This window comes from Limnobacter olei, from assembly GCF_029087225.1.
Classification (GTDB): Bacteria; Pseudomonadota; Gammaproteobacteria; order Burkholderiales; family Burkholderiaceae_B; genus Limnobacter; species Limnobacter olei.
Genome location: NZ_JARFJD010000010.1, coordinates 57,672 through 115,342, shown reverse-complemented (window position 1 = coordinate 115,342; position 57,671 = coordinate 57,672). Strand labels below are relative to the sequence as shown.

Genomic DNA, 57,671 nt, shown 5'->3' with positions numbered 1-57,671 from the left:
CCTTTTGCCGGCATCTGGATTCGAAGCACACTAAGCGTGCTGATTTTCGCACTGGTATTTGGCCCATTGGCCTGGCGATGGTGGAAAGTTCACAAAGCTGAACATGCATTGAAAGCAGGGCTGACTCGTCAGGATGAGCAATCGCAGATGCAAGCCGCCAAGCTGCATGACATATTCAACCAGGCCGTGGAAACGCTGAGGCAGCATCAATCCCGCAAGGCTTGGTACCTTAGCAAACCCGGCTTGTACGAGTTGCCATGGTATGTGATTGTGGGCCCACCCGGCAGCGGGAAAACCACGGCACTGAAAAACGCCGGGCTTCGTTTTCCGTTGCAAGACCCCTTGGGCAAGGAATCCGTCAAGGGTGTGGGCGGCACGCGAAACTGCGACTGGTGGTTTACAGACAAAGCGGTGTTGATTGACACGGCGGGCCGTTTCACCACGCAAGATTCCGATCAGAACACAGATGCTGCGGGCTGGAACTCTTTTTTGGGTCTGCTTAAAAAATACAGACCGAAGCAGCCTGTCAATGGTGTGCTTCTGACCTTGAGTATTCAAGAATTGCTGGACGTTGAAGCAAAGCGAAAGGAAACCGCTGCAAAAATTGCCTTGCGTTTGCAGGAGATGATTCGCACCCTGGGTATGTGCCCGCCCGTTTACGTGCTGATAACCAAGCTGGATTTGCTGAGTGGTTTCAAGGAAACCTTTGGTCGCCTGAGTGAAACGGAACGCGCAAAGGCATGGGGCGTGAACTTCGAGCACCCCAACACACTGAGCACCACGCTAAGCAAGGATTTGCCACAGGCTCTGGGCCAAATGGTAGAGAAACTGAGCGCTCAGTTAAACGCTCGACTGGAACGGGAAGAACAAGCCTACAAATGCACAAAGCTGTTTGAGTTTCCATTGGCTGTGGCCCAATTGAAGCCCGCCATCGAAGGCCTGCTGAGCATGGCCCTTCAGTCGGACAGTCCTTTTGAAAAACAGGTGACACTGCGCGGTGTTTATTTAACCAGCGGCACACAAGACGGCAATGTGTTCGATCGAATTGCATCTGCGATGGCCAACAATCCAGCTGAAAGTACAACGGCCAAAGGTCCCGGCAAAAGTTTTTTCATTCGTGATGTGTTGTCGCAGGTGGTGTTTGCGGAACAGCACCTGGCTGCCTATGTGAAAAAGAAAGCCCTTCTTGAGCAGTTGGTTTATTTCAGCACGATCGCAGTGGCAGTGATTGGGTTTTCATTGTTGTCTTTGGGGTGGTGGATAAGCCACGGCAACAACAGTGAAGCCATTACACAGACACTAGAACGGAGCACTGCACTGGCCGCGCAAACCGCCAACTTGCCAACAGAAGCACAGGCACCGCTGCAGGAATTGTTTAAGGCGCTGAATGATTTGCGCGCGTTGGCCCAAACCAGCCCCGACGCAGTGAACCACACCTTGGGCCTGAATCAGGATGAAAAGCTGCAACAGGCCGAACAAATTGCCTATCGGAATGCCCTGGCGAATGCGCTAATACCCCGGGTGGCCAAGCGCCTTGAAGACCGGTTGCGGAATGCCTTGAATCAGGATATGGAACTGGCATATGAATCTCTGAAAGCCTATGTGATGATTCACACACCCGAGCACTATGATGCAGAAGCCTTGTCGACTTGGGTGGTGTATGACTGGCAGCAAAATGTTTTTGTGGCTTATGAGCCCGAACTGCGGGATTCGGCTGCTTTACACCTGGAGGCGGCAATTCACTTGGGGGCACCCAATAGCCTTCCACCCAAAGATCAGGAGCTGATCGATACCGCGCGCCAAATCATCGGTGCCCAGGCGCTGGATGAACGCTTGTACAAACGAATGCAGCGGTTCTTCAAACCGCAACCGGGTGCAGATTTCAATTTGATCAAAACTGTCGGTGTCAGTGCCGCTGGAATTTTCAATCGACCCAGTGGGCAATCACTGAACCAGGGGGTGGACGCTCTGTATACCCGCCAAGGCTATGTCAGCTATTTTCTGGCTAAATTGCCAGTTGAAGCGGATCGGCTGCGTCAGGAATCAAGCTGGGTGATGGGGGACACTTCCACAGGCAACCGGGCCAGTGAGCTGACTTCCAAAGCCTTGCTTCAACAGACCCGTCAGCTTTATGTTCGGGACTATATTCGCACCTGGGACGCCTACCTGAAAGATGTACAAATTCTAAAACCTGCACAATTTGACCAGGCAGTCGATTTGGCCCGCGTACTGGCCTCGCCGCAATCACCCCTGAAAAAGTTTCTCGAGGGTGTTTCAACACATACTCGACTGGCTTCTGCCATGAGCAAGGCTGGCGAAAAAACCGAAGCACTTGTCAACCAAAAAGCCAATCAGGCGCTGTCACCCAATGTGGCTCTACTGGCTGGGTCAGACTTCAAACCTGTCGACTTCGAGGTTCCGCTCGAACAGCAAGTGGACGACCACTTCAGCGACATCAACAATCTGTTTGAGGGCAACCCGCCAGCCTATGCCCAGGTGGCGACCTTGTTGAACGATTTGTATGCACAATTGGCGGCTGTTTCCAGCGCAAAGAAAAGCAAGGCTCCACCCCCACCTGCGTCTGCGATGGACTCGCTGCTGGTGGGTGCTGGCGTACTGCCTGAGCCCGTACGTGCGATTGTTGGTCAATTGGCGGGGCAAGGCAGCGCTCAAGGGCGTGCCGCAGAACGGGCGAATTTGACGGCAGACCTGCGCCCACTGCAAGAGGTGTGCAGGCGCACTGTGACAAACCGTTATCCAATTCACCCCGGCTCAGGTCTGGATGTATTGACAGACGACTTCGCCCGGTTCTTTGGACCCGCTGGCCTGATGGATCAGTTCTTTTCAAGCCGCTTGGCGAGCGTGGTCGACACAGGTGGCGCGAACTGGACACTGAAACCCTTGAGTGACGGTTCTGCACCGCAGGCCAATCCTTCTCTGGTGCAGTTTCAGCGCGCAGCGCGTATTCGCGATGTATTTTTTCAAGGCAGCAAACCGACTGCAAGCTTCGATGTGGAAATGCGTTTGATCAACGCAAGCAACCCCGGTGATGTGTTTTACCTTGAAACAAATGGCGATTTGAAAATGTTCTCGAAACAGTTTCAGCCGACCCACCGAATTCAATGGGGCGGGCAATCGCCTTCAACCACATTGCGTGTTCGGGCCTCAGAGGGAAACCACAAAACATACAACGGACCTTGGGCACTGTTCCGTCTTTTCGATGCAGCTCAAATTCAGAACACAGAGCGACCAGAGAAATTCCGGGCGACTTTCAATCTGGATGGCAAACAATTTGAGTTTGAAGTAATGGCCCATTCTGCCTTCAACCCGCTGCGGCTCGCCGAGCTAAAACAATTCCGCTGTCCGGGCAATTTATGAACACCCATGCCGAAAAACTTTGCTGGTTTGGCAAACTGCCCTGTGTAGGCGATTTTTGCAGCCACAACATGCCTGCCGGGCTACTGGAAACACTGGACCTTTGGCTGAGCAGCACCCTGCAAGAAAGCCAGACTGTGCACCAAGGCGCTTGGACAAACGCGTATTTACAAATGCCCATACACGGATTTGTGTGGGGCTCGCGAGTGACACCCAAGTTTCACAACAATGCGGCGATCGGCGTCTTGATGCCCTCGGTCGACAAAGCCGGGCGGGCATTTCCATTTGTTTTGCTTCAACAACTGCCCTCATGCAGCCTAGAGAAACTTGCTTTTGAATCAATCGCACTGTGGTTTCAACAAGCCCACACTTTGTGTGCGGATGCCTTGAACGAGGACTGGTGCCTGAACAAGTTTGAATTGAAGTCAGAATCTCTTGCGCTATTCATGGATGAGTCGGGTAGCAAAGATTCCATTCAGGTCGGAGACGCACAAAGCCATTGGTTCGAAATTGACTATGGCGGTGCAATCAAGGCAGTGCTTCAATGCGACGGCTTGCCTGCAAGCCAAGATTTCAATACCTTGCTCGGACTTGGCACCGCACCATGATGAACGAGAACACCGTTATTCAGGCTGCGCCTGTGATACCCAATGATTCAGCCCAGCAACCGCTGCCTGTTGGCACACGGATTGAAGGATTTGAGATTCAGGATGTGATTGGCGTGGGTGGATTCGGGATTGTGTACAAAGCACTTGATCCAATGCTTGAACGACAAGTGGCCTTGAAAGAGTATTTGCCGGCTTTATTGGCCCAACGCATTCCGGGTGGCGCCGTGAAAGTACGTGAGGCACGCCACAAAAGCACCTTCGATGCTGGCATGCGAAGTTTCATCAATGAAGCGCGCCTGCTTGCACAATTTGACCATGCTGCGCTGGTGAAGGTGTACCGGTTTTGGGAAATGGCCGGAACGGCTTACATGGTAATGCCACTGTACCAAGGCATGAATCTGAAACAGTATGCCGAAAACCACGCGGCCCCTCTGGCACAGGAACAACTGGTGAATTGGCTGCTCGTATTGACCGAGGCACTGGAGGTAATGCATTCGCAGCAGTGCTATCACCGGGATATTTCGCCAGAGAACATCATTATTCAAGACAATAATGACCTGCCCATCTTGCTGGACTTCGGTGCGGCGCGCCGAGCCATTGGCAGTGTGTCGCAACCATTCACCGTGATTCTCAAAGCGAGTTACGCACCGATTGAGCAGTATGCCGAAGTGCCTTCCATGACCCAAGGTGCCTGGACAGATGTGTACGCACTGGCAGCAGTTGCTCACTTTTTGATGACCGGAAAAACACCGCCTTCTTCAGTCGGGCGACTGGTGAATGACAGTTACCTGCCCTTGCATGAGCGGCCGGAATTGCCCTACAGTCCTCATTTGAAATGGGCCATTGACCGTGCACTGGCGGTGCAGCCACAAGACCGAACCGCCAGCATGTCGCTGTTTCGGCAAAATTTGCAAACTGAAACACAAGACATTCTGAGCCTGTTTGATTCGGCAACCCACACAGAAGCTGTTGACACAAATACAACCCGCACCCAAGCAGAAGCACGACCGAAACGGTTTTACCCGACGAAGCCAATGAATCTGTGGGGCAGCGTGATTGCGTCTGTGATTGCTGTTACCGCAGTGGTAATGGCTTTCATTTTTGTCTCGAATGTTCCGCCCATGGAGGAAAACGCTGACACCACAAAGACTGTTGTAGTTCAAGCAACGGTACCTTCATCAAACACCATACAAATCGGCCCGGCGCTGACCAACAATTTGGACCCATCGTTTCAAGCCGTGATTGACAAGGCTGACACTTCACTCACGATTCAAATGGAGCAAACAACACTGAAAATTGGTCAAGATCTATTGCGCTTTCAGCTTGAGTCCCCTGTTTCGGGTTTTGTGGCGGTGTATGTTCGTGCCAGTGACAACTCGCTGATTCAGTTGTTGCCAAATGTTCGCGTTCCAGCCTTGGCCATTGAAGCCAACAAGCCTATGCGATTGCCTCCAGCCAATGAACCCATTCAAGCCGCAGGCCCTGCCGGAGAAAACCAGTTCCTGGTGGTGGTGACAGAACAACCAAGAAACTACGGGCACCTGAACTTTCAGGACCACTACGGATTCGGCTTGATTCCTGCAGGCCCAGCGCACAGCGGCGCACCGATTCAAGCCCTTGAGGGAATCAGCCCCTGCGCCAACACCAGTTGCAATGACAGACTGGCAGCGGCCTGGTTCTCAGTGGATGAAGTGGATTAATTCTTCTGTAGAATGAAATTTCCTCAAGGGCTGAAACATTACAAAAAAAGCCCAAAATTACCGGAGACGACATGAACACCATCAAAGCTGCAGCACTCGTATTGCTGGGCACCAGCCTCGCTTTACCGGCACAAGCCCAAGCCCAAGCCCAAGCCTCCAACATCAAGATGTGTATTTTCGACATTGCAGGGCGCAGTGGTCCCGCCTTTGCGCAAGCGCGCGATTATGCAGTGGCAGCCAAGGGCTGGGGTGCGAATATTGAACTGGAAGCATATGTCGACGAACGCCTTGCCGCCGAAGATTTTAAAACTGGCAAATGCGATGCGGCGGCCATTTCTACTTTGCGTGGCAGGCAGTTCAACAAGTTTGTGGGCAGCATCGACTCCATTGGCGCTGTGCCCACCTACAAGCACTTGCGCACAGTCATCGACCTGATGAGCAGCCCAAAGCTGAATGACAAAATGACCTCGGGCCTGTTTGAGGTGGCGGGTATTTTGCCCATTGGTGCCGCCTATGTGATGGTGAACGACCGGGCCATTAATTCAGTTGAAAAAGCGGCAGGCAAAAAAATTGCGGTGCTGGACTATGACAAATCGCAAGCCAAGATGGTGCAACAGTTGGGCGCGCAGCCGGTGGCCAGCGAGGTGATCAATTTTGGCACCAAATTCAACAACGGGCAGGTGGACATTATTGCTGCACCGGCCATTGCGTACCAGCCGCTTGAGTTGTACAAAGGCATTGGCAGCAAGGGGGGTATTTACCGCTTTCCCTTGGTGCAGCTAACCGCAAATATTTTGATCCGCAAAGACAAATTTCCCGAGGGCTTTGGGCAAAAGTCGCGGGTTTGGATTCAACAGCAATTTGAACGCGCCATTGCTTTGGTCGATACCTCGGAAAAGGCAGTGCCCGCTGCTGCATGGCTGGATATTCCTGCCGGTGATCGCGAAAAGTACGATGTGCTGATGCGTGAATCCCGAATTCAAATGACCGCAGACGGCTTCTACGATCCCGAGATGATGAAAATTTTGAAACGCATTCGCTGCCGGCTTGACGCAAGCTTGGGCGAGTGTGCCGACAAGCGTGAACTGTAAATTATTCATCTGCATGTGAAACGTTTTGAGCCCAGGGAGCGAATTGACAAGTTCACTCCCTGAGGGCTTGAAACACCATGAAGAAAATTCTCCTGTTGATTACCCATGCCGGCGCGCTGATTGTTGGTGTTGCCTTGGGCATTTATATGCTGCCCATTCTTGTAGAACCTGAAGGCCCTGCTGCTGAAGCGATTACTGCATCGCAAAGCGGGGCGCTGTTCTCGACAGAATTCAAACGCGACCTGAAAGGCAGCGACTTTTTGCATTGGGGAGAAGGCCGTTTGACCTTGTCTGCAAGCCAGGCTGTGTTCGACGGCGAGCTTTCACCAGGGCCCGATTATTACTTGTACCTGGTGCCAAAATTTGTGGAAGACGAGGCGGGCTTTTTGGAGATCAAAAGCCAGTCCCTGCAAGTGGGGTCGGTAAAAACCTTTGGCGGATTCATTCTCGACCTTCCACCCAACACTGATTTGCAACAATACAGCGCTGCTGTTGTGTGGTGTGAACGCTTTGGCGAGTTTATTAGCGCCGGGCAGTTTCGCAATTAGTTACACCAAACCGTGTGCCTGCTCATCCGCATGGTATGAACTGCGGACCATTGCCCCAACAGCTGCGTGCGTAAAGCCCATTTCATAGGCTTTCTCTTCAAACATTTTGAATACATCGGGGTGCACATAGCGGCGCACTGGCAAGTGGTGGCCCGAAGGTGCCAGGTATTGGCCAATCGTAATCATGTCCACTTGGTGCTCGCGCATGTCGCGCATCACTTGCAAAATTTCCTCGTCGGTTTCGCCCAAGCCCACCATGATTCCGCTTTTGGTGGGCGTGTTGGGGTGCGCTTTTTTGAATTCTTGCAGCAGCTTCAGCGAGTGTTTGTAGTCTGACCCCGGACGGGCTTCCTTGTACAGGCGCTCGGTGGTTTCCAGGTTGTGGTTCATGACATCGGGCGGGGCAGCATTCAAAATTCCCAGCGCACGGTCCAGGCGGCCTCGGAAGTCGGGCACCAGAATCTCGATTTTGGTGTTGGGCGACAATTCACGGGTTTTTTCAATACAGGCCACAAAGTGACCGGCGCCACCATCGCGCAGGTCATCGCGATCTACGCTGGTAATGACCACGTAGTTCAAACGCAAGGCGGCAATGGTTTTTGCCAAATTCAGAGGTTCGTTTTCATCAAGTGGATCGGGGCGGCCATGGCCCACATCGCAGAAGGGGCAACGGCGGGTGCACTTGTCGCCCATGATCATGAAGGTGGCAGTGCCTTTGCCAAAGCATTCACCAATGTTAGGGCAGGAGGCTTCTTCGCACACGGTGTGCAGCTTGTGCTCGCGCAGAATTTCCTTGATTTCGTAGAAACGGGTGGAAGGCGAGCCGGCCTTCACGCGGATCCAGCTGGGCTTTTTCAACTGCTCAACAGGCACAATCTTGATGGGAATTCGGGCGGTTTTCGCGGCCGCTTTTTGCTTGACGGTCGGATCGCTGACTGCGCTCAGTTCTTTGGCCACAGCGGACTTTTCATTGATCTCGGACACGTTTTTTGCTCCCTGGCCTTTGGGTGATTGGGGCCATGTGTTTACTTTGCCACCGCGGATCGCGCGGCTTCAAGGTGTTGAATCAGGTATTTCATCAGATGCATTTGCATCTCAGCTTGTGAAATTTTAACACCAATCGTGGCCAAGTCCACTGTTTCCAAACCAGCATAACCGCAGGGGTTTATTTGCAGGAATGGGTTTAAATCCATGGCCACATTCAGCGACAAACCGTGATAAGCACAGCCTTTGCGGATCTTGATGCCCAAGGCTGCGATTTTTGCCAGTGCGCCATTGTGGAATGTGTACACGCCTGGGGCGTTCGGTTTGCGTTGGGCATCCGCCACACCCACCTGCACCAAAGCGTCGATAATGCTTTGCTCAAGCAACTGAACGTACTCTCGCACCTTCAAACCAAAGCGGCGAAGGTCCAGAAGTGGATAAACCACAATCTGGCCCGGGCCATGGTAGGTGATTTGACCCCCACGGTCGGTTTTCACCAACGGTATGTTGCTGCGATGCAACATATGTGCCGGGTCACCAGCAAGGCCCAAAGTGAACACGGGGGGGTGTTCACAAATCCAGATCTCGTCGCTCACTGGCCCGTTGAGCTGTTCGGAGCGGGCATCTGTAAAATTTCGCATGGCTTCCCAGGTGGGCAAATAGTCCACTAAACCCAATTCGCGAATTTGAAGTGGTACTCCAACTTGCAGGGTATTGGGTTGCGGCTTGCTTTCTTGTTGGTGGATCATGTAGGCATATTTCCGATTTTTCACAATTTTGCAGTCGAGTTCATCATGTCGTCAGAGCCCATTGAATGGTTTGATATTCCCAGCGTCTTGGGGCGCAGGGCCGCGTCCATTCTGGGCCTGTCCAAAGTTCCGATTGTGGAACTGGATGATTCACACCGTCCTTTAATTCTTGCACACTTGCTGGCCCTGAATGAAACGGATCGCCGTTTGCGCTTTAGTTATGCACTGGGGGACGCCGCTATTGCGAAATACACCGCCAGCATTGATTTTGAGCGCGACTCGGTGTTTGGCATTTTCGGGCGTGACGATGTACTGCTGGGCGTGGTGCATTTGGCCGAACTGAACCAGCCAAAAGACAGCACGGCACCCAAGGGTGCGGAATTGGGACTGTCACTGGACGCCAATATGCGGGGGCATGGCCTGGGTACGCTGCTGTTTCAAAGGGCGTTGCGCAGGGCGCGCAATGAAGGCATTGAAATGTTGTTCATTTACACCCTGATGGACAATGAAGCCATGCTGCGCATTGCCCACAAACTGAACATGCGGGTGAGCAATGCCGATGGACAGTGCGAGGCCCACCTGCGCGTAGAGCCTGCCAGCACCAGTTCAATGGTGCGGGAATTTGTTGATGAACATTTGGCCGACATTGACCATTTGTTTAAGGGTTCGCTCAACCAGTTTCGAAAGTGGGCTGAGGAGTTTTAAAGCGCTGCACATTCTGGCAGCGGCTCGCTTCCTTTGAATATCCAGATCGGTGCACTCACCGCCACAATTCGATCGCCCCGTTTTACGCGCACGAAATACCAATTCTTTCCATCGGCTGGGCTTACCGTGAAGCGTCCGTTTTTCCCGGTCTGGGTTTGCAGGGGCAGGTAGCGCTGCGCCTCGTTGGTGCTCGGACCTGACTGCGAGCTGAACAGCTCAAACGACATGCCTTGCAAAGGGTCCATGGCTTGCGTGCTGCGAACGCTGACTTCAAATTGAACGGTGTTGGCCTGTGTGCCAATGCGCGAGCCCATGGGCAGCCGTTGCTGACCTCGAGTGGAGGCCTGAACAGCTTCAAAGGTCATGCGCAAGGCATTTTCATTTTGGGCCACTGTGTAAAAGCGCCGGGCAAGGAAAGCTTCGCGAATGTCGGCTTGGTTGTTGGCGCGTGCAATTGCGACTGTCTTGGGCAAACTGCTACCGCCCCAGTCTGTGGCATGGTGGTCTTCCGAGCCTGCGGGCCCCAAGTACCAACCCTTGTCCAGTGCGTGGCCATACCACGAGCCAAATTTGCCATCGGTGTCGTATTCATCGCCTTTGCCGAACACCTCGAGACCCACCACTCGGTAGTCGGCAGGTGCCACGTATTTGAAGTCGTTAAAGGCGTAAGCCGGGTCGCCTTGTTGAAATACATTCAATGCGTTCAGCGCGCCAGCCATTCGTGTGGCCTGGCCCACGCCCTCCCCAATTTGCAACAAGGCCCCATGCAGAGCATCTTCACGGCCAGGGTGATTGAATATCATAAGGCCATCGCCACCGCCACCCAATTGCGGCGACAACACAAACCACTGCCAGAACAAATCCATTGACACCGCATACCCGGGACCGGTTTTGGCATTGATATTGTTTTTGCTCAGGTACACGTTGGCATGCCCGAAGCGGTCGGAGGTCCACTCAAAACCCCGCATGGCAGTGAACAGGCCAGGCGACTCGCCAGTCACTTGATTGGACTGCGCCAGCGTACTTTGCCATTTGGTGAGGCTGTTGCTCAGGTTGTCGGGGTCGGAAATGACACACGACAAAGGCTGGTCTGCGCAGTTGTCGGGATCGGGCAAAGCCAAGGGAATTGACAGGTTATCGGAGTGGTCCGATGACATCACGAAGTCCATGCCGCGCTCTCGGGTTTGTTGGTAGACCTGAAGCGGATCGGTCTTGGCTTGCCCATCCGAGTAAGCTGTGTGCTCGTGCATGGCTCCCAACAGGTGGGAGTAGCCTTGCCCATTCACACCACCGCCATAGAAGGGGGTGCACTGCCCAGCTGAAAACTGCGCGCTGCTCGGTTGTTGAGCGCCAAGGGGAGGCGCGGACAACAAGCCGACCAAGGGGCACCCCACGCGCGTGGGGTCTTGCAGGCATTCAAGTAGGCCTGCATTGCTGCTGGTGTTGCTGCGCACGCTGGCATCCACGCTGCTTTGGCTCACCGACGTTTGGAAATTGGCTCGGTCTGATACTTCAATGCGGAAGGTTAAGGTTTGATTGGCCAGGTCGGCAGGAATTTGCACCTGGGCCATGGCTTTGTCTGCATTGCTGATTGCCAGTGTGCCACCCGCGGTTTGTGTCCAGCGGTAGAACAGTACGTCGCCATCGGCATCACTGGCGTTGACTTGCAAGTTCAAAGTTTCACCAGGACGCACGGGTTCAGGCAATGCGCTGGCGTTTTGAATAAGCGGTGCAGTGTTGGCTGGCCGCTGGGGGGTGCTGACATTGAACAACTTGAAGCCCAAGGCCTCCTCGTTGTCAATTGCAATAGCCCGCAAGGTGTAAGTTTGCGATTCAGGCGAATTGGGTAGCTGCACATTCAAGTTGCAGCCTGTTTCTTCGTATTGAATATTCAGGGTTTCATTGCGCCATTGGTAAGACTGGATAGTACCGTCAGAATCTGAGGACTCGCAGGCACTTGCGGTCAACCTGTTATCAAGTCCAATCGGCGACGCGGTGGTGTTGACCACTGGCAATGCGTTGTCAAAGGTGTTTTGAATGGTGACTTGAACACGGTCCTCAAGCACATTGCCGTTGGAGAGCTGCGCTTGAACGATGAACGCGACGGGGGTGTCGTTGTTGACTTGGGGTAACTGCAAGTTCAGGACTGATTCGTCTGACCTGCCTGCATCGCCAAAGAACACGGTTTCTTCATTGGCCGGAAACCAGGCATAGGCCACCACAGAATTCTGGTCCGTGTTTTGCACCGTAGCTCGCAACTCGATGTTGCTTCGCTCTGCGGCTTGCTGATCGCTTCCGGCGCTTAGCGTGGGGGGATTTTCCTGACCTTCAACACGCCCACTTCCGTTGCTGGCTTCGCCTCCGCCGTTGTTGCATGCGGCCAGTAAAACAGAAAGAGCAATGGTGAAGGCAAAACTGGAATAACGCATGGAGAGCACCCGGGATCTATAGCCTTGATACCGGATACCTGCCGAAAGGGATTTGTAGATTCACCCTAAGCGACATGTCACCAAAATGAAATGTCCTGCGACAGCGTGCTTTTAATCCACCAAATGACCTGTGCGTACAAGAATGGTGCAGCCTGGTTTGCTGAAAGGTGTATGTACGCTAGCATGCGGGCTGCGTATCCAGGTACCTGCGGGGTAGTCGCCATGTTCATCTGAGAACACGCCTTCAAGCACAAAAATTTCTTCGCCGCCCATGTGGCGATGCATATTGAAATAGGTTTCAGGAGCCCACTTCACCAATGCAGTGTGGCGGGTCTCGAAGCTGTCAAGCGGCATCACCTTCAAGCCCGGTACCAAGCCCTGCCGCCATTCGGCTTCGTTGGTATTGATGACGACCGGTGTTTGATCTTCAGCCCGCATGTGGCGAAGCTTCACGAGAATTGTGCAGCCTTCTGTGGACTTGGGAGAATGCTTGGTGCCCACGGGGTTCTTTACAAATGTGCCCGCTGGATAAGCGCCAAATTCATCCTCAAAGGTGCCTTCAAGTACGAAGAATTCTTCGCCACCACCGTGTTCATGTTCAGGAAACGCGCACCCTGGGTCGTAACGAACAATCGAAGTTAAACGCGCCACTTCATCGCCATCGCGTTCCAGTGGTTTGCGCCATACACCAAGAGCTGGTGAGGCGACCCAGTCGACATTGTTGCTGTTGACGACTGCGCGTTGGGAAAGATCGGCGTTGAGTTTCATGGTGCTGCTTGGTGAGTACTTACTTCGATGAATTCATTCTACCGCAAAGCTAAACGGTGAGTTTTTTGGCCCGATCGGCTTGGGTTCCGATCTCTCGCCAGAAAACCTGTTTATCCCTTGCTGAGCCTTGCGATGCCTGAGCACGACCCTCCTAAAGAACGGGTCGGGACCGTTCTCTGTCGCCCATGCTGGGCAACACCGGGCCTGAGCGGCACGCAAGGGCAGGTTTTCGTGAAGGCGAGGCGATCGAAACATCGCCGCCGATTGGGCGATGAAATCAGCCGTGAGTTGCGGGGTGAGGGAGATTCGCCAGTGCCGATTGCCCATGGAACACCGCCGTGAGTCGCTCGGAGGTAGCGAAGCGCTGCACTGGAGTGCTCGGAGCTGAACTTGCAACGGGTCGCACGATGACCAGTCAGAAAACCTGCCGGCTTGGCGCGCAGAGGCTAACGATCGCGCCCTGGCGCGAAAGCCAAGACCCGACCGTTACTTTTGGAGGGCTTGGCTTAGTGCAGGCTCAAGACAAAACGCCGAAATGCCAAGTTTTCGGGCAGCGGTGACCATGCAAGTTTGGCTCCCAAGTCACCATTCAAATGCGCGACAAGTACCCCATGCCGAGTTGAGCAACAGTCCCCAGCCACATGCACCACAGGCAACTTTTACATCGACCTGCGGTACTTGCCACCCACTTCGAACAGCGCCTGCGTAATCTGCCCCAGCGAGCACACCCGCACTGCCTCCACCAGCACCTCGAACACGTTGCCACCGTCCATGGCAGTTTGCTTCAGGCGCTCCAGCATCGGTCCGCTCTCAGCGGCATGTCGCTGCTGAAATTCAGCCAGGCGTTTCAACTGGCTTTGTTTTTCTTCCTCAGTGGCACGCGCCAGTTCAAGCGAGTTCAAGGAGTCGGCGTTGTCATTGGGATTGGTGAAAGTATTCACACCCACAATTGGCAAGGTGCCGTCATGCTTCTGGATTTCATAATGCATCGACTCTTCCTGGATTTTGCTGCGCTGGTAGCCTGTTTCCATGGCACCCAACACACCGCCGCGTTCGCTGATGCGGTCCAGTTCAGCCAACACAGCCTCTTCCACCAATTCAGTGAGCTCTTCAATAATGAAAGCTCCTTGGCTTGAGTTTTCGTTTTTCGCCAAACCCCATTCCTTGTTGATGATCAACTGGATGGCCATGGCCCGGCGCACGCTTTCCTCAGTCGGCGTGGTCACTGCCTCGTCATAGGCGTTGGTGTGCAGGCTGTTGCAGTTGTCGTATACGGCAATCAGCGCCTGCAAGGTGGTGCGTATGTCGTTGAACGCGATTTCCTGGGCGTGCAAACTACGGCCACTGGTTTGAATGTGGTACTTCAGCTTTTGGCTGCGGTCGGCGGCACCATAACGGTCGCGCATGGCGATGGCCCAAATGCGACGGGCCACGCGACCCAGCACTGTGTATTCGGGGTCCATGCCATTGGAAAAGAAGAAGCTAAGGTTAGGCGCAAAGTCGTCGATTTTCATGCCGCGTGCCAAATAGGCTTCCACAAAGGTAAAGCCATTTGACAAGGTAAACGCCAGTTGTGAAATCGGGTTGGCCCCGGCCTCTGCAATGTGATAACCGCTGATCGACACGCTATAGAAGTTACGCACTTCATGGTCTATAAAGTACTGCTGAATATCGCCCATCACGCGCAGGCTAAATTCAGTCGAGAAAATACAAGTGTTCTGGCCCTGGTCTTCTTTCAAAATGTCCGCTTGCACGGTGCCTCGCACTGCCTTCAAAGTGCTGGCCTTGATGTTGGCGTATTCATCGGCGTTCGGTGCGCGCTTATTTTTGGCAGTGAACAGATCCACTTGCTGATCAATGGCGGTGTTCAGGAACATGGCCAAAATACTGGGTGCCGGGCCGTTAATGGTCATCGACACACTAGTGCTAGGAGCGCACAAATCAAAACCGCTATACAACACTTTCATGTCGTCTAGCGTGGCCACACTCACGCCGCTGGTGCCCACTTTGCCGTAAATGTCTGGCCGCAAATCTGGATCGAAACCATACAGGGTGACCGAGTCAAATGCAGTCGACAAACGTTTCGCGTCACTGGCACTGCTGAGCATCTTGAAACGGCGGTTGGTGCGGGCGGGGTCGCCTTCACCGGCAAACATCCGGGTGGGGTCTTCCCCTTCGCGCTTGACTGGGAATACACCTGCGGTGAAGGGGAAATAACCCGGCAGGTTTTCCAGCATCACGAATTTCAGCAGGTCGGCCCGACTGGTGAACTTCGGCAGACTGACGCGATTGATTTTCAGGCCACTGAGCGAAGTCACGGTTAGCGGTGCTTGCAGGGCCTTGCCGCGCACTTCATAGGTCAGCGTGTCGCCTTTGTAACCCTCAGTCAACTTTGAGTAGTCTTTCATGGCCTTTTGCGCAGCCATGCTGATTCGAGTGTTCGTCAGTTCGACAATGTCGTCCAGCGCTTCCACCGCCTTGGTTTTGTCAGGTTTGTGTTCAAGCAATAGGGCTTGGGCACGTTGCATGCATTCCAGGTCGTACACTGCAGCTACGTCTTTTTGTACTTGCGCCTTGTAACTGCGTACAGCCTGCGCGATTTCAGCCAAATAACGCACACGCTCGGAAGGCACTACGGCTTTCAGGGTGGTGGAATGTTTGGTGTCAATGGTGTTGAACAGGCCTTTGGAGGGCTTGGCAATGGGCAAGGCAGCACGCAGGGCCTTGTACAGGGCGCTGACACCATCGTCGTTAAACCGGCTGGCCAGCGTACCGTACACAGGCATGGTGTCGGGCATGCTGGTAAAAGCCATGCGGTTACGCTGCACCTGTTTGCACACATCCCGCAGGGCATCGAGTGCGCCCTTGCGGTCAAATTTGTTCACCGCCACAAAATCGGCAAAATCCAGCATGTCGATTTTTTCAAGCTGGCTGGCTGCACCGTATTCCGGTGTCATCACATACAGGCTGAAATCCACATGCGGCACGATGGCCGCATCGCCCTGGCCAATGCCCGGAGTTTCAATCAGCACCACATCAAAACCCGTAGCGCGACACAAGGCAATAATGTCGGGCAGGGTAGCGGGTACTTCCTGAGCGGAATCGCGGGTGGCCAGTGAGCGCATGAATACTTTGGGACCATTGCCAGCCCAAGGGCCAATGGCATTCATCCGGATGCGATCGCCCAGCAATGCACCGCCGGTTTTACGGCGGGAAGGGTCTACACACACCACGCCAATGGTCAGGTCATCACCATGGTCCATGCGCAGGCGGCGAATCAGCTCATCAGTCAGGCTCGACTTGCCTGCGCCACCCGTACCGGTAATGCCCAACACTGGGGTTTTACTGGCTTTGGCTTGCTCGCGAATCACTTCCAAATCGGCAGCAGGCATTTCGTCACGCTCAAGGCGGGTAATCAGTTGGGTCAGCAGCGGCCAGTCGTTGGCCAAGGCCTTGATGCTTTGAGGTGTGCAAGCCGTGTCAATCTTTTTGCGGGCATCGCGCACTTGTGCTGCACGGGCAATCATGTCGCCGATCATGCCTTCCAGGCCCATTTTCTGGCCGTCTTGCGGGCTGTAAATTCGGTTTACACCATAGGCCTGAAGGGCTTCAATTTCAGAAGGCAAAATGACACCGCCACCGCCACCAAATACCTGAATGTGACCGGCGTTGTTGGCCTTCAGCTCATCGACCATGTATTTGAAAAATTCATTGTGCCCGCCCTGATAGGAACTCACGGCCAGGCCATCCGCATCTTCCTGAATGGCGGCATCGACCAACTCTTGCACGGAGCGGTTGTGCCCCAGGTGAATGACTTCAGCACCTTGGCTTTGCAACAGGCGGCGAATCATGTTGATCGCTGCATCGTGTCCGTCGAACAGGGACGAACCGGTTACAAAACGCAGGGGCGTGCCTTTGGTGTCAGTGAGGGGTTTTCCCACCTCGCCGGTGCTGCTTTTCATTCGTGTCTCCTGGATGGTTGCGGTTGTTTTCCACCGCTCGTTTGAATTTCAATTCTAACCTATCCATGCGCCATGCGTAGCACGCAACCAATCCCAAAAAACTCAAAAGCAGAACACTGGAGATGACCCAATAGGTCAAAGGCACCCCATAAACCGTGATGCCAAGCTGGGGAATAAACAACACCACGCTAAGAATCAGGGCAATCCACACCACAAGCAAGCGCCAGGTAATTCTTTTAACCTGCCGCCAATACTCGTTTTCACGTGGGGTGGGTTGCCGGGTTTTCATGGTGTTGGCCTAATTTGCAAACTGGGGCTTGAAGCGATAGACCGCCAAAGTGCTGCGCAAATTGCCCAACAGTTCAACGGGTTCGCCATTTAAAAAAAGTTGTTTGCCCAGTACTTTATGTCCGATTTGAGCAACCAGCGCTTCAAAATCCTTGGGGGTGCACAGGTGAATATTCGGCGTGTTGTACCACTGATAAGGCATCTGTTTGGACACCGGCATACGACCCAAGGCAATCGACCACACATGGTACCAATGACCAAAATTGGGGAAGCTGACGATGCCTTCTTTCCCAACCCGGGCGATCTCTTTGAGGATTCGCTCGGTGTTGTGCATGGCTTGCAGGGTTTGCGACAAAATCACCACATCAAAGGCATGATCCTCGAACATAGCCAGGCCTTTTTCAAGGTCTTGCTGAATAACATTGATGCCATTGGCCACACTGCGCTGCACATTGATATCGTCGATTTCAACGCCATAGCCAGTGGCTTTGCGGGTTTTCATCAGGCGCGCCAGGAATGAACCGTCGCCGCAGCCCAAATCGAGTACGCGCGCACCCATGGGCACCCAACTTTCGATCAAATCAAGATCGGCCCGGGGCACCGCAATGGGCAAAGGTTGCACATCTTGTCGAACAGCGTGTGGGGTTTTCATGCAAGCTCCTTGGCGATCCGCTCAAAGTAGCCACGCACCACGTTGTGGTAGCGCTCATCAGTCAACAAGAATGCATCGTGACCGTGCGGGGCGTCAATTTCCGCGTAAGTGACATCGCGCTGGTTGGCCATGAGGGCCTCCACAATTTCGCGGGTTCGCTCGGGTGCAAATCGCCAGTCGGTGGTGAAACTGACCAGCAGAAACTTGGCTTTGGCCGCTTGCAGAGCCTTGACCAAATCGCCACCCGTGTGGCGTGCGGGGTCGAAGTAGTCCAGCGCTTTGGTAATCAGCAAGTAGGTGTTGGCATCGAAGTAATCTGCAAACTTGTCGCCCTGATAGCGCAGGTAACTTTCTACCTGAAAGTCCACTTCAAGACCGTAGTTGTAATCGCCATTGCGCAGAGTGCGGCCAAACTTCTCGGCCATGTCGTCACCGCTTAAATAGGTGATGTGGCCAATCATTCGTGCCAGGCGCAAGCCGCGTTTGGGTACCACGCCGTGCTCATAGTAATTTCCACCGTGAAAATCGGGATCGGTCACAATGGCCTGGCGAGCCACCTCGTTGAAGGCAATGTTCTGTGCGCTCAATTTGGGCGTTGAAGCCACCACCATGCAGTGGCCCACGCGGTCTGGGTAACTCAGGCTCCATTGCAGGGCTTGCATGCCGCCCAAACTGCCGCCCATGACTGCGGCAAATTTTTCAATGCCGAAATAATCAGCCAGGCGTACCTGCGCATTCACCCAGTCTTGAACCGTTACAAACGGGAAGTCGGCGCCGTAGGGTTTGCCAGTTTCAGGGTTGGTGCTGCTTGGGCCAGTGGAGCCAAAGCACGAACCCAAGTTATTCACGCCGATTACAAAAAATCGATTGGTGTCCAGCGGCTTGCCGGGACCCACCATGTTGTCCCACCAACCTTCGCTTTTTTCTTGTCCTTCGTATAGGCCAGCCACATGGTGAGAGGCATTTAAAGCATGGCACACCAGCACAGCATTGCTTTTCTCGGCATTCAAGGTGCCATAGGTTTCAACCATCAGAGAATAGCTGGGCAGGGACTTTCCGCACTCAAGTAAAAGCGGCGCAGTGAATTCAATAAGCTCGGGCTTTACGAAGCCCACGGACTGGTTGGCAGACACAATACGGTGTTTCTTAGGTTGGATTGTTGGTTTTCGCAAGCCTTTGAGTATAAATCGCAAACCGGCATTGAAGGCGGCCCGGTTGCGGGATCAGTCTTCGTGCAATTGGCGCATCAGAGCGTCAATTTTATCGATGTCAAATGTTCGAGTCACCTTTTTGACCAGTCTTTGCGTAGCCTCAAAGTCGGTTTTCAAGAGCAACTCTTTGACATCGAGTAGTTGTGACGGATGCATCGAATACTGGGTAAGACCCATACCCAGTAACAAGCGGGTCAAACGAATATCACCTGCCATTTCACCACATACGCTCACGGGTACGCCTGCTTTTTCGGCACTGGAGATGACCTCGTACACCAGCCTTAACACCGCCGGGTGGAGGGGATCGTACAGATGAGCCACTTGGTGATCCACCCGGTCAACAGCCAGGGTGTACTGGATCAAGTCGTTGGTACCGATCGACACATAATCGAGGTAACTCAAAAAATGCGGCAGGCTGAGCGCCGCCGCAGGCACTTCGATCATGCCGCCAATGGGCACAGCCTGATTGGCCTGAAAACGCCGTTCGAGCAACTGTTCACGGGCCATGTCGATGTAGGCCAAGGCCTGCCTGGTTTCACGAATGTTGGTGAGCATGGGCAACAGAATTTTCACAGGTCCATGCTTGGCAGCCCGCAACAAGGCGCGAATTTGGGTGAGGAATATTGCAGGCTCGGACAGGCTGAAGCGAATGGAACGCAAACCAAGCGCTGAGGTGCTGGACACCGGGGGGGCACTGCTGTTGGCACCATCGAATTGCAGGGTCTTATCGGCACCCAGATCAAGCGTGCGAACCGTGACCGGCTTGCCTTTCATGGCCTTGATCACCTTGCGGTAGGCTTCATACTGTTCATCTTCTGAAGGCCATTCCTTGCGGTTCATGAACAGGAATTCGGAACGGAACAGGCCCACACCATCGGCTCCGGCATCGACTACGCCTTTCACGTCTTCAGGCAATTCAATATTGGCCAGCAGTTCAACCCGGCGACCACACTGGGTGCGTGCCTCCGTGGTAATCAGTCGTTTCAGGCGCTGGCGCGACAAAGCCAGAATGGCCTGCTTGCGCTGGTATTCTTCGACCACCATGGCGGCAGGGTCGAGGAATACAGCACCCACCTTGCCATCGACCACCACCAGGTCGCCATTGTGTACAAACTCGAGCGCACGCGGCACGCCCACCACGGCGGGTATGCCCAGGCTACGCGCCACAATGGCAGTGTGGGAGGTTGCACCACCCATTTCAGTCACGAAAGCGCCAACGCGGCGACCTTTCAGTTGCACCATGTCGGCCGGCGAAATATCGTGCGCAACAATCAGCCAGGGGTCCTCATTCTCGCCTTCTGGAGGCAGGGGCAAAGCCGTTGCATGCCCTCGCAGCGATTTCAAAACCCGCTCAACCACCTGGCGCACGTCGCTGTTGCGCTCGCGGAAGTAGTCGTCTTCAATCGCGGAGAACTGCTCCAGCAACACTTCCATTTGCTCAATCAAGGCCCATTCGGCATTGATCAGCTTGGTTTGAATGAGGTTTTTGGGTTCTTCCGACAAAATGGGGTCGGCAAGGATCAGACTGTGCAGATTCAGGAAAGCATCGAACTCGGCGGGGGAGTCAGCGGCGATTTGACTTCGAATTTCAACCAGTTCATCAGCCACGCGCTTGATGGCATTGTCGAATCTTTTTTTCTCGAAACGAACCGATTTTTTATCGATGCGATTGCGGGGAATATCCCGCATGGCCGTGTCCCACACCAGGGCGCGGCTAACTGCAATGCCTCGTGAAACTGCGATGCCATGCAAGGCCAGGGTCATGGTTTACTCGCCTTCGCCGAATTTGTCATCAATCAAGGCCACCAGTGCAGCAATGGCCTCAGCCTCGTCACTGCCTTCTGCCTCAAGCACCACATTGTGCCCTTTGCCCGCGGCCAGCATCATGACACCCATGATGCTTTTCGCATTCACGCGGCGGCCCGCTTTGCCGATCCACACTTCGGACTGAAAGCGGCTGGCTGTTTGAGTCAACTTGACCGAAGCGCGCGCGTGCAGGCCCAATTTATTGCTGATGGTGATTTCTTGCTGAATCATCGTTTTTCGCCGGGTTAAAGGTTTGACGTTGTGGCGCTGTGGCACCAGTGCTTACGATACCGTTTCGGCCACCCATGACCAAACGTTCGGCTACTTCATTGATGGGCAAATCCCGAAAACCAAGTGCACGCAACACCATGGGCAAATTGCAGCCCGAGACCAACACGGTGGGCAGGTTCAACGATTCCACACCGGCACGCACAGCAGCGTTGGAGGGAGTTGCGCCAAACAGATCGGTCAGGAACACCACGCCTTCGCCTGCATGCACCTGCCGCGCGGCGACCTGAATACGTTGCACCGACTGTTCGATGTCTTCGTCGCCGGGTACATCCACGACCGCCAGGCCATCTGGCAAAGAACCCATGACGTGTTTCACACATTGGGCAATGGCGTCGCCCAAAGGGGCATGAGTAACGAGAACCAGCCCAAGCATCAGTTGCCCTCCTGCAAGGCATTTTCAACAGCTTGCACCAAAGTATCCGCAACAGGAAAACCGGTTTGATCCATGATCTCACGGAAGCAGGTGGGGCTTGTCACGTTCACCTCGGTCAGGTTCTGCCCAATAATGTCCAGGCCCACCAGCAACAGCCCACGCTTTTTCAATTCCGGGGCCAGTGTGCGGGCAATGTGCCAATCGCTTTCGCTCAAGGGCTGCGCCCTGCCCGTGCCGCCCGCCGCCAGGTTGCCTCGGTGCTCACCCTCTTTGGGCAAACGTGCGAGGCAATAGGGCACCGGCTCGCCATTAATGAGCAACACACGTTTGTCGCCATCCACAATTTCAGGAATATAGCGCTGAATCATGGCGGTTTTGCGGCCATAGTCGGTCAGCGTTTCCAATATCACACCCACGTTTTGATCACCTTTTTTCATGCGAAAAATTGAGGTGCCTCCCATGCCATCCAGGGGTTTGGCGATGGCGTCGGGGTGTTGTTCCAGAAAACTGCGAAGCTGGGCAGCATTGCGCGAAACCAGGGTTGGCACCACAAATTGTTCAAACTGGGCAATGGTGAATTTTTCGTTGTGATCGCGAATGGCGCGCGGGCTATTGAATACGCGCGCACCCTCGCGCTCGCCTTGCTCAAGCAACCAGGTAGCGGTTACAAACTCGGCATCAAACGGCGGGTCTTTGCGCATGATGACGGCATCAAGGTCTTTCAATGCCATTTCTTCACGCCCCACCTCGGCGTACCAAGGTTTATTTGCGAGATCAATTGTAATCCACACCACCTGCGCACGCACACCTGCGCCAGTGGACCAGTGCAAGCCCCCGTCCTCGATCACACCCACCTTCCAGCCACGCGACTGGGCCGATTCCATCATGGCGATAGAAGAATCTTTTTTCGGATTCAGGCTGGTGAGCGGGTCGATCACGCACACAAAGCTTTTACTGCTCATGCGGCTAACTCCGCGCTGGCAGTGGCCTCCAGTTCTTGCGAGGCTGCGAGTGCCGCCAAACGACCGATTACACCATACGCGTAAAAGCGGTTCATGGCCGCATCGGGACGATCACTGCAATCGGGTGTGTTGCACGGTGTTTCAAATGCCAATGGAACGAAGTGCATGCCAGGTGCATTCAAGTTTTCATCGCGGCCTCGGCCCGTGTGCACCCGGTAGAAACCACCCACCACATAACGGTCAATCATATAAACCACGGGCTCGGCCACCGCGTCCTCAATGTTCTCAAAGGTGTGCACACCTTCTTGAATAATGACATCAGACACTTGCAAACCTTCTTTGACCACCGACATTTTGTTGCGTTGCTTGCGGTTCAACCCCACCACTTCCGAGGCGTCTTTCACAGTCATGATGCCCATGCCGTAGGTGCCAGCATCGGCCTTCACAACCACGTAAGGCTGCTCGTCAATCCCGTACTCAGCATACTTCACGCGTGTCTTGGCCAACACTTCATCTACAGCCTCTGCCAGGGCTTCTTCGCCCACACGTTCCTGAAAATTCAGTTTGTTTCGATGCGTGAAATAGGGATTGATCAACCAGGGATCAATTTCCAGCATCTCAGAAAATGCCTCAACGACAGAATCGTAGGCCTTGAAGTGGGCACTCTTGCGACGAGTGGCCCAGCCAGCATGCAAAGGGGGCAACAGGATTTGGTCTTTTATGCCTTGAAGAATTGGGGGCACACCGGCGGACAAGTCGTTGTTCAACAGCACAGCACACGGCTCAAGGCCGTCAACACCCACTCGGTTACCATTGCGCTTTAGCGGTTCTAAAATGATGTGCTGACCATCGGGCAAATCGAAGCGAGTGGGCTCGGTAATATCAGGCGACATAGAACCCAGCCGAATATCCAAACCGGTTTGCTTCAGAATGGCAGCCAAGCGGGCCACATTCGTGAGGTAAAAGGTATTGCGCGTGTGGTTCTCGGGCACCAACACCATGCTGCGTGCTTCAGGGCAAATTTTTTCAATCGCACTCATCGCGGCCTGAATGGCCAACGGCATCATGTCGGGGGCGAGGTTGTTAAAACCGCCAGGGAACAGGTTGGTGTCAACAGGGGCGAGCTTGAAACCTGCGTTGCGCACATCGACAGAACTGTAGAACGGAGGGGTGTTCTCGTTCCAGGCCATGCGAAACCACCGCTCAATTTCGGTGGTTTTGTCGAGCATACGTTTTTCGAGATCCAACAGCGGACCGGTTAAAGCAGTTACAAGATGTGGAACCATCAACATTCCCTGGGTGAGACACTTCGCCAAGTGTAATCCAAAACGCTGCACTGCCACATTGAGGAAGGGAAATCGGGGGGTGAAGCAAAAAAGGCACCCGAAGGTGCCTTTGAATCAGCCCTTTACCCCGGGCTGAAGGATTCCACCTAAGTGGAGAGTGTATTTACTTGCTGTAGGCTGTTTCACCGTGAGAAGTGATGTCCAGACCTTCGCGCTCTGCATCTTCAGAAACACGCAGACCGATGATCATGTCAACCAGTTTGAAAGCGATTACTGAAACCACAGCTGACCAAACAATGGTGATCACCACTGCTTTGGCCTGGATCAGCACCTGGCTGGCGATTGAATAGTCGCCAGCAGCAATCATGGTTACAGTTGTCCAGTCAGCCACTGCGGATGGGCCACCCAAATTTGGCGAGTTGAACACACCAGTCAACAAGGCACCCAAGATACCGCCTACACCGTGAACGCCGAACACGTCCAGAGAGTCGTCAGCACCCAGCAGCTTTTTCAAGCCAGATACACCCCACAGGCAGATGAAACCTGCCAGCAGACCGATTACGATGGCACCAGCGATGCCTACGTTGCCGGCGGCGGGCGTTACCGCAACCAAACCAGCTACTGCGCCAGAAGCAGCACCCAACATGGAAGCCTTGCCTTTCAACAGCGCTTCACCGATACACCAGGCCATTACAGCTGCGGCAGTTGCTACCAAGGTGTTTGCGAATGCCAGCGCTGCGTAACCGTTTGCTTCCAGGGCAGAGCCTGCGTTGAAACCGAACCAACCCACCCACAACAATGAAGCACCAACCATGGTCAGCGCCAGGTTGTGCGGAGGCATTGCTTCTTTGCCGTAGCCAACGCGCTTTCCGAGCATGTATGCACCCACCAAACCAGCAACAGCGGCGTTGATGTGTACAACGGTACCACCAGCGAAGTCGAGTGCACCAAGCTGCCAAATGTAGCCAGCTTTGCTGGTCATTTCGGCTGCAACTTCTGCGCTGCTGTATGCATCTGGGCCCATCCAGAACCACACCATGTGTGCCACTGGGATGTAGCTGAAGGAGAACCAAATAACCATGAACATCAACACTGCACCGAACTTGATACGCTCGGCGAATGCACCCACGATTAGTGCGCAGGTAATGCCGGCGAAAGTCGCCTGGAATGCGGCAAATACGATTTCAGGAATGTAGACGCCTTTGCTGAAAGTTGCCGCATTTGCGAATGTTCCAGCTGCGTTGTCCCAAATTCCGGAAAGCATCAAACGGTCAAATCCGCCAACGAATGCGTTGCCTTCGGTAAATGCCAGGCTGTAGCCATACACAAACCAAAGAACAATAATCATCGAGAACGTCACCATGACTTGCATCAAAACAGACAGCATGTTCTTGGAGCGAACAAGACCACCGTAAAACAGGGCCAAGCCAGGCACGGTCATCATGATCACCAGCAAAGTGGCAACCATCATCCAGGCGGTATCGCCTTTGTCAGGTACAGGCGCAGCAGCTGGAGCAGCTTCTTCCGCCGGGGCAGCTTCAGCAGCCATGGGTGCTTCAGCAGCGGGTTCAGCCGCTGCGGGCGCTGCTTCAACTGCAGCGGGCATTGTTTCGGTGGCTTCGGCAGCAGGTGCCGCGGGTGTCTCTTGCGCAAACACACCGGGACTAGCAACACTGAAGCTCAGTGCAGCGGCCGCCAGCCAGACAGTCAGAAGTTTTTTCATCATTTCCTCACTTCTCTCTGGTTAAAGGGCGTCTTTACCGGTTTCGCCTGTGCGAATACGGGTAACACTCAACAAATCAAACACGAAAATTTTGCCGTCACCGATCTTGCCGGTTTTGGCTGCTGCTTCAATGGCTTCGCAGGCTTGGTCTACAAGGCTGTCGTCCACTGCGGCTTCAATTTTCACTTTGGGCAAAAAGTCGACTACATACTCGGCGCCACGGTACAACTCGGTGTGACCCTTTTGGCGACCAAAACCTTTCACTTCGGTAACCGTAATGCCTTGCACGCCGATGGCAGACAGCGCTTCACGGACTTCATCGAGTTTGAAAGGCTTAATGACTGCTGAAATTAGCTTCATTACGCACTCCTGAATTAAGTTTGAAGAGGGTAAAAACAGCGCCCCTCTTCAGAGCGCTGTCTGTTTTCGATTTAGAACTTGGCGCTGAATGTCACTACCAAAGAACCGTCTGTAATCTGTTCATTGTTGAAAATCTTTTCGCCGTCATCATCCACTGCAATATAAGCAGCAGTTACTGAGTACTTGGGGCTGATTGCGTAAGTAGCTCCGACGCTGTAGTCAGCATAAGAGTCATAGTTGACTCCGCCAACGTTCAGGTCCTTGTCGTAGGTAGTTAAACCATAGTGGGCGGTCAAACCCAACTTCTCGCTAAGCGGGAAGGTATAGCCCAAGTCCAAGTAGGTAGAGCCACTCAGGTCGATGCTGCCATTGCCCGCAGTCAAACCGAAGTAATCCTCGGACAGAGCGTATGACAACTTGGCGTACGCTGTACCGTAAGTCAACTTACCATAGGCCTCAAGTGTATCCAGCTCGGGAGCGCCTGGTGCAATTGCGACACCTTCGTAAAAATAATACAAAGCACCCACGTCGTAACCAATACCGTTGGCAAATGAGCCAGCATAGCCACCGTAGAAGTCCATTTCCAGACCAGCACTTCCGGAACTAGTACCGGAAGCGGTACCGGGGAAGTTCACGTTGGAGTTCCAGTTACCCACGTAGAAACCGTTGCTGAAAGCGGCGTCAAAGCCACCCTGGAAAGCTGGGCCAGCGTTAGTTTGGGAAATACCACGGAACTTGTAATCAGTAGTTACGTTAGCGTTGGCAGTTGTAGTGACCTCAACAGCTTGTGCAGTTGAAACAGCCCCGAAAGTAGTTGCGGCGATTGCAGCGACCAGTACTAATTTTTTCATCTCACTCTCCTAAAAATAGATGAATGCCGTAAAGTTTTTTTGGCAAGGGTCTATTAGCGAGAAGTGTGCCAGCCGCGGAGTCGTCAGTAATTTCGCGATAAATCCCCCTTTTTCGGGCACAATAGCAATTCAATTTTTTGAATTTTCCATCGCAGCACCAATTTGGTGCACTCTTTTGGTGCGATGCGATACAACTCTTTTGGGGGAAACATTGGCGAACAATCCTTTCGATGCCATCACGGCCAAAGTGGGTGAATTGCTCAATGCAAAAGGGCTTCAAAACATAGAGAACCCTGTAACACAGCTGATTCGCCAGGGTTTGCAAGACATGGAGTTTGTCAGCCTTGAGGATTTTGAAATTCAGAAAGAAGTGTTAAACAGGTTGCGCGAAAAGGTGCATGCACTGGAAATGCGCGTGGCTGACCTCGAAAAACGGGGCTGACCCACCAAGGGGCAAGCTCTCCTCCACCGGGTGACACAAAGCGAAGCACCCGTTTGCCAAACAAGGCTGTGTAGGGATAATCGTCGGGGTTTGACTGTAGCCCCCTCTGTTCCCCTACCATGCCTTTAGCCACCCTTCACAGTCTTACCTTTGTGGGCGTTCGCCCGGTTGCGGTTCAAATTGAGGTTCATCTGTCGGCCGGTTTGCCTTCTTTCGCACTGGTTGGTCTGCCCGACACCGAAATTCGCGAATCGAAAGAACGGGTTCGCTCGGCCTTGCTCAACAGCGGATTCGAGTTCCCTTCCCAACGAATTACAGTCAACCTCGCACCAGCCGACCTTCCCAAGGGAAGCGCTGCATTCGATCTTGCAGTGGCATTGGGCATTGCCAGTGCGTCGGGTCAACTGGCCAAAGCCGAGCTTTCTGACTGGTTGTTCGCCGGCGAACTTTCACTTTCTGGCGCACTGACTGGCGTGCGCAGCCCTTTTGCGCTGGCAGTTGCCGCTCGAAAGGAGGCCAGAACACGCCAGCGCGCGATTAAGCTGATGATGCCCAAAGCACAGGCAGGCCTGGCAGCTACAGTGCCCGATGTTGCTGTGTTCGGTGCGAACAATCTGTTTGAGGCCGCGGCGCATTTGGTGGGGCATGGCAGCCCAATCGACCAACACGTACCCAATACTCCGACGAGTTCAGCTCAGCTCACCCCGCTAGACATGGCGGAAGTAATTGGACACCAAACTGCCAAACACGCCTTGCTTGCTGCCACAGCGGGGCAACACCACATTCGCCTGGTGGGGCCGCCCGGCAGTGGGAAATCGATGCTGGCACAGCGCGTTGGCAGCCTGATGCCACCGCTGCCCTTTGAAGACTCGCTGGAAATTTCAGCCATTCGAAGCTTGAAGGGCGAAAGTGATGTACTAAGCCCGCAGCGCCCTTTTCGGAACCCGCACCCAAGCAGCACCATGGCCGCTTTGATTGGCGGAGGAAACCCACCCTCACCAGGAGAAATTACGCTGGCACACCAAGGCATTTTATTTACCGATGAAGTGTTGGAATTTGATCGGCGGTGCCTAGAATCGCTGCGGGAGCCGCTTGAAACCGGGCGTGTAAATATTTCCAGATCGGGCCATCAGGCCAGTTTTCCGGCAAGGTTTTTATGGGTGTGCGCCCACAACCCCTGCCCCTGCGGCTGGTTGGGGCACCCTGCCAAAGAATGCCGATGCACACCCGACCAGGTCAGAAAGTATCAAAACAAACTGTCTGGCCCCTTGGCCGACCGGCTGGATATTTCAGTTGAAGTGCAAGCCATCGACCACGGCACGCTGCTACACGGGGAAACAGAACACGCCGGGTTGGGCAGCAGTACAGAGCTGCGCAAACAGGTTGAACAGGCCCGCACCATTCAGCTAGAACGCCAGGGCTGCCTGAATGGTGAAATGAGCGCGGGCCAAATCAACAAGCATTGCAAACCCGCCAGCGGCGCTGAAAAACTGTTGCTGGCCTACGCCCAGAAAAATCATCTTTCAGCCCGTGCACTGCATCGAATTTGCCGTGTGGCGCGCACCTTGGCTGACTTGGATCAAATCGGGCAAATCGACAAAAAACACGTTGCTACTGCCATTCAATACCGCAAGGCATTGAACAACGAGACAGTCAGTCAGGTGCACGCAGTGGGTGAGCCGTGACTAAGACGCCTTAGCAGCTGCCGTCACGCCCGAAAGGGTATTAGGTGACTCGTCTTGCGGCCGGGTCGAGCAAACCAAATCCAGCTGAACAATTGCAGGGCCCACAAAATGGCCAGAGAAAGCCGCATGGCATCGGTACTGCCCAGCCCCAAAGCCACGAATGAATCAATACCGATACCAATGCCCCATTGAATACTGAATGCGCCTATGAAAATCAGCAGGTTCAAAGCTGTGCTGGAGCGGCCCGTGAGTTTTTTTGGAAATGGCTTGTTGCAAGTGGCGTAAGTCATAATGCCGGACGAAATCAGGAAGGCATGGATCAACCAACCCCACAGACTTGACTGCTCGCCCTGCACAATTTGAACAGCGAATAACAACAGCGACAAACCCATGCCGATCAACATGATTTGATCTTCATCGCCCCCAGCCTTGGACACCCGTTTGGTCAGAAAGCCCAAAGCCAGATAACCCAGCATTAGCACTGCGGAAATCCAGAACATGTTTTGCGCGGCCTGTGCATTGGTGACTCCAATGACATTGGTAAACCAAGGGCCAACCCACAAACCATGAAAAGCCATAAAACCACCTTGCGTGATCATGGCCAGAGGCGCGACACGCCAAAAATGAGGGTGTGCATAAATGGCCCGGTAACCCTGAGCCATGTCGGCAACCGACTGGGTTTTTTGGGGTTTGAACAACGCAGGCAAAGCAAACCACAGTGCCAGACCAGCCAATACACACAACACTGCTGCCACCCCAAACACACCGCGCCAACCCAAAGCAGGCAAAGCAGCTTCCACTGGCGTGGTCACGGTGAGTGCCCCAAGCGACCCTGCCACCAGCATCCAGGATGACAGGCTGGCCTGCATGTGCGGCCTGAAATAGAGCGAGTAGGCCTTCACGGCCGCCATTAAACACGCCGATACGCCCACACCAATCAGGGCTCGGCCCAACCACAACACCAGATAAGAATCGGCAACTGCGAAGAGCAGGGCACCCAGCGCTGCAAATCCGATCAACACTGCCTCAACTCGCCGCGGGCCGTAACGATCCAGCATGACCCCCACGGGCAACTGCATAATGGCAAAGGACAAAAAATACGCCGAGGCCAGAAAACCCAACTGCCCGGCGGTCAACCCCAGTTCTTGGACCAAGGGCTGTGCGATTACGGCATTGATGGCCCTGAACGCATAGGACATCACATAGGCGGCTGCGAAAATAATGAACATGCGCATGGCGAGGCTGCCATTCACATACATGTGCTCTACGCCATCGGGCCCAATTTCACGCGATACATTTTCGGGTTTGTACTGCATTACTGCCCCAACAGGGAAAAGCCACCGAACCACGAAGTGGCTGAATCTGGATTGGCAGCCTCGCCAGGGCCCATCATCAACACCTCATACAAAACGCCTTGGTGCTCAAAAAAACGAGCCTGCGCAAAAGCAGCTTCACCGCTTGGCAACTTGCCTTTGATCGACATTTCATAGACAGTTTTGCCCAACCATTGAATGGGCTTTACCTCGGCCTGGCCCGCCGCAATATTATTGGCAACCGCCTGGGCCAAAGCGTCGCGCAGGGCTGCGCCTTGCGCTGCCAATTCGCCCTGCAAGGGCACGGTGCCTACGGCAAAATACAAGCCTTCAATTTGCGCAGCCTGCAAAGTGAACGGCACTTGAAGCCCAATCAGATCCATGGTTCGGGTGGCTTGCGCTGGTTTGTCGGGAAAAGTGGCCATGTAGCCGATGTCGGTATTGGGCACCACGCGCCAGTTGAACTGGGGCGAACAAGCGACCAAGGCGCATAATGCAATCAGGGAAACGAAAATTGCACGGCTTGAAGCGAAAGCTGTTTTCATAAGGCGCTTTGAGGCGAAAATTAGGCAGGTGCTCCATTGTAGGGGCTCTTGATACAGATCAATAGCAGTGATAACCAGAGTGTGGGCAGAATGGGTATTGTGAAATTCAAATCGAAAGCAGCCGGCGACATAGTGATGTTCAAATCCAATGCAGACCAACTATTTCGAATTATGGGTATTGAACCCAGTGAGAGGGGCGTGATCGAACCACACGATCTTGCGCATGCCCATGCACAGCTGGTTGCGGCGGTGAACACTGAACGCATGGCCCGCGCCGAGAACCCGATTGATGAAGATGAGCTAAGCGCCGAAGAAAAAATTGCCCTGAAAAACCATGTGGGCCTGGAACAAAGAGCTTACCCCTTGTTGAAAATGCTGGAAGAAGCAGCAAAAAAAGAAGTGGACGTGCATTGGGGGTTCTGATGAACCCCCTTGCCGAGGCTTTGTTGTGTTTAAGCGCTAGCTGTTTCGCGGCGGCGCACAGGGCCGGCAATGGCTTCAACCTGCGTTTGGGTTTTCTTGCCCAAGCCAATTAAAAAGCCCAGTTCAGCGACCACAAACAAGGGGCCGATCGCCAAGCCAATCAGGTCGTCTACAAAGGCGGGCTTGCGGCCCTCGTAATAGTGGCCCACAAACTGGATAATCCAGCCCACCACAAAAATACCCACGCCAGCACCCAGCCAGGCCAATGTGCTCAAGGTTGCAAAGTGGCCGGCAGCCAACAGCAGTGCGCCGTGAATGACAAACATGGCCAAACCGTAAGCGAGGCTGAGTTTGAGATAAAACAGGCTGGACAACAAAAACACCACCAATGCCGGCGTAACCGCGATGCCAGCAACATCAACCGACACGCGCGACAGCAGAATAAGCACAGACAACACAATAATTGGCACGCCCACGAAGTGGGTGGCGATGTTGCGTGGGTCTCGGTGATAAGTGGCATAAGTTGCCAGTTGATCGACCAACGTTCTCATGGCTTGTTCTCCTTGAAGCGGCAATTGCTCTAAATATTTGATTTTGAGCTTATATGGTTACAAATCAAGCCTGAAAGGTCTGTCAATTGCCTGACATTTGATGCTAATTTAGTGGAACAGGTGGAGACATAACAAAAAAACAATGCAGACACACAACATTCAACAAATATTGAACCGCGGGAAATGGTTTGCCAATTTGCCCGGCAACCTGCAACAGGCTTTGTTAAAGCATGGTGCTTTGCGTCAGTTTCAAAACGGACAGCGACTATTTTCCAGAGGTGACTGTGCCGACGGCTTGTACGCGGTGCTAAGTGGGTCGGTCCAGATTGTGGGCGCGAGCAAACACGGTGCCGAGGACAAGCACGTGATCCTGACCCTGATTGACCCGCCCGACTGGTTTGGAGAAATCTGCCTGTTCGACCGCCAACCGAGAACCCACGATGCCCTTGCCGATGGACCTGCTACAGTGTTTCACGTACGACAGGCTCTGCTGGACCAACTGATTTCAGAAAACCCCAATTACTGGCGCGAATTTGGTCTGCTGTTGACCCAGAAGGTGCGCCTTATTTTCGGCGCCATCGAAGACGCTGCCCTGTTGCCCACCCCCACCCGCCTTGCCCGCCGTTTGCTGCAAATGGCCGAGGGCTACGGCATACGATCAGACAGTGGCACTGTGAGCGCGCGTACCTTGCACGTGTCGCAAGAGAAGCTCTCGGCCATGCTGTCGATTTCACGGCAAACGGTGAACCAAATGCTGAAGGAACTGGAGCATGAAGGTTTACTTCAACTGGGAAGGGGGAATATCGAGATTTTGAATCTGGAAGGGTTGAAACACAAAGGCCAGGTCAGCTAGCTGCATCCAAAACGGCCAGCCCCGTGTTCTTCCTCTGTCGACTTGTAGTTTGACACAAGTTTCAGGCATTAACGACAGAGGGGATTCAAATGAAATTCAAGAAAAAATTTGTGGCGATGGCGTTGTCCAGTTTGGTATTGGGTGGTTGCTTGTCGGATGACAACAATGTCGCTTTAACTGCGGGTGATGTTTTTGTATTGACATCCAGTGGGCAGCTGGCTTCATTTAACCGGGACCAGCCAAGCACAACTCGTACCTCTGTCGCGGTCAGCGGTTTGATGACTGGAGATACACTTTTGGGTATTGATTTCCGCCCACGCGACGGACAACTGTATGCGATTGCACGTACTTCTCCTGGTAATGGAGGGCGCCTGTACACCATCAACACCACCACCGGTGCGGCCACTGCGGGTGCCACCTTGATACCAGCTGCAACGCCAACAGCAAACGGCGCGTTCACCACACTGGACGCAGCAGCCACCTCATTCAGTGTTGACTTCAACCCAGCGGCTGATGCACTGCGCCTGATCAGCGACACAGGCCAAAACCTGCGCATTTTCGTGGCCAACGCAACCGGACGAACAGCGGGTGAAACATTTGTTGACGGCACGGTATCCGATGCGGCGGCAGATATTTCAGGCGCGGCTTATACCAACTCGTTTGACGGCACCACCAACACCCGCCTACTCAATATTGACACCGTGGCTGACAACCTGACATTTCAGAACCCCCCAACGATGGCACACAAGTGGTTGCTGCTCCGTTGGGTGTCAATGCAAGCGGCATGGTTGGTTTTGATATCGACGCGCGAAACAACCGGGGCTACGCCTTGCTGAATGTCGGCGGCAGCGTGGTGTTTCATACCATTGCCATTCCCGATTCAACGGCCACATTGCCTGTGAGCGGGCCCGCCGCCGTGGCTGTGGGTACACTGAACATCTCAGGCATTGTGGGCATGGCTTTGGTGCAGCCAACAGCCCCAACTGCGGTTGCTTTGGATGGCAACACGGCGGGTTCGCAACGCTTATTGAAGTTTGGCATACGCACACCTAACACAGCAACGGCCACCGCAATCACCGGGCTGCCTTCTGGAGAACGCTTGCTGTCGATTGACTTCCGCCCCAGCAATGGACGCTTATATGGTTTGAGCAGCGCGGGCAAAATTTTCACAATCAACCCAGACACAGGTGCAGCAACCCTGGGTTCCACGCTCAGCGTGGCGACAGACATTGTGAACGGTCTGGCCGCCGGCAAGAATTACGCCATTGACATCAACCCAGCGGCAGATGCACTACGCATTGTCAGTTCCCCAGACGGTGATGGTGCGTCCAAAAACTACCGCGTACCCGGAGCCAACCTGGAAAGCACGGGAGCCACCAACACCGACACAGACCTGACCCTCAATGGTGCAACAACAGGCTTTGGCATTGCCCAGGTTGCCTACACCAACAGCTTTGCGAATCCTGCACCCGCCGGCACTCGTTTGTTTGATGTGGACGCAGACAACAACCGGCTTTTGCAACAAACCAACGCCAATGCAGGAACCTTGGCTGCGATTGGACCCATTGGTACATTCAACGACTACGGTGGTTTTGACATTTCCGGCGGTGACAACGGCATGGTGCTGATGAGCAATCGCGCGCTGACCACAGGCACATTCAGCCTGTTCACGGTCAACCTCGGCACTGGCGCAGCAACCGCGGCAGGCGTGGCCAGTGGAACCAATGAAATCGGTTCAGGCGCAACAGCGAGCACAGATATTCGCGCACTGAGCATTCGCTTCTGAGCGAGTCGCATTGAAAAAACCCCGGTTCGAAAGACCGGGGTTTTTTTATCGCCAACGTTGAATTTAGTTCAACGCCACCGCAGTTCCGATAAACATGATTTCACCGGAAGGTCGGTTGCCCAAAGGAGATCCACCAGCGGGTTCCAAGGTGACCTCAAACAGCTGCTGTTCAACCAGCTTGGGTAACATGTCAGCAGGCAGTTCAAGCGGCTTGCCCAATTCCATCAACCCCAATGAGGTAGGCCCAGAATCGGTCGGAGCCTTGGTCCAAAGCTGCAAGCTTTTGCCCATGTTGGCAGGGTTGCCTTCAATGGGCAAACCACCAATTTGATACACGCGAATGGTGTCGTTGGGGCGAGCCTCAACCAGCCATTCAGTGGTTTTGTCAGGGCTCTTCATCACAGCCACGTATCGAGGCCCATCATTAAGTTCCTGGCTTGCTCCCAACAACTGCACACCCAGTACCACCGCTGCCACACTGGCTGCAATAGCCCACCCTTTCCACAACCAAGCGAAAGGTGATGTTGTTGCTGTCGATGCAGTTTTCTCGCCAGCCACGCCGATCGAGCTCTCCACATTGGTCCACACCTTAGCACTCACGGGTACTTGCTCAAACTTTCTGGACATGGCGGCAAAGTGTTCAGTCCAGTTGCTCACTTCTTTGGCCAACTCCGGGTCCTGATTCAAGCGTCGCTCGAAATCCTGTCGCTCAGCATCTGTCATCACGCCGAGCACGTACTCGCCAGCCTCAACAATCTTGGCTTCTGTCTGCGTCGTCTCTGTCATGACAAACACTCCTTCAATTTCAACAATCCCCGGCGTATCCAGCTTTTGACGCTGCCGAGGGGCGAATTCAATCGTTGTGCAATTTGTTCGTGGGTATAACCATCGACAAAAGCCAGCACAATGGCGTTGCGTTTGGTTTCATCCAGTTTGCCCAGACAAGCACTGAGCTTTTCGGCTTCCTGAGCCAGCTCCTGGTTGTCGTTGGTCGACAGCTCGGGAACGTCGTGCTCTTCGGAAGACACTTCCATCAACCGTTTACGCACCGTATTTAACGCTTGGTTGCGAACCACCGTGTACACCCAACCGCGCGCAGACCCCAAGGCGGGAGAGTATAACCGAGATCGATTCCAGACCTTGACCATGGCATCGTGTAAAACCTCTTCAGCCAGCTCACGCCGCTTCACAATCCGATAAGCCACCGCGAACAACCAGCGACTATCTCGCGCATAAATTGCCTGCAACGCAAATTTTTCACCGCGCGCGCAGGCCAGAAGCGCAGCCTCGTAGTCAAAGTCGCTAGGGTCTGGAGAAATTTTTTCAGTCACGTTAACACTACTCGCTGCAAGGTAAAACAGATGCAAAAGGGAAGGCGATAACAATGCCCCCCGCCTGGGTTAAATAAACAACCCGAATTAGTCCTCAAGCAAAGCACGCAACATCCATGCGGTTTTTTCATGAATGTCCATGCGTTGTGTCAGCAAATCGGCCGAAGGCTGATCATCGCCGTCTTCGATGATTGGAAAAATTTCGCGAGCGGTACGTGCAATCGCCTCATGACCCTTGGCAAGAATTTCCACCATTTCCATGGCCTTGGGTGGTTTGGCTGGTGCATCTTTCAAGGTGCTTAACTTCGCGAATTCCGCGTAGGAGCCCGGCGCATGAAAACCAAGTGCCCGGATACGTTCTGCAATCGGGTCCACTGCATTCCACATTTCGGTGTATTGGCCCATAAACATGGTGTGCAGTGTATTGAACATTTTGCCGGTCACGTTCCAGTGGAAATTGTGCGTGGTCAGGTACAAGGTGTAGGTCTCGGCCAACAAACGGCTAAGCGCCTGAGCAATCGCAGCACGCTTGGCATCAGGGATGCCAATATTGATTGATGGCATGTCGGGTTTCTTTGCTGCTTTGGCCATTTTCTCTCTCTCCGGTTTTATTCGTTGGGTGACTGACCCAGTGGATTGGAAATAGTTGCAATTCCATTGATGTGCACCGATCCGAAGTACAGTTTGCCATCAAAGGGCGTCACCTGCGTGAGGTAATAATAGTAAGCACCCGCCTTCTCTGCTTGCAGGTTGGCAATCACGATGCCTTGCGGGTTGATTGCCAAGGCCATTGCCTTGGGTTTGATCGGGAACTGAACATGGTTCAATAATTTTGCCATTGCTTTGCGAACAGCAGGTTTGTCGGCAAGTGAATCGAGTAGCGGGTCACGTAAACTGGGTACTGCAAGCCAGTAGTTACCATCAGCATCGGTGCGGATATTGTCGGGAAAGCCGGGCAAGCCATCGACAAACACATCGCGGGTTCCGGCCTTCTCGCCTTGCAACCAATACCGCACAATTCGGTATTCGCCGGTTTCGTTGACCAGCACATAGTCGCCAGCCTTTGAAATTGTTACACCGTTGGCAAATTGCAAACCACTGAGTAATGTTTTGGTTTCACCGGTGAGGAAGTCATATTGGAGCAATCTTCCGTTGAGGCCGTGCTCCACAATATCGAGCACATAATTGTTGAAATCAAACTTGCTGGAAGCGTCCGAAAAATAAGCATAGCGGCCATCGGCGCTCACTGCCACATCATCTACAAACTTGAATGGCACACCTTCCGACTCAGTCGAGAGCACAGTGACTTCGCCTTGCAGGGTCACTTTCAACAAGCCCTTGATCGCATCGGCGACCACCAAAAAACCCTCGGGATGGAACACCAAACCCAAGGGGCGGCCTTTGGTGTTGGCGATCAAATCAAAAGGAGTCGTTTGGGGGCTTTCTTCGACTTGCAGATTCTCTGGGTCAAACCGAACAATTTCACCGGTGTTCATGCCGGTGTACAACAAGCCATCAGGGCCAGGTTCGATTGACTCAGGCTGAAGCAGGTTGTAGGTGCCAATTACTTGCGCGTCTTGCAACAAATTGTTATCGGCATATGGGCCCGCGGTCAGGCTGGGCATGGGTGCAGGCTTCCAGGCCGCAGGTTCCACCGGTGTTGAGCCAAGCAACACCACTCCACCAATCACAGCCGCTGGCAGCAATACCACTGCAATCAAAACTTTGCCCAAAGCACGCATATTGTTGACACCTTGTAATTTCCGTTAGCATGGATGATATCGGAGGAAACAAGCCGAACCATCAAAATAATCAGGAGACCCGTTGTGAATTTTGAACCCAGCGCCAAGGCGCAAGACTTTGTAAAGCGCGTTCGCGCCTTCATGAAAAACGAAATTGCGCCGCTTGAAGCCACCTACTGGGACAAAATTGAAGCCCAGTGCAATGGCCGCGAGTGGAACAACTGGCGTATTCCCCCTGAAATGGAGGCCCTGAAAAGCAAGGCGCGCGAGGCGGGCTTGTGGAACATGTTCCTGCCCGATGACAAACTGGGTGCGGGCCTGAGTACCATGGAATACGCGCTGGTGGCCGAAGAAACAGGCCGAAGCCTGATGGCACCTGAAGTGTTTAATTGCAATGCACCCGACACCGGCAATATGGAGGTGCTGTGGAAATACGGCAGCGACGCGCAGAAAAAAGAGTGGTTGGAACCTCTGCTGGCAGGCGAAATCCGATCTGTTTTTTGCATGACAGAGCCCGATGTGGCCAGCAGCGATGCCACCAATATGCAAGCCACCGCCACGCTGGAAGGCGATGAAGTGGTGATCAACGGCACCAAGTGGTGGAGCAGTGGCATTGGCGACCCGCGTGCAAAAATCGCCATTGTGATGGCACGCACAGAAAACCCGGATTTGGACCGCCACCACCAACACACCATGGTGCTGGTGCCATTGAATACTCCGGGCGTTTCAATCAAGCGTATGCTGCCCGTGTTCGGCACTTATGATGAACCCCATGGCCATGGCGAGGTGGAGTTCAACAATGTGCGCGTGCCCTTGGGTAATGTGATCGCGGGCCTGGGTAAAGGATTCGAGATTGCGCAAGGCCGCTTGGGGCCTGGCCGCATTCACCACTGCATGCGCTGCATTGGTGCGGCCGAGGAATCGCTGGACCTGATGATCAAGCGCGGCATTTCGCGCGTGGCGTTTGGAAAGCCCTTGATTAATTTGGGCGGCAACCGCGAACGTGTGGCTGAAGCACGGCTGGCCATTGACCAGGCCCGCTTGTTAACTCTCTACGCCGCATGGAAGCTGGATCAACTCGGTGCACTGGGTGCGATGACAGAGATTGCAGCCATTAAAGTAGTAGCGCCCAATGTGCTTGAGCAGGTGGTAGACATGGCCATTCAAATGCATGGTGGAGCGGGTGTTAGCCGCGATACGCCGCTTTCTGGCTTCTACATTCAGGCGCGCAGCTTGCGCCTGGCCGATGGCCCCGATGAAGTTCACAAAGGAGTAATTGCCCGCATTGAAATGATGAAGCGAGGGTTTAAATAATGACCGAGTCCAAAAAATCGGTCATCGACACGGGTGGTGCGGTTCGCCAGGGCGAAGAGTTAAATACCGACGTGGTAACGGGCTGGCTGCGCGCGAAAGGTTTAACGCTGAGCGACAAGCCAGAGTTAACGCAATATTCTGGTGGCGCTTCCAACTGGACTTACCGTTTGAAATACCCCGAAGCCGATTTGATTCTGCGCCGTCCACCCAAAGGCACCAAAGCCAAAGGTGCACACGACATGGGCCGCGAGTTTCGCATTCAAAGCCTGTTAAAACCAGTGTATCCCTATGTGCCAAATATGGTGGGGCATTGCGCCGATGAGTCGCTGATTGGCAGTGAATTTTACGTGATGCACAGAATCGAGGGAATTATTCCGCGCAAGCACATGCCGCGTGGCGTGCAGCTTAGTCGCGAACAGGCCCGGCAACTCAGCATCAACTTTCTGGATCGCCTGATTGAGCTTCACCAAATCGACATTCACACCAGCGGACTGAATAGCTTAAGCAAGGGCAGTGGTTACACACGCCGCCAGCTTGACGGCTGGAACCAGCGCTATGACAAGGCACGCACGTGGAATGTAAGTTCATTCAACAAGGTAAGACGCTGGCTTGACATGAATTGCCCCGACGATGTGAAACTGTGCATGATTCACAACGACTGGCGGCTGGACAATGTGGTGCTGAACCCGACCAATCCCACCGAAATTATTGGGGCTCTAGACTGGGAATTGGCCACTGTGGGCGACCCGCTGATGGATTTGGGCAGTGTGATTACCTACTGGGTGCAGGGTGACGACAACTTCTTGATGAAGATGCTGCAACGACAACCTTCCAACCTGCCCGGTATGATGACGCGCCGTGAAATGGTGGACTACTACATGCAGAAAACTGGAATACACACCAACAACTGGACCTTCTACGAGGTGTTCGGCTTGTTCCGAATCGCCGTGATTGCACAACAAATTTATTACCGCTACCACCACAAGCAAACACGCAATCCTGCATTTAAAAACTTCTGGATTATGGTGAATTATTTTGATTGGCGATGTAAATCGCTCATCAAGAAAGCAGGTTGAATACGCATGGGAACCATCTATTTAATTCGCCACGGGCAAGCCAGTTTCGACAGCGCGGATTACGACAATTTGTCTGAGCTTGGACAACTTCAGGCAGCTCAGCTGGGTGCCTGGTTCAAAGCGCGCAAAATTCGACTGCATGGTTTTTTTAGCGGCAGCATGAATAGGCACCTGCAAACCGCACAGGCTTTTGCAAGCACCTATGGTGTGTTTCAAGAACCGGTGCAACATGCCGGTTTAAACGAATACGACCATGAAGCGATATTGCAGGCGCTGATTGGTCAGTACGACAATCCCGATGCGTTCGAACAACAGGTGATGCAGAACGCAGACCCCCGCAAGGCGTTTCAACAAATCTTCGAGAAAGCGATCGCGCGTTGGGTGAGCGGTGAACACGACACCGACTACCCGGAAAGTTGGCGTGGCTTCAAAGCCAGGGTAATGAGCGGCTTGGGCTTAGTGACCGCTCAAGCGATGCAGCTGAAACACGGAACAGGTTCAGCGAATGTGGCAGTGTTTACCTCGGGTGGGCCAATTACGGCAGTTGCGCAAAACCTGTTGCAATTGCCCGATACCAACGCATTCAATTTGAACTGGATGATTACCAATTGCAGTGTCAGCAAACTATTGTTTGGTCAGCGTGGCATAAGCCTGGCTAGCTTCAACGAGCAAGCCCATTTTGAAGGTGAAATTGCTGGCGTGTTGGCAGATCAGGCCAATGGGCTGGAAGCATTTGCTGCCAAACCCAATGGCCTGATTTCTTACCGATAGGAATCAAGCACTCACTGTGCTTTCTTGATCTCGGTCACGGTGTAGTTCGAGCCTTCCTGCTTCACATTGAACTTCACCTTGTCACCTTCCTTCAAGCCTTCCAGCATGGCTTTGTCGGCCACACCGAACACCATGGTCATAGGTGGCATTTCAACACTTTTGATTTCACCGTGCTTCACGGTGATCTTGCCGGTGTTCTTGTTGATTTTGCGAATTTCGCCATCGGCCATTTCAGCTTGAGAAGCAGCTTTCGCCTTGGCCTTGGCTTCAGCTTCCATGCGTTGCTGATTCTCAATAACGTGCACAGTGTGGTCAGCGGCATAAGCAGCACCTGCACCCAACAAAGCCAAGGTAATTGCACTCAGTTTCAATGTATTTTTCATGGTATTACTCCTACAAAAAGTTATTTGGCCGCCACGGTGATTGACCCCACCATGCCCGCCTGAAAATGACCTGCTATCAAACATGCGAATTCAAATTCGCCTGCTTTGTTAAAGGTCCAAACAATCTCGCCTGTTTTGCCTGGATCCACATGGGTCATATAAGGCTCATCGTGTTCCATGCCAGGAAATTTCAGCATCAACTCCGCATGCTTTGCATTCTCAGCTTGTGTACCAATTACAAACTCATGCAATAACTTGCCAGTGTTCTTGACCCGGAAGCGAATGGTTTCGCCCTGCTTGACCTCCAGCTTGCCAGGCTGAAACTGCATGTCATCGCCCATGCTGACGTCGACAGTTCGAATCACATTCGCGGCATCACCCGCAACGCCCCAATCAGTTTGTTCTTTCACCACTGGTGCGTTACTGCCTTTCTTTTCGCCATGAGCAAGTGCAACATTGTTCACTCCTCCCAATAACGCAGCAAAGGCAATCAGGACTCCGAATAATTTCAACATTTACATTCCTTTACGTAAAAACGATCAGTGGCCTGAATGCCCAGTGGGTTTACGCACCTGCAACTCAATATGTGGCTGGTTCTTCTGCGCCAACTTCATGCTGGGCTGCCCGGCGTTGCTGCTGCGTTTGGGTTTGGCCAGTTCACCCGTAAATTCATAGGCCACTGTGCCCTCCGGGTGTTTGTACCAACCAGGGTCGGAATAATCACCGGGTTTTTGATCCTTTCGCACTTTCAGCATACTGAACATACCGCCCATTTCCACCGAACCAAAAGGGCCGTCACCCGTCATCATGGGAATGGTGTTGTCGGGCAGCGGCATTTGCATTTCTGCCATGTCGGCCATACCCCGCTCACCCATGGCCATGTAGTCCGGAATCAGGTTGGTGATTTTCTTGGTCATGCCCCGGTGGTCCACGCCGATCATGGTGGGCACATCGTGGCCCATCGCATTCATGGTGTGATGGCTTTTGTGACAATGAAATGCCCAGTCGCCTTCTTCGTTGGCGATGAATTCCATTTGACGCATTTGGCCCACCGCAATATCCACAGTGACTTCAGGCCAGCGTGAATTTTTCGGTGTTGGACCACCATCGGTACCAGTCACCTCAAATTCATGGCCATGAATGTGAATGGGGTGATTAGTCATCGTCAGATTACCAACACGAATCCGGACTCGATCATTCTTGCGAGCGACGAGTGGTGAAATACCCGGGAACAGTCGGCTGTTCCAGGTCCACAAATTGAAATCCAGCATGGTCATGATTTTCGGTGTGTAAGCTCCAGGATCAATGTCATAGGCATTCAACAAAAAACAGTAATCCCGATCCACTTCGCTGATCAACGGATTTTTGTTCTTGGGGTGTGTTACCCAAAAACCCATCATGCCCATGGCCATTTGCACCATCTCATCGGCATGCGGGTGGTACATGAAGGTACCAGGCCTTCGTGCTTCAAATTCATACACAAAGGTTTTACCAGCTGGAATACCTGGCTGGTTCAAACCGGTCACACCATCCATGCCGTTGGGCAAGCGCTGGCCATGCCAATGAATGCTGGTGTGCTCAGGCAGTTTGTTGGGCACAAATATCCGCACGCGGTCGCCTTCCACCACTTCAATGGTAGGGCCGGGGCTTTGCCCGTTGTAGCCCCAAAGGTGGGCCGTCATGCCCGGTGCCATTTCCCGCAAGACGGGCTCAGCCACCAAATGGAATTCCTTCACACCGTTGTTCATGCGCCAAGGCAATGTCCAGCCATTCAACGTCACCACCGGGTTGTAAGGGCGCCCGGTGTTGGGCACCAAGGGGGGCATGGTGTCAGGCGATGTTTGTAAAATGGGTTCAGGCAAAGCGCTCATCGCCACCTTGCTGACACTGGCCGCAGCCACCGCGCCGCCAGTTAGTGCAGCGGCCTTGAAAAATTCTCGTCTCGAAGTCATGTTGAATGTCCTTTCATTTAGTGGCCACCGCCAGCATCACCGCCAGCACTTGCAGACGCGCCACTGACTGATACCATCATGGGCTTGCCCACCACAGTGGCCTGCAAAGCAGCGTCAGCACGCCAAAAATCAGCTTGAGCGTTGATGGCCTGCACCACCACATTCACCTGGTCACGGCTGTCCGCCAACAACTCGAACACCCCAATGAACATGCCGTTGTAACGCAGCACATTTTCATCGGCAATGGTTTGCCGCAGTGGGATGATTTCATCGCGGTAGTGGCGTGCAATGTCGTAGGTGGTGCGGTAAGCCGAGTAGCTCTCCCGCAGGGTGGATTGCGCACTACGCAACGTGGCTTCAAGCCGGTTGGCAGCAGCCAGGGTGTTGGCATTGAAGGCGTCCCGTTTCATGCCGCCCCAATCGAAAATTGGCAGGGCCAATTCAAGTTCATACCCTTTTTTGTTGTTGCGCTCACCGGTGTCGTTTTCAAAAACGGTGTCGTAACGGATGCCAGCTTCAATATCCAGAAAACTGGCCACATTGCCCAATCCCTGCGCTTTTGCACTGGCATCAAAGCCCAGCTTGGCCATCCTCACATCGAGTCGATTCTCAGCCCGCTTGGCCACATCAGCCGCGGGTTTGGGCGCCTCAGGCAAATCGGGCAGGCGATCGGGTAACTTCAGCTGCGCAACCTGCTCGGTGTTCAACCCCAACATTCGCACCAGTGCTTCGCGGGTGGCTGTGGCTTTGTGCCGTGTGGCAGCAAGATTAAGCGCAGCATCGGCATAAAAGCTTTGCTGGCGTGCGCGTTGCAAGCGGGTGAAGTTGCCCACTTCCTGCATGCGGCGGGCCAGTTCAGCGCTGGTTTGAGCACTTTCAAACACCTGCTGAGCATAAGTGTGTGCCTGTTGGGCGGCAACTGCATCTACCCAGGCTTGGCGAACCTGGGTCACCTGGTCCACCACACTGCTGGTTAATTGCAACTGCGCCCGGTCAAGTTGCGTGCGGGCAATTCCCTGGCGTGCGGGAAAACTCAGCAAATCCAGCAGGCCAAAACTTAGCAAACGCCCCAGTTCCAGCTCATCCTTGATCCGCAAACGCTCGAAAGCAAAAACCGGATTGTGAATTCGACCGCTTTGTGCAGCTTGCGCGGCTTGTGCCCAGTTCTCGGCCAACACAGTTTGAAACTGCGGGCTGTGGGTCAACATTAATTCCACCGCAGCAGGCTGGCTCAACGGTTCTTTCAGTATTTCGCTGGCTTTGGTTGCCATGGCCTGGCGTTGTTCATCGGTTTGAACAAGGCTCATCTTGCCCTGAGTGAAGCCACTCAGCTCTTGATTGGTTTGGTCTAGAGACTCGTTGATATTGACCGTGGCGCAGCCCGTCAACACAAGCACCGCAAGCGCAACCGTCGTTCTCCTCAAAATACGGTGGGTGTTCATTGCGCACCTCCGTGATTGTGTGACCGGGTTTTGGATGGGTCTTGCGCGCTGGCCGGTTTGTCTTTTTCTTGGTCTTCATAGGGCTCGCGTGCATACACACGCCAACCGCCAATTTCATCAACCAATTGATTGGCTTTGGGCCAGTTCTGTATTTCAGAATCGGAATAGGCTTGATAGCCCTCGAAAGCCGATCGGTATTCAAGTTCTTGCACCGTCTGTTCGGCATTCGCAGACGATGCGAAGGCGAGTAACAGGGGTGCGAATAAGAAATGGGACTTCATAGATCCTCGCAATCATTTAATACACAAGGCATGCAGGCGAATGTGGCCCGGCATGCCCAAGAATCAAATGGCGAGGGTTTTGGGCGGTCGATCAATCCGACGAGTGTCGGCGGAATGCGGAAGTTGCGGCGAAGAAACGGGGTGCAGCATGTCTTGCTGAATGGCATTGAAGCTGGCCTGTGCTACCGGCAACAGCACCACAGCACAGGTGGGCGCGCAGTTGCAACAACCGTGCAGCGACTTCATCAATTTTTTGGACGAGTCAGGATCATCATGATCCACCATGTCGTGCATGCTGTGGTCCATGCCGTCGTGGTTCATTTCGCTGTGGTGCATGGTGCTGTGGTCGATTGCCTGACCGGTGCTGCTTGAATTTCCATTCAAATGGCACGCAAACATGCTGGCCTGCGCCATGCCCTGAACGGGCAACGCAAGTAACATAAGCCACATGAAAAGAGTTCGAACCATTTTTGTCATAACCCGGAACATACCATCTGGGTTAGGACAGGGCAAGCTGTAGAAAGTTCGGAAGCTTCCCCCTGTGGGAAGCTTAGGCCGGGACCTTCATGTTCGCAGCAATCGCCCCAGCAGCCATGGCAGCCGGGGACTGATTCAAATAGGCCTGCGCCAATTCGGTCGAACCCTCTTTGGATGGATCGTACCATGGGCTGAAATAAGGCAACTGCTGCATCACCAGCCACAGTGGATTGGGCAACAACTCCTTGCGCGAAGCCTTGAACCATTCAACCCACATCCATGGCTTGTAAACCGCAGGTTTTTTCTTGGCAAAACGGGGATCTTGCCCGGCAATATTGGCCGCGCCATCTACCCACAGACCAATAATCATCGGCACTACAATGGCCGCCAGGTAATAGCGTGACAAATAGTCGCCACCCAAATGCTTGTACAAATCAAAAGCCACACTGCGGTGCTCCACTTCTTCAGCACCATGCCAGCGAATCAGGTCCAGCAACACCTGGTCTGAATTCAGCTCGTCCCATTTTTTGTTTTCCAGCACGTACATGCCCAACACGCAGGTCATGTGTTCAATGGTGGCTACCAAGCCAAGACGGGCCAGCAACCAACGGCGCTCCAGCCAGGTTGGCACTTTTTTCCCAAAAGGCGTGTCATCCAGCACCACATCAAACAACCATTTCATCAATTGCTGATTACGCTCGGTCTTGATGCCGCGCGCGGCTAGATATTCCTCAGTGGCTGAACTGTGCCCACGTGCATGCATCGCTTCCTGCTTGATGAATCCGCGTACGTCCTCTTTCAGTTTTTCATCGGTCACCAAGGGCAGAGCCTTGTTGTACAGCCGACAAAACCAAAACTCGCCAGCAGGCAAAATCAGGTTGATTTCGTTGATGAAATAGCTTGCATAGGGCTCATCGGGAATCCAGTCAATCGGTGTTTCCGACCAATCAAATTTCACGTTGCGTTGCTTCAAAGGCACATCAGTGTTGGACGCGGGACGCGCGGCTTTTTTTCGCGCAGCAGTGGTGGCGGTCATGGTGGGTCTCCGACGGTTTTTGCTTAAGATGACATTCTTCGATGTCATCGTTTGATCATAACCGGGAAGTGACAGAACCGATAGTGGATTTGCTCTACCGCAGTGCGGCAAACCATGCGGTGCAACCCCCGCATGATTCGCAATCAAAATCAGGCTGTCGAATCTTTGACCGTGGTCGACTTGCCATTGATTTTCACCGACTCAATGCCGTTGTCGCATGCAGCCTCGCTGGCGTACATCTGGCTGGAACCAATAATTTGATGATTGGCAGCCTTCAAGTTGAAATGGTGCTTGCCGTTGGCAGCGACCTTCTTCTCATAACGTGATGCTTCACCGCAGTTTTTCTGAACTGACTCAATTCCGTTTTCAGCGGCGGCTTTGGTTTTGTAGAGTTCGCTGGTCAAAATGGTTTCATGGTTGCCCGCCTTCAAGGCAAATTTGAACTGACCATCGCTGCTTTTGCTTAATTCGAAATAACCTGCCATCTCCAACTCCTTTGCTTGAATGTTTGGTGAATGCTATGGGTTAACCCATTTCGGTTATATCACAGGCCCGTGAAAGTTCAATGCATCAAGCAAAAACGGCGACCAGTTGCCCGGTCGCCGTTTGAGGTACTGCATCGTTCAGGCGCTTATTCTTTCAAAGCCACCTGTTCGGCATTGAAACCACCGCCCAAAGCTCGAATCATCGCCAGGCTTGCGCCTTGCTGGCTCTGCCAGGCCGATGCCCAACTGAGTTGTGCATTCAACAAATTGCGTTGGGCATCCAGCAATTCAAGCTGGTTGGCCACGCCGTTGTCGACGCGTAACTGCGCCAAGCGAACCACTTGGGTCAGGGTTTGAACCTGCTCCTGTCGCGCCTGCAAGCGCTCACGTGCTTCACGCTGTGCCACGATGGCGTCGTAAATTTCCTGGAATGCAGTACGTATACTGGCTTCATACTGCAACACTGCTTGATTGCGGCGCGCCACGGCTGCGTCTCTTTCATCAAACAAACGACCCGCCTGGAAAATTGGCTGTGTAATTTGAGTCTGAAAACTCCACACTCGGGCTGGGCCGCTGAACAAATCGCTTAAATCTGCGCTTTCACGTCCACCAAATGCACTCAAACCGATTGTAGGGAAAAAGGCTTTGCGGGCCGCTTCCAGGTTGGCTTCGCCAGCCAGCAATTGTTGTTCAGCCGCAGCCAAATCGGGGCGACGCAGCAACAATTCTGAAGGTGTGTTTTCCGGCAATATGAACAGCTTGGTCAATTCCAGATTTTCCACGGCCAAGTTGGGCAACTCCGGTGTGTTTCCGCCGACAATCACCGCCAGCGCATTTTGTGCGCGGGCCAGTTGTTCCCGGGTGTCGGGCAACTGCGCACGCACTGCCAACAATTCCGCTTCGGTCTGGCGCAATTGAAGTTCATTGCTCAAACCCACGTCGTAACGCTGCTTGGCGAGTTTGTAGGCCGAGTCCCGGCTTTCGAGGGTTTGCTCAAGTACCTTCACTTGCAAACCCAACACACGCACTTGGGTATAAAGCGAGGCAGCCGTAGCAGCCACGCTCAAACGCACACCCCGTACGTTGTAGCCTTGTTGCATAAAGCCAGCACGGGCTGCATCTTCCAGGGCACCAATGCGCCCCCACAGGTCAAGCTCCCAAGTGGCGCCAATCCCGAACTGATTGCTTTCGTACACATTCTGACCACCAAACACCGGTACATTGCCCGCTTGCGACGGGCGGTTTCGGCCAGTGGTGAACTGACCGAAAATAGATGGCCATTTCTGGGATTTCGCAATTCCAAGAACGGCACCGGCTTCATTCAAGCGCTCATTGGCCAAACGCACATCGGTGTTGTTTTTCAGGGCCTGTTCAACAACTTGAGTCAACGCAGGATCACCCAACAACAGCCACCAGGCTTCGTTTTGAACCTGGCTCATACCAACGCCTTTGGCGTTCTCAGGCACTACGACCTCGGTCGACTTTTCAGGCTTTGCGGTGAACCTGTCCAGCAGAGGAATGCTGGAAGCACAACCCGTCAACGCCAAGGTCAAGCCCAAAGCGATCGCGGTTTTTGGAAGGGCCTTAAACATGCTCGCCCCCTTTGTTCGTTGTAGATTGATTGGATGAATCATTTGCTTCCTCTTCATCACCATGGTGTCGTCCACCTTTTTCACTTCTGTCAATCAGACGGTAAAACAGGGGCACAAAGAAAATTGCCAACAGCGTGGCGGCGGTCATGCCACCCATCACACCAGTGCCAACCGCTGTTCGCGCGCCAGCACCTGCACCGCTGGAGAACGCCAGCGGAACGACCCCTAGAATAAACGCAAAAGAGGTCATGAGGATGGGGCGGAACCGCAAACGGGCTGCTTCCAGAGAGGCCTCCAATGCACTCATGCCTTCCTCTCGTTTTAGCACCGCGAATTCCACAATCAAAATCGCGTTCTTGGCAGCCAGGCCCAACAAGGTCACCAAGCCAATCTGGAAGTACACGTCGTTGGTCATGTCGCGCATCCACACTGCCAGCAAGGCGCCAAACAAACCAAACGGCATGGCCAGCAACACCGAGAACGGCAAGGTCCACTTTTCATACTGTGCCGCCAAAATCAGGAACACCATCAACGCACCAAGGATCAGAGCGAAGCTTGAAGAACCCGCAGAACGTTTTTCCTGGAAGGAAGCACCCGAGAAGTCGTAGCTGAAATCGTCGGGCAACACCTCTGCTGCAATGTCTTCAATAGCCTTGATGGCTTCGCCGGAGCTCACCCCGGGTGCGCCACTGCCCAGCAATTTCACTGCGGGTAGATTGTTGAATCGTTCCAAAGTTTCTGGCCCCTGTGAAAACTCCACTTTTGCAAAGGCGGAAATTGGAATCATCTCGCCTTTGTTGGAACGCACATACATATTGCCGATGTCGGTTGGGCTTTTGCGATACTGCGCATCCGCCGACATCAACACCTGCCAGGTACGGCCAAATTTGTTGAAGTCATTCACATAGTACGTGCCCAGGCTTGCCGACAAGGTATCAAATACCTCATTCACATTCACACCCATGGCGCGGGCACGCTCGCGGTCTACATCCACATACAACTGTGGTGTGCCTGGGCGCCACAGGGTTTGTACACCCGCCAAACGCGGATCTTTGTTGGCTTTGGCAATGAAGTCGTTCATCACCTTGGCCAATTCTGCCGGCCCACCTTCGCCACGGTTTTGAATGTAAAACTCAAAACCGCCTGCATTGCCCAAACCGAAGATTGGAGGTGGGGCAAAGGCCAGCACCAAACCTTCCTGAATGCCGGCCGTGCGGCCAAACAATTCACCCACCAGCTCCCCGGTTACAGCTTCGCGCTCATCCCAGTGGCGCTGGGTCACGAACATAGTGGCTGCGTTATTTTTAAAGCTGCCGCCTAAAAAGTCGAACCCAGTGAATGCCACGGAATACTCGTTGGCCGGGTTGGCGGCCACTGCATCCACCACTTCAGCCACCACCTTGTCGGTGCGCTGCAAGGTGGCACCGTCGGGCAAAAACACCGCGGCAATGAAGTAACCCTGGTCTTCATCGGGCACCAATGAGCCGGGTGTAGCCCTGAACAAACCGGCGGTCACCACCAGCATGACCAGAAACAGGCCAATACCAATGGCCGGACGCATGCTGATGAACTTCACGCCACCGACATATTTGGTCGTGACACGGCCAAACCAGTCGTTGAACCAGGTGAAAAATTTACCGGGTTTTTTGTGCTCATGTTTCAACAACATCACACACAATGCTGGTGTCAGGGTTAGCGCCACAATACCGGACACAATTACCGCAATCGCAATCGTGATCGCAAACTGGCGGTACAGCTCACCAGTCAAACCACCGAGGAAACCAATTGGAATAAACACAGCCGACAACACCAACACAATCGCAATCACCGGGCCCGTCACTTCCTGCATGGCCTTAATCGCAGCCTTGCGGGCACTTAAGCCCTCCTCATGCATGATTCGCTCAACGTTTTCCAGCACCACAATGGCGTCGTCCACCACAATACCGATGGCCAGCACCATGCCGAACAAGGTCAGTGTGTTAATGGAATAGCCCAACAGGTACAAGCCAGCAAACGCACCCAACAGGGACACGGGCACAGCCAGAATTGGAATCAGCGTGGCGCGCCAGTTTTGCAAAAACACATACACCACGATGAACACCAGAATCATCGCTTCAATCAGCGTTTTCACCACTTCGCGAATCGACACTTCTACGAATCGTGTGGTGTCATAAGGTACGGCATAGTTAAGACCTTCTGGAAAGTCCGCCGCAATTTCATCCACCGTGCCTTTCACGGTTTGAGCCACTTCAAGCGCATTGGCACCGGGCTGCAAAAACACACCAACCAGCGTCGCTGGCTTGCCATTGATACGACCGGTAAAGTCGTAATCCTTGGAACCCAATTCCACGCGGGCCACGTCCTTCAAGCGCAATGAAGAACCGTCAGCATTCACCCGAATCAACACATTCTCGAACTCTTCAACATCTTGCAGCCGTCCCTGCGCCGTGATGGTGTAGACCAGTTCCTGGCCATTGTTGTTGGGGGCTTGCCCCACCTTGCCTGCTGCGAACTGCGCGTTTTGCTCATTCAGCGCGGCAGCGATATCACCCGCAGTCAGTTTCAACTGGGCCATGCGATCGGGCTTGATCCAGATGCGCATGGCGTAGTCTTTCGCACCAAAAATTTGAACGTTGGTGGTACCCGGAATTCGCTTGATACGGTCCAGCACGTTCAAGGTCACGTAGTTCGAGGTGTAGAAGTCATCGAACCTGCCGTCTTCAGAATAAAACGCCAACACCTGCAAGAACGACGATGAACCCTTGTTCACAGTCACACCTTGCCTGCGCACTTCCTGCGGCAAGATATTTTCCACTTGCTTCACGCGGTTGTTCACGTTCAAAGCGGCTTGATCCGGATCGGTGCCAATTTCAAACGTCACCATGATTTCAACCACGCCACTGCTGGCCGAAGTCGAACTCATGTACATCATGTTCTCAACACCGTTGATGGCGTTTTCAATCGGTGCTGCCACGGTGCTGGCAATTACTTCCGCAGAGGCACCGGGGTACACTGCACGAACCTGCACCACTGGGGGTGCAATTTCAGGATACTGCGCGATTGGCAAACCACGCATGGCGGCCAAACCAGCCAGCATGATGAAAATCGACAACACGGCCGCAAACACAGGCCGGTCGATAAAAAATTTCGAAAACATGTGTGACCCCTTATTGCTTCTGCTCTGTGGCTGCTGGTGCTGCGTCTTGCGCATCGGCGCCTGCAATCACGGGTTGTACGGGTGTTCCGGGTGGGGCCTTCATGAAACCGTCGGTCATCACTTTGTCGCCAGCAACCAGTCCATCGGTTACCACCCATTGGTCACCTTTCCACTGCGCAACCTGAACCGGGCGCGGTGCCACAGTATTCTCCGGGCTGACTGTCATCACGACTTTTCCACCTGCTGGGTTCTCAAGCACAGCCCGTTGTGGCAACAACACGGCGTTTTTTTGCACTGCGCCACTTACACGCACACGTACAAATTGTCCTGGGCTTAACACTTCCTTGTCATTGGCCAACACGGCACGCGCATCGACAGTACCGGTGGCTGGGTTCACACGCACATCCTGAAAGCCCAGCTTGGCTTTTAAACCCATCGGTTTGCCATCTGCACCCAACACTTCAACCACCAAATCCCCATTGCTCAAGGCGACTGCACCACTTGCAATGCCTTTGCGCAGTTGTTCGTGGTCTTTCTCAGGAATACCAAAGTTCACATAGACTTGGTCGATCTGGGTAACCGTGGTCAACAACTCGGAAGGGCCTGATACAAAACTGCCTTCGGAGTAAAGCGAGCGGCTTGCAAATCCATTGACTGGTGACTCTACACGCGCATACTCTAGGTTCAAGCGAGCCGTTCGCACCGCAGCGCTCGCCACTTGTAAGTCTGCCTTGGCCACTTCAAATGCAGATTGTGCATTGTCCAATTCAGATTGCGACACCGCTTTGCTATCCGCCAAAGGCATGACACGTTTGTAATCTCGCTCGGCCTGGGCTGCACGAACCTTGGCCGCATTTTCATCGGCCAAAGCACGGGCCAAGGCAGTTTGGTAGGGTGCATTGTCCAGGCTGTACAAAGATTGGCCTTTCTTCACTCGACCGCCCTCTTCAAACTGGCGACGCTCGATGATACCGGCCACACGTGCACGAATTTCGACCTCGCGCAGGCCGGCAATTTGGGCAGGGTACTCATACGTCAATTCCAGCGGTTCGGTTTTCACCTCAACCACGGGTACAGGTGCTGCCTGGCCAGCGCCGGGGCCACCAGGGGCCTGGGCATCGGCACCCTGGCCGCAACCCAGCAACAAGGCGCTGGATAATATAGTCACCAGCAACGCGGGCAGAAGGGTGGCTCCTGCAAAAGCGCGGCTGTAGGGGGAAGCTTGAGTTTGCTTTGAATTCAATGAGTTGCTGTGCATGATGTGTGCCCTGTTATATCCTTGTGGGAATTTTTCGGGTTGATTTAATGACCGAGAAGTCAGATAATACATACATACATGAGTGTATGTAAATAAATTTTTCAATTTGGCGTAGACGATTGTGGTAAGAAAAACGAAGGAAGAAGCGCAGGAAACCAGGAATCTTATTCTGGACACGGCCGAAGCCGTTTTCTCGGAAAAAGGGGTATCGAGGACTACGCTGAACGACATTGCCAAGGCCGCGGATTTAACGCGGGGGGCCATTTATTGGCACTTCAAGAACAAGGCCGACCTGTTTGATGCCATGTTACAACGCGTCATATTACCGATGGATGAATTCATCGCCACGCCCGACCTGCACCCCGAGCAACAACCGTTGGCCTACCTGCGTACAAGGTCCATGCATGTGGTGCGTACGCTGGCAGAAGACCCACGCACACAGCGGGTTTTTGACATTGTGATGCACAAGGCAGAAATGGTCGATGACATGTTGCCCATCCGAGACAGGCACCTAGAGGCCATTCAAGGCTGCATTCAAACGATTGAAGCCGATTTTCAAGCCGCGATTGCCAAAGGCGAATTGCCTGCACACACCAATGCCCGCCAGGCAGCGATTGGCTTGCATGCCCTGATTGACGGGCTTTTTGCCAACTTTGTGCTCAGCCCCAACTTGTTCAACCTGATGGAGCAGGCTGAATTCACAATCGACAATTACCTCAACGGCCTGGCCAACAGAAAGTAGCCCCGGCTGACAGGGGCAGGCTTTTCAAACCCGCCCAGTGACCGGAATGCCCGCTCCATTAATGTCGCGGGCAACATCTGACAACAAGAATCCAATAACCCCGGCCAAAGAGTCCGGTGCGACCCAATCGGCTGGGTCCGCATCAGGCATGGCCTCGCGATTTGCGGGGGTGTCCAAAATACTGGGCAACACCGCATTGGCGCGAATTCCTAAGTGTTTATTTTCCGCCGCCAGGGCTTCGGTCAAACGCAGCACAGCTGACTTGGCAGCCGAATAAGCCCCCATGCCTTCAGCGGCTTTGCCAGCTGCGGCCGCACCAATGTTGACAATCACACCGCTTTGCTGATCCTGGAACTGCGGCAATATGGCTTGGCACATGTTCACGCTGGTTTGCACATTGATGGCGTACTGCGTATTCCAGGTATCCAGGCTGCTTTCAGCCTGACGCTCCCACACAAAACCACCTGCAATATTCACCACTGCATCAATTTGACCGAAATATTCCCAGGCTTGATTCACCACCTCTTGAGCATGCTCGGGCAAGGTTAGGTCCACGTTACCGATTGACACAGCATCGCTCTCGCCTTCCCACTCAGGCTGATGCAAATCAATCAACAGCAGTCGATAACCCAAACTTCCCAAGTGGGTGGCCACCGCCTGACCCAAATTGCCTGCTGCGCCCGTAATAATCGCCACTGGATTGGTATTGCTCATGAAAATCGACTCCCGCATTGAATGATTGATTGCCTGCATTTTGACACGGCCACTGCCCTTTCACGCCCCCACCCCCTTTGAATACCCCCTTTAAGGGCAACGCATTGGTGCAATGCTGAATTCAACAAAACCTGCCGTTCACAAGACATCACCGGAATTCTTGGAGCATGTCATGTGGAACGGTCTATTTTTTGGTTTGGTCAGTCTGTTCACGCCCCAGGTCAGCCTGCCCGACACGGCAGCCATGAAAGAGGAAATCGCCCAGTTCGCGCAGGTTTATGCCATCGACACCGATCGCATCCATGTTCGAGAAAGCACCATGAACAACCCCTCTCCATTTTTGACTAACAGCGGCATCAAGGCCTGCGTGCTGCATGTTAATCAGCATGCAGACGCCAAGCGCGTGTGGTCTCATTTTCTGGATTCAGGTCATGAAGGCACTGAGCCGGCATTTCTGGCATTCACATCAGCCCATGAATTGACTCACTGCCTGATGTCGGAAAAAGGAAAACGTGTGGCCGCCAAGCAAGCACTGCAAGAACACCTGGGCATTCAATTCAAGAACAATCTTCATTTTGAAGAAACACTGGCCGATCTGGTCGGCTTGGCCTATGTACAGAAAGTGATGCCAGAGCACTTCGACGTGGTGTACAAGCGCGTGAAATCGATTCGAACCGACTTTTCGAAACGAGACCCAGAGCACGACAGCTCCCGCGCACTGAACACCCACACCATCGCCTTCGCTGATCAAATGTTCAGCAAAACAGACACCCTCCGTTTGGCAGACGCTGGCAGCCGGTAAAAAAATCATCTGTGAATCGGATCGTGCGAAAGCACGATCTGCAAAAGCATGGTTAAATTCAAACGATCGTTTGAAAACAAACAAGCACAATTCACAGGTGACCCTTTTGAACAGCTTCCAATCCGTATTTCGCCCCAATCTGTTTGCAGGACAAACGGTGCTGGTCACCGGCGGAGGTTCCGGCATAGGCCGCTGCACCGCACATGAACTGGCCAGCCTGGGTGCAGACCTGGCCTTGGTCGGTCGAAAAATGGAAAAGCTTGAAACCGTGAAAGCGGAAATCGAGCAAACCTGCGCCGTCAAAATTTCGCTACACAGCTGCGATATTCGTGAAGAGGAACGGGTAAAAGAAACTGTGGCCGATGTGTTGGCAGCCCACGGCAAAATCAATCACCTGATCAACAACGCAGGCGGACAATTTCCCTCACCGCTCAACATGATCAGTGGCAAAGGCTTCGAAACTGTGGTGCGTAACAACCTCACCGGCGGCTTTCTCATGGCCCGTGAGGTATTCAACCAGTACATGATGTTGCACTTGGGCGAGTCCGACATGTCCATCACCAACATCATTGCTGACATGTGGAACGGCATGCCCGGCATGGGCCACTCCGGTGCAGCACGCGCTGGCATGCTGAACTTTTCGGAAACGGCATCCAATGAATGGGCACCCGTGCGCGTCAATGCGGTTGCACCGGGCTTCATCGCATCAAGTGGCATGGACACTTACCCCGAGCCCATGAAGCAAACCATTATGCAGTTGGACAAAACCATCCCGCTGCAACGCCTGGGGCTGGAAGCCGAGGTGTCAGGCGCATTGGTGTTCTTGTGCAGCCCTGCGGCCTCATTCATCTCGGGTTCCTGCATTCGAATCGACGGCGCAGCCCCCAACGCGCGCCGTATTTGGCAAGTGGGCACTGGCAAACCCAACCCGGCTTTCAACAGCTTTCATTTGGGTGGCGTGCCCGAGGTGATTCAGCGTCGAGACGCCGCACGCGCCGCGGCCAGCAAGAAATAAGCAAACATTTAAGGCTTGACACACCAAAGCCTCACCCTCAAAATCAAACAAACGTTTGATTTTTTTCAAGACTATTTTGCCGCTACTTAAAGCCACAAACCAATGCCTATTTTAGAGAGCCTCGTTTCCGCAAATTCCGCCGAGTTTGAACTCAACAAAGCCAATATGGAAACGGCCCTGAATGAACTTCGATCATTGGAGAAACGCACCCGCGACGCCTCAGCAAAAGCTGCACCATCATTTGCAAAGCGTGGTCAGTTGCTGCCTCGCGACCGGGTTGCTCTGCTACTTGACTCGGGCTCCCCGTTTCTGGAACTCAGCACCTTGGCTGGTTATATGCAAGACGGGCAGAAGGCTGACAAAAGCATTCCTGGCGGCGGCATTATTGCCGGGCTGGGCTATGTAGCCAACACCTTGTGCATGGTGGTCGCCAGCGATTCAGGCATTGAGGCCGGCGCGCTTCAGGCCATGGGCATTGAAAAAATGCAAAGGGCACAAGACATCGCGCTTGAAAACAAACTGCCCTTCATCAACTTGGGCGAATCGGCAGGCGCAAACCTGCTGAAGTACAAAGTTGAACACTTCATACTGGGTGGTGGCAACTTCTACCGCCTTGCCAAACTCAGTGCCGCAGGCCTGCCCGTGGTGAACGTTCTACATGGCTCATCCACCGCAGGCGGTGCCTACATTCCAGGTTTAAGTGATGTGGTCATCATGGTTCGCGAACGCGCACGCGCATTTCTCGCTGGCCCCCCTTTGTTGAAAGCCGCCACTGGTGAAATTGCAACCGATGAAGAACTGGGTGGCGCCGACATGCACTGCTCAGTCTCAGGCTTGGGCGACTACATCGCAGACGACGACCGCCACGCCATTGCACTGGCCCGCGACGTGATGGCAAAAATCGACTGGAACAGCAGCAATCGCAATGTGATACCCACTCTGAATGCTCAGGCGCCTGCACCACGCTACCCAGCCGAAGAACTGCTGGGCATCATGCCCGCCGATATCAAAACGCCGGTGGACATGCGTGAAGTGATCGCCCGCATCGTCGACGATTCCGACTTCCTCGAATTCAAGGCCAACTACGGACCGGCCACGCTGTGCGGATACGCCAAACTGATGGGTGTTTCAGTCGGCATCATCAGCAATCTTGGGCCAATCGACACCGCAGGTGCCACCAAAGCCACACACTTTATTCAAAGCTGCTGCCAAACCAAAACGCCGATCGTTTACCTGCAGAACACAACAGGTTACATGGTGGGCAAGGAAGCCGAGCAGGGCGGCATCATCAAGCACGGATCAAAAATGATCCAAGCGGTGAGCAACGCCACTGTGCCGCAAATCACCCTGTTGTGCGGCGCAAGTTTTGGCGCGGGCAACTATGGCATGTGCGGCAGGGCATTTGGACCCCGCTTTGTATTTGCCTGGCCCAACAGCAAAACTGCGGTCATGGGTGCCGAGCAAGCGGCTGGCACCATGGCCACCGTGATGCAGGCCAGCGCAGCCCGCAAAGGCATGGAAGTGCCCGAGTTCATGCTTGAAAACATGAAAAAACAAATCATCGACACGTTCGAATCGCAAACCAGCGCATTCCACACCAGTGGTTTGTTGCTCGACGACGGCGTGATCGACCCAAGAGACACCCGGCAGGTATTGGCGCTAGCGCTGATCGCCTGCCTGCAACAAGAGCGCAGTGTGCAAGCCATGCAATTTGGCGTGGCTAGCCCCTAGCGCGTGAGAAATAAATAACGAGGAGGAAGTGCAGTGAGACTAAGCCAGGA

Annotated in this window: 54 protein-coding genes and 1 pseudogene (2 of these 55 cut by a window edge); 20 read left to right on the top strand and 35 right to left on the bottom strand. The window is 53.6% G+C overall.

From position 1 onward, the window contains the following. The 5 genes from tssM to PY990_RS07875 all read left to right on the top strand — a co-directional run. Nucleotides 1–3,378 carry the 3' portion of a type VI secretion system membrane subunit TssM gene (gene tssM / locus PY990_RS07895; protein ID WP_275271145.1) on the top strand. The gene continues 96 nt to the left of window position 1, outside the view, so 3,378 of the gene's 3,474 nt are visible here — the last part of the coding sequence; the start codon falls outside the window, past its left edge; its stop codon occupies nt 3,376–3,378. Continuing rightward, complete coding sequence (tagF, locus tag PY990_RS07890) at nt 3,375–3,983, top strand: type VI secretion system-associated protein TagF (RefSeq protein ID WP_275271144.1); 609 nt, start codon at nt 3,375–3,377, stop codon at nt 3,981–3,983. The genes tssM and tagF overlap by 4 nt, the downstream gene beginning before the upstream one ends. After that, nucleotides 3,980–5,683: a serine/threonine protein kinase gene (locus tag PY990_RS07885; protein WP_275271143.1), complete on the top strand. Its 1,704-nt coding sequence runs from the start codon at nt 3,980–3,982 to the stop codon at nt 5,681–5,683. The genes tagF and PY990_RS07885 overlap by 4 nt, the downstream gene beginning before the upstream one ends. A 71-nt stretch (nt 5,684–5,754) precedes the next feature. Further along, nucleotides 5,755–6,774, top strand: a complete 1,020-nt coding sequence (locus tag PY990_RS07880; protein ID WP_275271142.1) for a putative solute-binding protein — start codon at nt 5,755–5,757, stop codon at nt 6,772–6,774. A 77-nt stretch (nt 6,775–6,851) separates the two neighbouring features. After that, nucleotides 6,852–7,322: a DM13 domain-containing protein gene (locus tag PY990_RS07875; protein ID WP_275271141.1), complete on the top strand. Its 471-nt coding sequence runs from the start codon at nt 6,852–6,854 to the stop codon at nt 7,320–7,322. Here PY990_RS07875 and lipA read toward each other — a convergent pair whose 3' ends face one another. Beyond that, on the bottom strand, nt 7,323–8,306 hold the full coding sequence (gene lipA, locus PY990_RS07870) for a lipoyl synthase (protein WP_008248225.1): 984 nt from the start codon (nt 8,304–8,306) through the stop codon (nt 7,323–7,325). A gap of 41 nt (nt 8,307–8,347) precedes the next feature. Continuing rightward, nucleotides 8,348–9,055, bottom strand: a complete 708-nt coding sequence (gene lipB / locus PY990_RS07865) for a lipoyl(octanoyl) transferase LipB (protein WP_275271140.1) — start codon at nt 9,053–9,055, stop codon at nt 8,348–8,350. Nucleotides 9,056–9,100: 45 nt separating this feature from the next. Between lipB and PY990_RS07860 the strand changes: the two genes are divergently transcribed. Next, nucleotides 9,101–9,760, top strand: coding sequence for a GNAT family N-acetyltransferase (locus PY990_RS07860; RefSeq protein ID WP_275271139.1), 660 nt, complete (start codon nt 9,101–9,103; stop codon nt 9,758–9,760). Here the strand turns inward: PY990_RS07860 and PY990_RS07855 are convergent. From PY990_RS07855 to PY990_RS07790, 14 genes are all read right to left on the bottom strand, one after another. After that, nucleotides 9,757–12,189, bottom strand: a complete 2,433-nt coding sequence (locus PY990_RS07855) for a PKD domain-containing protein (protein ID WP_275271138.1) — start codon at nt 12,187–12,189, stop codon at nt 9,757–9,759. The genes PY990_RS07860 and PY990_RS07855 overlap by 4 nt on opposite strands. 111 nt (nt 12,190–12,300) lie before the next feature. Further along, a complete protein-coding gene (locus PY990_RS07850) occupies nt 12,301–12,957 on the bottom strand; it encodes a cupin domain-containing protein (RefSeq protein ID WP_275271137.1) in 657 nt (218 codons plus the stop codon). Nucleotides 12,958–13,616: 659 nt separating this feature from the next. Then, the gene (gene icmF, locus PY990_RS07845) at nt 13,617–16,919 is read right to left on the bottom strand and encodes a fused isobutyryl-CoA mutase/GTPase IcmF (RefSeq protein ID WP_275271136.1); all 3,303 of its coding nucleotides are present in this window, start codon (nt 16,917–16,919) and stop codon (nt 13,617–13,619) included. Continuing rightward, nucleotides 16,879–17,208, bottom strand: coding sequence for a DUF4212 domain-containing protein (locus tag PY990_RS07840; RefSeq protein ID WP_275271135.1), 330 nt, complete (start codon nt 17,206–17,208; stop codon nt 16,879–16,881). The genes icmF and PY990_RS07840 overlap by 41 nt, the downstream gene beginning before the upstream one ends. 9 nt (nt 17,209–17,217) lie before the next feature. Continuing rightward, nucleotides 17,218–17,859: a methionine biosynthesis protein MetW gene (metW, locus tag PY990_RS07835; RefSeq protein WP_275271134.1), complete on the bottom strand. Its 642-nt coding sequence runs from the start codon at nt 17,857–17,859 to the stop codon at nt 17,218–17,220. After that, on the bottom strand, nt 17,856–18,992 hold the full coding sequence (gene metX / locus PY990_RS07830; protein ID WP_105027948.1) for a homoserine O-succinyltransferase MetX: 1,137 nt from the start codon (nt 18,990–18,992) through the stop codon (nt 17,856–17,858). The genes metW and metX overlap by 4 nt, the downstream gene beginning before the upstream one ends. Nucleotides 18,993–19,082: 90 nt before the next feature. Then, on the bottom strand, nt 19,083–20,834 hold the full coding sequence (ptsP, locus tag PY990_RS07825; protein WP_275271133.1) for a phosphoenolpyruvate--protein phosphotransferase: 1,752 nt from the start codon (nt 20,832–20,834) through the stop codon (nt 19,083–19,085). 3 nt (nt 20,835–20,837) lie between these two features. Continuing rightward, on the bottom strand, nt 20,838–21,107 hold the full coding sequence (locus tag PY990_RS07820; protein WP_105027946.1) for an HPr family phosphocarrier protein: 270 nt from the start codon (nt 21,105–21,107) through the stop codon (nt 20,838–20,840). Further along, on the bottom strand, nt 21,076–21,540 hold the full coding sequence (locus tag PY990_RS07815) for a PTS sugar transporter subunit IIA (protein WP_275271132.1): 465 nt from the start codon (nt 21,538–21,540) through the stop codon (nt 21,076–21,078). The genes PY990_RS07820 and PY990_RS07815 overlap by 32 nt, the downstream gene beginning before the upstream one ends. Further along, nucleotides 21,540–22,502 carry a glutathione synthase gene (gshB, locus tag PY990_RS07810; protein WP_275271131.1) on the bottom strand — a complete coding sequence of 321 codons (963 nt, stop codon included), beginning with the start codon at nt 22,500–22,502 and terminating at the stop codon, nt 21,540–21,542. Before gshB ends, PY990_RS07815 begins: the two co-directional genes overlap by 1 nt. Continuing rightward, nucleotides 22,499–23,788, bottom strand: coding sequence for a glutamate--cysteine ligase (gshA, locus tag PY990_RS07805; RefSeq protein WP_275271130.1), 1,290 nt, complete (start codon nt 23,786–23,788; stop codon nt 22,499–22,501). Before gshA ends, gshB begins: the two co-directional genes overlap by 4 nt. A gap of 163 nt (nt 23,789–23,951) precedes the next feature. Further along, a complete protein-coding gene (locus PY990_RS07800; protein ID WP_275271173.1) occupies nt 23,952–25,511 on the bottom strand; it encodes an ammonium transporter in 1,560 nt (519 codons plus the stop codon). Between the two features lie 21 nt (nt 25,512–25,532). Beyond that, complete coding sequence (locus PY990_RS07795) at nt 25,533–25,871, bottom strand: P-II family nitrogen regulator (RefSeq protein ID WP_008248258.1); 339 nt, start codon at nt 25,869–25,871, stop codon at nt 25,533–25,535. A gap of 71 nt (nt 25,872–25,942) precedes the next feature. Then, entirely contained in the window at nt 25,943–26,722 is a 780-nt protein-coding gene (locus PY990_RS07790; protein WP_275271129.1) for a TorF family putative porin, read from the bottom strand. 211 nt (nt 26,723–26,933) lie between these two features. Between PY990_RS07790 and PY990_RS07785 the strand changes: the two genes are divergently transcribed. Then, nucleotides 26,934–27,164 (top strand): accessory factor UbiK family protein, encoded by a 231-nt coding sequence (locus PY990_RS07785; RefSeq protein WP_275271128.1) that lies wholly within the window; start codon nt 26,934–26,936, stop codon nt 27,162–27,164. Between the two features lie 119 nt (nt 27,165–27,283). After that, nucleotides 27,284–28,849 (top strand): YifB family Mg chelatase-like AAA ATPase, encoded by a 1,566-nt coding sequence (locus PY990_RS07780; protein WP_275271127.1) that lies wholly within the window; start codon nt 27,284–27,286, stop codon nt 28,847–28,849. A 23-nt stretch (nt 28,850–28,872) separates the two neighbouring features. On the opposite strand, the gene PY990_RS07775 is transcribed toward PY990_RS07780, so the two are convergent. Further along, complete coding sequence (locus PY990_RS07775) at nt 28,873–30,165, bottom strand: MFS transporter (protein WP_275271126.1); 1,293 nt, start codon at nt 30,163–30,165, stop codon at nt 28,873–28,875. Beyond that, complete coding sequence (locus PY990_RS07770) at nt 30,165–30,707, bottom strand: hypothetical protein (RefSeq protein WP_275271125.1); 543 nt, start codon at nt 30,705–30,707, stop codon at nt 30,165–30,167. The genes PY990_RS07775 and PY990_RS07770 overlap by 1 nt, the downstream gene beginning before the upstream one ends. A 90-nt stretch (nt 30,708–30,797) precedes the next feature. Here PY990_RS07770 and PY990_RS07765 point away from each other — a divergent pair, with 90 nt between their 5' ends. Further along, nucleotides 30,798–31,130, top strand: coding sequence for a DUF1840 domain-containing protein (locus tag PY990_RS07765; protein ID WP_171097196.1), 333 nt, complete (start codon nt 30,798–30,800; stop codon nt 31,128–31,130). Nucleotides 31,131–31,159: 29 nt separating this feature from the next. Here PY990_RS07765 and PY990_RS07760 read toward each other — a convergent pair whose 3' ends face one another. Further along, nucleotides 31,160–31,681, bottom strand: a complete 522-nt coding sequence (locus PY990_RS07760; RefSeq protein WP_171097194.1) for an Mpo1 family 2-hydroxy fatty acid dioxygenase — start codon at nt 31,679–31,681, stop codon at nt 31,160–31,162. 142 nt (nt 31,682–31,823) lie between these two features. Here PY990_RS07760 and PY990_RS07755 point away from each other — a divergent pair, with 142 nt between their 5' ends. From PY990_RS07755 to PY990_RS07745, 3 genes and pseudogenes are all read left to right on the top strand, one after another. Next, nucleotides 31,824–32,534, top strand: a complete 711-nt coding sequence (locus PY990_RS07755; protein WP_275271124.1) for a Crp/Fnr family transcriptional regulator — start codon at nt 31,824–31,826, stop codon at nt 32,532–32,534. An 89-nt stretch (nt 32,535–32,623) separates the two neighbouring features. Beyond that, nucleotides 32,624–33,366 (top strand): annotated as a pseudogene (locus PY990_RS07750) (DUF4394 domain-containing protein); the annotation flags it as partial. A 123-nt stretch (nt 33,367–33,489) separates the two neighbouring features. Next, entirely contained in the window at nt 33,490–34,320 is an 831-nt protein-coding gene (locus tag PY990_RS07745; protein WP_413789511.1) for a DUF4394 domain-containing protein, read from the top strand. A 63-nt stretch (nt 34,321–34,383) separates the two neighbouring features. Here the strand turns inward: PY990_RS07745 and PY990_RS07740 are convergent, their stop codons facing one another. The 4 genes from PY990_RS07740 to PY990_RS07725 all read right to left on the bottom strand — a co-directional run bounded on the left by PY990_RS07740 (nt 34,384) and on the right by PY990_RS07725 (nt 37,393). Next, on the bottom strand, nt 34,384–35,106 hold the full coding sequence (locus PY990_RS07740; RefSeq protein WP_275271121.1) for an anti-sigma factor: 723 nt from the start codon (nt 35,104–35,106) through the stop codon (nt 34,384–34,386). Continuing rightward, nucleotides 35,103–35,651: a sigma-70 family RNA polymerase sigma factor gene (locus tag PY990_RS07735; RefSeq protein ID WP_105027931.1), complete on the bottom strand. Its 549-nt coding sequence runs from the start codon at nt 35,649–35,651 to the stop codon at nt 35,103–35,105. Before PY990_RS07735 ends, PY990_RS07740 begins: the two co-directional genes overlap by 4 nt. A gap of 87 nt (nt 35,652–35,738) precedes the next feature. Further along, entirely contained in the window at nt 35,739–36,242 is a 504-nt protein-coding gene (locus PY990_RS07730) for a Dps family protein (protein ID WP_105027930.1), read from the bottom strand. Nucleotides 36,243–36,259: 17 nt separating this feature from the next. Further along, a complete protein-coding gene (locus tag PY990_RS07725) occupies nt 36,260–37,393 on the bottom strand; it encodes an SMP-30/gluconolactonase/LRE family protein (protein ID WP_275271120.1) in 1,134 nt (377 codons plus the stop codon). An 84-nt stretch (nt 37,394–37,477) separates the two neighbouring features. On the opposite strand from PY990_RS07725, the gene PY990_RS07720 reads away from it, so the two are divergent. The 3 genes from PY990_RS07720 to PY990_RS07710 are packed head-to-tail and all read left to right on the top strand — an operon-like array spanning nt 37,478 to nt 40,554. Next, nucleotides 37,478–38,707 (top strand): acyl-CoA dehydrogenase family protein, encoded by a 1,230-nt coding sequence (locus PY990_RS07720; protein ID WP_275271119.1) that lies wholly within the window; start codon nt 37,478–37,480, stop codon nt 38,705–38,707. Continuing rightward, complete coding sequence (locus tag PY990_RS07715; RefSeq protein WP_275271118.1) at nt 38,707–39,783, top strand: phosphotransferase family protein; 1,077 nt, start codon at nt 38,707–38,709, stop codon at nt 39,781–39,783. Before PY990_RS07720 ends, PY990_RS07715 begins: the two co-directional genes overlap by 1 nt. A gap of 6 nt (nt 39,784–39,789) precedes the next feature. Further along, nucleotides 39,790–40,554, top strand: a complete 765-nt coding sequence (locus PY990_RS07710; protein WP_275271117.1) for a histidine phosphatase family protein — start codon at nt 39,790–39,792, stop codon at nt 40,552–40,554. Nucleotides 40,555–40,565: 11 nt separating this feature from the next. Here PY990_RS07710 and PY990_RS07705 read toward each other — a convergent pair whose 3' ends face one another. The 11 genes from PY990_RS07705 to PY990_RS07655 form a co-directional block, all read right to left on the bottom strand. After that, nucleotides 40,566–40,937: a copper-binding protein gene (locus PY990_RS07705; RefSeq protein ID WP_275271116.1), complete on the bottom strand. Its 372-nt coding sequence runs from the start codon at nt 40,935–40,937 to the stop codon at nt 40,566–40,568. Between the two features lie 20 nt (nt 40,938–40,957). Further along, nucleotides 40,958–41,452: a cupredoxin domain-containing protein gene (locus tag PY990_RS07700; RefSeq protein ID WP_275271115.1), complete on the bottom strand. Its 495-nt coding sequence runs from the start codon at nt 41,450–41,452 to the stop codon at nt 40,958–40,960. A 24-nt stretch (nt 41,453–41,476) separates the two neighbouring features. Next, entirely contained in the window at nt 41,477–42,889 is a 1,413-nt protein-coding gene (locus tag PY990_RS07695) for a multicopper oxidase family protein (protein ID WP_275271114.1), read from the bottom strand. Between the two features lie 17 nt (nt 42,890–42,906). Then, nucleotides 42,907–44,331 carry a TolC family protein gene (locus tag PY990_RS07690; RefSeq protein WP_275271113.1) on the bottom strand — a complete coding sequence of 475 codons (1,425 nt, stop codon included), beginning with the start codon at nt 44,329–44,331 and terminating at the stop codon, nt 42,907–42,909. Continuing rightward, nucleotides 44,328–44,612, bottom strand: coding sequence for a hypothetical protein (locus PY990_RS07685; protein ID WP_275271112.1), 285 nt, complete (start codon nt 44,610–44,612; stop codon nt 44,328–44,330). The genes PY990_RS07690 and PY990_RS07685 overlap by 4 nt, the downstream gene beginning before the upstream one ends. Before the next feature lie 63 nt (nt 44,613–44,675). Further along, nucleotides 44,676–45,062, bottom strand: coding sequence for a hypothetical protein (locus PY990_RS07680; protein WP_275271111.1), 387 nt, complete (start codon nt 45,060–45,062; stop codon nt 44,676–44,678). Between the two features lie 100 nt (nt 45,063–45,162). Continuing rightward, nucleotides 45,163–46,125 carry a metal-dependent hydrolase gene (locus PY990_RS07675; RefSeq protein WP_275271110.1) on the bottom strand — a complete coding sequence of 321 codons (963 nt, stop codon included), beginning with the start codon at nt 46,123–46,125 and terminating at the stop codon, nt 45,163–45,165. 149 nt (nt 46,126–46,274) lie between these two features. After that, nucleotides 46,275–46,610: a YegP family protein gene (locus PY990_RS07670; RefSeq protein WP_275271109.1), complete on the bottom strand. Its 336-nt coding sequence runs from the start codon at nt 46,608–46,610 to the stop codon at nt 46,275–46,277. A gap of 146 nt (nt 46,611–46,756) precedes the next feature. Continuing rightward, on the bottom strand, nt 46,757–48,202 hold the full coding sequence (locus PY990_RS07665; RefSeq protein WP_275271108.1) for an efflux transporter outer membrane subunit: 1,446 nt from the start codon (nt 48,200–48,202) through the stop codon (nt 46,757–46,759). Further along, nucleotides 48,195–51,359: an efflux RND transporter permease subunit gene (locus tag PY990_RS07660; RefSeq protein ID WP_275271107.1), complete on the bottom strand. Its 3,165-nt coding sequence runs from the start codon at nt 51,357–51,359 to the stop codon at nt 48,195–48,197. The genes PY990_RS07665 and PY990_RS07660 overlap by 8 nt, the downstream gene beginning before the upstream one ends. A 10-nt stretch (nt 51,360–51,369) precedes the next feature. Further along, nucleotides 51,370–52,617, bottom strand: a complete 1,248-nt coding sequence (locus tag PY990_RS07655; protein ID WP_275271106.1) for an efflux RND transporter periplasmic adaptor subunit — start codon at nt 52,615–52,617, stop codon at nt 51,370–51,372. 121 nt (nt 52,618–52,738) lie between these two features. On the opposite strand from PY990_RS07655, the gene PY990_RS07650 reads away from it, so the two are divergent. Continuing rightward, the gene (locus PY990_RS07650) at nt 52,739–53,359 is read left to right on the top strand and encodes a TetR family transcriptional regulator (protein WP_275271105.1); all 621 of its coding nucleotides are present in this window, start codon (nt 52,739–52,741) and stop codon (nt 53,357–53,359) included. 24 nt (nt 53,360–53,383) lie between these two features. On the opposite strand, the gene PY990_RS07645 is transcribed toward PY990_RS07650, so the two are convergent. Continuing rightward, entirely contained in the window at nt 53,384–54,073 is a 690-nt protein-coding gene (locus PY990_RS07645; protein ID WP_275271104.1) for an SDR family NAD(P)-dependent oxidoreductase, read from the bottom strand. A gap of 172 nt (nt 54,074–54,245) precedes the next feature. Between PY990_RS07645 and PY990_RS07640 the strand changes: the two genes are divergently transcribed. The 4 genes from PY990_RS07640 to PY990_RS07625 form a co-directional block, all read left to right on the top strand. Further along, nucleotides 54,246–54,875 (top strand): hypothetical protein, encoded by a 630-nt coding sequence (locus tag PY990_RS07640; RefSeq protein ID WP_275271103.1) that lies wholly within the window; start codon nt 54,246–54,248, stop codon nt 54,873–54,875. Nucleotides 54,876–54,981: 106 nt separating this feature from the next. Continuing rightward, on the top strand, nt 54,982–55,890 hold the full coding sequence (locus tag PY990_RS07635; protein ID WP_275271102.1) for an SDR family oxidoreductase: 909 nt from the start codon (nt 54,982–54,984) through the stop codon (nt 55,888–55,890). A gap of 102 nt (nt 55,891–55,992) precedes the next feature. Continuing rightward, the gene (locus PY990_RS07630) at nt 55,993–57,621 is read left to right on the top strand and encodes an acyl-CoA carboxylase subunit beta (RefSeq protein ID WP_275271101.1); all 1,629 of its coding nucleotides are present in this window, start codon (nt 55,993–55,995) and stop codon (nt 57,619–57,621) included. Between the two features lie 33 nt (nt 57,622–57,654). After that, on the top strand, nt 57,655–57,671 hold the 5' portion of the coding sequence (locus PY990_RS07625) for an acyl-CoA dehydrogenase family protein (protein ID WP_275271100.1). 1,147 nt of this gene lie beyond the right edge of the window; the window shows 17 of its 1,164 coding nt (coding positions 1–17); it begins with the start codon at nt 57,655–57,657; the stop codon falls past the right edge of the window.

Coding starts and splice junctions, on each gene's coding strand:
- tagF (WP_275271144.1), top strand. CDS start 3,375: ATGAACACCCATGCCGAAAAACTTTGCTGGTTTGGCAAACTGCCCTGT.
- PY990_RS07885 (WP_275271143.1), top strand. CDS start 3,980: ATGATGAACGAGAACACCGTTATTCAGGCTGCGCCTGTGATACCCAAT.
- PY990_RS07880 (WP_275271142.1), top strand. CDS start 5,755: ATGAACACCATCAAAGCTGCAGCACTCGTATTGCTGGGCACCAGCCTC.
- PY990_RS07875 (WP_275271141.1), top strand. CDS start 6,852: ATGAAGAAAATTCTCCTGTTGATTACCCATGCCGGCGCGCTGATTGTT.
- lipB (WP_275271140.1), bottom strand. CDS start 9,055: ATGATCCACCAACAAGAAAGCAAGCCGCAACCCAATACCCTGCAAGTT.
- PY990_RS07860 (WP_275271139.1), top strand. CDS start 9,101: ATGTCGTCAGAGCCCATTGAATGGTTTGATATTCCCAGCGTCTTGGGG.
- PY990_RS07855 (WP_275271138.1), bottom strand. CDS start 12,189: ATGCGTTATTCCAGTTTTGCCTTCACCATTGCTCTTTCTGTTTTACTG.
- PY990_RS07850 (WP_275271137.1), bottom strand. CDS start 12,957: ATGAAACTCAACGCCGATCTTTCCCAACGCGCAGTCGTCAACAGCAAC.
- icmF (WP_275271136.1), bottom strand. CDS start 16,919: ATGAAAAGCAGCACCGGCGAGGTGGGAAAACCCCTCACTGACACCAAA.
- PY990_RS07840 (WP_275271135.1), bottom strand. CDS start 17,208: ATGAAAACCCGGCAACCCACCCCACGTGAAAACGAGTATTGGCGGCAG.
- metW (WP_275271134.1), bottom strand. CDS start 17,859: ATGAAAACCCCACACGCTGTTCGACAAGATGTGCAACCTTTGCCCATT.
- ptsP (WP_275271133.1), bottom strand. CDS start 20,834: ATGACCCTGGCCTTGCATGGCATCGCAGTTTCACGAGGCATTGCAGTT.
- PY990_RS07820 (WP_105027946.1), bottom strand. CDS start 21,107: ATGATTCAGCAAGAAATCACCATCAGCAATAAATTGGGCCTGCACGCG.
- PY990_RS07815 (WP_275271132.1), bottom strand. CDS start 21,540: ATGCTTGGGCTGGTTCTCGTTACTCATGCCCCTTTGGGCGACGCCATT.
- gshB (WP_275271131.1), bottom strand. CDS start 22,502: ATGAGCAGTAAAAGCTTTGTGTGCGTGATCGACCCGCTCACCAGCCTG.
- gshA (WP_275271130.1), bottom strand. CDS start 23,788: ATGGTTCCACATCTTGTAACTGCTTTAACCGGTCCGCTGTTGGATCTC.
- PY990_RS07800 (WP_275271173.1), bottom strand. CDS start 25,511: ATGAAAAAACTTCTGACTGTCTGGCTGGCGGCCGCTGCACTGAGCTTC.
- PY990_RS07795 (WP_008248258.1), bottom strand. CDS start 25,871: ATGAAGCTAATTTCAGCAGTCATTAAGCCTTTCAAACTCGATGAAGTC.
- PY990_RS07790 (WP_275271129.1), bottom strand. CDS start 26,722: ATGAAAAAATTAGTACTGGTCGCTGCAATCGCCGCAACTACTTTCGGG.
- PY990_RS07780 (WP_275271127.1), top strand. CDS start 27,284: ATGCCTTTAGCCACCCTTCACAGTCTTACCTTTGTGGGCGTTCGCCCG.
- PY990_RS07775 (WP_275271126.1), bottom strand. CDS start 30,165: ATGCAGTACAAACCCGAAAATGTATCGCGTGAAATTGGGCCCGATGGC.
- PY990_RS07770 (WP_275271125.1), bottom strand. CDS start 30,707: ATGAAAACAGCTTTCGCTTCAAGCCGTGCAATTTTCGTTTCCCTGATT.
- PY990_RS07765 (WP_171097196.1), top strand. CDS start 30,798: ATGGGTATTGTGAAATTCAAATCGAAAGCAGCCGGCGACATAGTGATG.
- PY990_RS07760 (WP_171097194.1), bottom strand. CDS start 31,681: ATGAGAACGTTGGTCGATCAACTGGCAACTTATGCCACTTATCACCGA.
- PY990_RS07755 (WP_275271124.1), top strand. CDS start 31,824: ATGCAGACACACAACATTCAACAAATATTGAACCGCGGGAAATGGTTT.
- PY990_RS07745 (WP_413789511.1), top strand. CDS start 33,490: ATGGCTTTGGTGCAGCCAACAGCCCCAACTGCGGTTGCTTTGGATGGC.
- PY990_RS07740 (WP_275271121.1), bottom strand. CDS start 35,106: ATGACAGAGACGACGCAGACAGAAGCCAAGATTGTTGAGGCTGGCGAG.
- PY990_RS07730 (WP_105027930.1), bottom strand. CDS start 36,242: ATGGCCAAAGCAGCAAAGAAACCCGACATGCCATCAATCAATATTGGC.
- PY990_RS07725 (WP_275271120.1), bottom strand. CDS start 37,393: ATGCGTGCTTTGGGCAAAGTTTTGATTGCAGTGGTATTGCTGCCAGCG.
- PY990_RS07715 (WP_275271118.1), top strand. CDS start 38,707: ATGACCGAGTCCAAAAAATCGGTCATCGACACGGGTGGTGCGGTTCGC.
- PY990_RS07710 (WP_275271117.1), top strand. CDS start 39,790: ATGGGAACCATCTATTTAATTCGCCACGGGCAAGCCAGTTTCGACAGC.
- PY990_RS07705 (WP_275271116.1), bottom strand. CDS start 40,937: ATGAAAAATACATTGAAACTGAGTGCAATTACCTTGGCTTTGTTGGGT.
- PY990_RS07700 (WP_275271115.1), bottom strand. CDS start 41,452: ATGTTGAAATTATTCGGAGTCCTGATTGCCTTTGCTGCGTTATTGGGA.
- PY990_RS07695 (WP_275271114.1), bottom strand. CDS start 42,889: ATGACTTCGAGACGAGAATTTTTCAAGGCCGCTGCACTAACTGGCGGC.
- PY990_RS07690 (WP_275271113.1), bottom strand. CDS start 44,331: ATGAACACCCACCGTATTTTGAGGAGAACGACGGTTGCGCTTGCGGTG.
- PY990_RS07685 (WP_275271112.1), bottom strand. CDS start 44,612: ATGAAGTCCCATTTCTTATTCGCACCCCTGTTACTCGCCTTCGCATCG.
- PY990_RS07680 (WP_275271111.1), bottom strand. CDS start 45,062: ATGTGGCTTATGTTACTTGCGTTGCCCGTTCAGGGCATGGCGCAGGCC.
- PY990_RS07675 (WP_275271110.1), bottom strand. CDS start 46,125: ATGACCGCCACCACTGCTGCGCGAAAAAAAGCCGCGCGTCCCGCGTCC.
- PY990_RS07670 (WP_275271109.1), bottom strand. CDS start 46,610: ATGGCAGGTTATTTCGAATTAAGCAAAAGCAGCGATGGTCAGTTCAAA.
- PY990_RS07665 (WP_275271108.1), bottom strand. CDS start 48,202: ATGTTTAAGGCCCTTCCAAAAACCGCGATCGCTTTGGGCTTGACCTTG.
- PY990_RS07660 (WP_275271107.1), bottom strand. CDS start 51,359: ATGTTTTCGAAATTTTTTATCGACCGGCCTGTGTTTGCGGCCGTGTTG.
- PY990_RS07655 (WP_275271106.1), bottom strand. CDS start 52,617: ATGCACAGCAACTCATTGAATTCAAAGCAAACTCAAGCTTCCCCCTAC.
- PY990_RS07645 (WP_275271104.1), bottom strand. CDS start 54,073: ATGAGCAATACCAATCCAGTGGCGATTATTACGGGCGCAGCAGGCAAT.
- PY990_RS07640 (WP_275271103.1), top strand. CDS start 54,246: ATGTGGAACGGTCTATTTTTTGGTTTGGTCAGTCTGTTCACGCCCCAG.
- PY990_RS07630 (WP_275271101.1), top strand. CDS start 55,993: ATGCCTATTTTAGAGAGCCTCGTTTCCGCAAATTCCGCCGAGTTTGAA.